This window comes from Serratia sp. N21D137, from assembly GCF_047530005.1.
Lineage (GTDB): Bacteria > Pseudomonadota > Gammaproteobacteria > Enterobacterales > Enterobacteriaceae > Chania > Chania fonticola_B.
On sequence record NZ_JBLJAJ010000010.1, the window covers coordinates 1 to 57,671 of the forward strand.

General features: G+C 54.8%; 56 protein-coding genes (1 of these 56 running past the window's edge). 30 read left to right on the forward strand and 26 right to left on the reverse strand.

Features of this window, described 5'->3' with window-relative positions; genetic code table 11:
* Window positions 1-145: 145 nt before the first annotated feature.
* From ACMV5H_RS10165 to ACMV5H_RS10210, 10 genes are all read right to left on the reverse strand, one after another.
* Window positions 146-2,062 (reverse strand): BglG family transcription antiterminator, encoded by a 1,917-nt coding sequence (locus tag ACMV5H_RS10165; protein WP_218520242.1) that lies wholly within the window; start codon window positions 2,060-2,062, stop codon window positions 146-148.
* Window positions 2,063-2,112: 50 nt separating this feature from the next.
* Window positions 2,113-3,342, reverse strand: a complete 1,230-nt coding sequence (locus ACMV5H_RS10170) for a lactonase family protein (protein ID WP_261455275.1) — start codon at window positions 3,340-3,342, stop codon at window positions 2,113-2,115.
* 504 nt (window positions 3,343-3,846) lie between these two features.
* Window positions 3,847-4,587 (reverse strand): 2-dehydro-3-deoxy-phosphogluconate aldolase, encoded by a 741-nt coding sequence (gene dagF, locus ACMV5H_RS10175; protein WP_094981504.1) that lies wholly within the window; start codon window positions 4,585-4,587, stop codon window positions 3,847-3,849.
* Window positions 4,584-5,702, reverse strand: a complete 1,119-nt coding sequence (locus ACMV5H_RS10180) for a DgaE family pyridoxal phosphate-dependent ammonia lyase (RefSeq protein ID WP_414821782.1) — start codon at window positions 5,700-5,702, stop codon at window positions 4,584-4,586. Before ACMV5H_RS10180 ends, dagF begins: the two co-directional genes overlap by 4 nt.
* Entirely contained in the window at window positions 5,686-6,825 is a 1,140-nt protein-coding gene (locus tag ACMV5H_RS10185) for an amidohydrolase/deacetylase family metallohydrolase (RefSeq protein WP_414821783.1), read from the reverse strand. The genes ACMV5H_RS10180 and ACMV5H_RS10185 overlap by 17 nt, the downstream gene beginning before the upstream one ends.
* 54 nt (window positions 6,826-6,879) lie before the next feature.
* A complete protein-coding gene (locus ACMV5H_RS10190) occupies window positions 6,880-7,530 on the reverse strand; it encodes a DUF4310 family protein (RefSeq protein WP_037376237.1) in 651 nt (216 codons plus the stop codon).
* A gap of 11 nt (window positions 7,531-7,541) precedes the next feature.
* Window positions 7,542-8,318: a DUF4311 domain-containing protein gene (locus ACMV5H_RS10195; protein ID WP_021180718.1), complete on the reverse strand. Its 777-nt coding sequence runs from the start codon at window positions 8,316-8,318 to the stop codon at window positions 7,542-7,544.
* Window positions 8,319-8,404: 86 nt separating this feature from the next.
* Window positions 8,405-8,701, reverse strand: a complete 297-nt coding sequence (locus ACMV5H_RS10200) for a DUF4312 family protein (protein ID WP_021180719.1) — start codon at window positions 8,699-8,701, stop codon at window positions 8,405-8,407.
* Window positions 8,701-9,066, reverse strand: coding sequence for a glycine-rich SFCGS family protein (locus tag ACMV5H_RS10205; protein ID WP_021180720.1), 366 nt, complete (start codon window positions 9,064-9,066; stop codon window positions 8,701-8,703). Before ACMV5H_RS10205 ends, ACMV5H_RS10200 begins: the two co-directional genes overlap by 1 nt.
* A 37-nt stretch (window positions 9,067-9,103) precedes the next feature.
* Window positions 9,104-9,406, reverse strand: coding sequence for a glycine dehydrogenase (locus ACMV5H_RS10210; protein WP_370572534.1), 303 nt, complete (start codon window positions 9,404-9,406; stop codon window positions 9,104-9,106).
* Between the two features lie 466 nt (window positions 9,407-9,872).
* Here ACMV5H_RS10210 and rnk point away from each other — a divergent pair, with 466 nt between their 5' ends.
* Window positions 9,873-10,283 carry a nucleoside diphosphate kinase regulator gene (gene rnk / locus ACMV5H_RS10215; protein ID WP_021180723.1) on the forward strand — a complete coding sequence of 137 codons (411 nt, stop codon included), beginning with the start codon at window positions 9,873-9,875 and terminating at the stop codon, window positions 10,281-10,283.
* Between the two features lie 66 nt (window positions 10,284-10,349).
* Here rnk and cybC read toward each other — a convergent pair whose 3' ends face one another.
* Window positions 10,350-10,736, reverse strand: coding sequence for a cytochrome b562 (cybC, locus tag ACMV5H_RS10220; RefSeq protein WP_094981506.1), 387 nt, complete (start codon window positions 10,734-10,736; stop codon window positions 10,350-10,352).
* A gap of 280 nt (window positions 10,737-11,016) precedes the next feature.
* A complete protein-coding gene (pmbA, locus tag ACMV5H_RS10225; RefSeq protein WP_021806975.1) occupies window positions 11,017-12,357 on the reverse strand; it encodes a metalloprotease PmbA in 1,341 nt (446 codons plus the stop codon).
* A 201-nt stretch (window positions 12,358-12,558) separates the two neighbouring features.
* Here pmbA and yjgA point away from each other — a divergent pair, with 201 nt between their 5' ends.
* The gene (gene yjgA / locus ACMV5H_RS10230) at window positions 12,559-13,107 is read left to right on the forward strand and encodes a ribosome biogenesis factor YjgA (protein WP_021180727.1); all 549 of its coding nucleotides are present in this window, start codon (window positions 12,559-12,561) and stop codon (window positions 13,105-13,107) included.
* A 33-nt stretch (window positions 13,108-13,140) separates the two neighbouring features.
* On the opposite strand, the gene ACMV5H_RS10235 is transcribed toward yjgA, so the two are convergent.
* From ACMV5H_RS10235 to aaeX, 5 genes are all read right to left on the reverse strand, one after another.
* Window positions 13,141-13,440 carry a barstar family protein gene (locus tag ACMV5H_RS10235; RefSeq protein ID WP_021806976.1) on the reverse strand — a complete coding sequence of 100 codons (300 nt, stop codon included), beginning with the start codon at window positions 13,438-13,440 and terminating at the stop codon, window positions 13,141-13,143.
* Between the two features lie 4 nt (window positions 13,441-13,444).
* Window positions 13,445-13,894: a ribonuclease gene (locus ACMV5H_RS10240; protein WP_021806977.1), complete on the reverse strand. Its 450-nt coding sequence runs from the start codon at window positions 13,892-13,894 to the stop codon at window positions 13,445-13,447.
* Window positions 13,895-14,100: 206 nt separating this feature from the next.
* A complete protein-coding gene (gene aaeB / locus ACMV5H_RS10245) occupies window positions 14,101-16,077 on the reverse strand; it encodes a p-hydroxybenzoic acid efflux pump subunit AaeB (protein ID WP_021806978.1) in 1,977 nt (658 codons plus the stop codon).
* A complete protein-coding gene (gene aaeA / locus ACMV5H_RS10250) occupies window positions 16,077-17,012 on the reverse strand; it encodes a p-hydroxybenzoic acid efflux pump subunit AaeA (RefSeq protein ID WP_021806979.1) in 936 nt (311 codons plus the stop codon). Before aaeA ends, aaeB begins: the two co-directional genes overlap by 1 nt.
* Window positions 17,013-17,019: 7 nt before the next feature.
* On the reverse strand, window positions 17,020-17,223 hold the full coding sequence (gene aaeX, locus ACMV5H_RS10255; protein WP_021180732.1) for a p-hydroxybenzoic acid efflux pump operon protein AaeX: 204 nt from the start codon (window positions 17,221-17,223) through the stop codon (window positions 17,020-17,022).
* Between the two features lie 327 nt (window positions 17,224-17,550).
* On the opposite strand from aaeX, the gene aaeR reads away from it, so the two are divergent.
* The 22 genes from aaeR to ACMV5H_RS10365 all read left to right on the forward strand — a co-directional run bounded on the left by aaeR (window position 17,551) and on the right by ACMV5H_RS10365 (window position 39,689).
* The gene (gene aaeR / locus ACMV5H_RS10260; RefSeq protein ID WP_414821784.1) at window positions 17,551-18,462 is read left to right on the forward strand and encodes an HTH-type transcriptional activator AaeR; all 912 of its coding nucleotides are present in this window, start codon (window positions 17,551-17,553) and stop codon (window positions 18,460-18,462) included.
* A 409-nt stretch (window positions 18,463-18,871) separates the two neighbouring features.
* Window positions 18,872-19,774, forward strand: coding sequence for an acetamidase/formamidase family protein (locus ACMV5H_RS10265; RefSeq protein WP_037376248.1), 903 nt, complete (start codon window positions 18,872-18,874; stop codon window positions 19,772-19,774).
* A 10-nt stretch (window positions 19,775-19,784) separates the two neighbouring features.
* Window positions 19,785-21,128 (forward strand): APC family permease, encoded by a 1,344-nt coding sequence (locus tag ACMV5H_RS10270; protein WP_115159767.1) that lies wholly within the window; start codon window positions 19,785-19,787, stop codon window positions 21,126-21,128.
* Between the two features lie 129 nt (window positions 21,129-21,257).
* Window positions 21,258-22,202: a nucleoside hydrolase gene (locus tag ACMV5H_RS10275; RefSeq protein WP_414821785.1), complete on the forward strand. Its 945-nt coding sequence runs from the start codon at window positions 21,258-21,260 to the stop codon at window positions 22,200-22,202.
* A gap of 102 nt (window positions 22,203-22,304) precedes the next feature.
* Window positions 22,305-23,033, forward strand: coding sequence for a MerR family transcriptional regulator (locus ACMV5H_RS10280; protein ID WP_115159768.1), 729 nt, complete (start codon window positions 22,305-22,307; stop codon window positions 23,031-23,033).
* Window positions 23,034-23,130: 97 nt separating this feature from the next.
* Complete coding sequence (gene uraH / locus ACMV5H_RS10285; RefSeq protein WP_037376255.1) at window positions 23,131-23,541, forward strand: hydroxyisourate hydrolase; 411 nt, start codon at window positions 23,131-23,133, stop codon at window positions 23,539-23,541.
* A gap of 168 nt (window positions 23,542-23,709) precedes the next feature.
* The gene (locus ACMV5H_RS10290) at window positions 23,710-24,144 is read left to right on the forward strand and encodes a nuclear transport factor 2 family protein (RefSeq protein WP_094981511.1); all 435 of its coding nucleotides are present in this window, start codon (window positions 23,710-23,712) and stop codon (window positions 24,142-24,144) included.
* Window positions 24,141-24,860 (forward strand): SDR family NAD(P)-dependent oxidoreductase, encoded by a 720-nt coding sequence (locus ACMV5H_RS10295; RefSeq protein ID WP_115159769.1) that lies wholly within the window; start codon window positions 24,141-24,143, stop codon window positions 24,858-24,860. The genes ACMV5H_RS10290 and ACMV5H_RS10295 overlap by 4 nt, the downstream gene beginning before the upstream one ends.
* Window positions 24,857-26,116, forward strand: coding sequence for an NAD(P)/FAD-dependent oxidoreductase (locus ACMV5H_RS10300; RefSeq protein WP_414821786.1), 1,260 nt, complete (start codon window positions 24,857-24,859; stop codon window positions 26,114-26,116). Before ACMV5H_RS10295 ends, ACMV5H_RS10300 begins: the two co-directional genes overlap by 4 nt.
* Before the next feature lies 1 nt (window position 26,117).
* Window positions 26,118-26,831 (forward strand): DUF1365 domain-containing protein, encoded by a 714-nt coding sequence (locus tag ACMV5H_RS10305; RefSeq protein WP_059198992.1) that lies wholly within the window; start codon window positions 26,118-26,120, stop codon window positions 26,829-26,831.
* A gap of 5 nt (window positions 26,832-26,836) precedes the next feature.
* Window positions 26,837-28,057, forward strand: a complete 1,221-nt coding sequence (locus tag ACMV5H_RS10310; protein ID WP_414821787.1) for a class I SAM-dependent methyltransferase — start codon at window positions 26,837-26,839, stop codon at window positions 28,055-28,057.
* Entirely contained in the window at window positions 28,054-28,539 is a 486-nt protein-coding gene (locus tag ACMV5H_RS10315; protein ID WP_115159771.1) for a DUF2878 domain-containing protein, read from the forward strand. Before ACMV5H_RS10310 ends, ACMV5H_RS10315 begins: the two co-directional genes overlap by 4 nt.
* On the forward strand, window positions 28,536-29,063 hold the full coding sequence (locus ACMV5H_RS10320; RefSeq protein WP_414821788.1) for a hypothetical protein: 528 nt from the start codon (window positions 28,536-28,538) through the stop codon (window positions 29,061-29,063). The genes ACMV5H_RS10315 and ACMV5H_RS10320 overlap by 4 nt, the downstream gene beginning before the upstream one ends.
* Window positions 29,060-29,590 (forward strand): DUF3833 domain-containing protein, encoded by a 531-nt coding sequence (locus ACMV5H_RS10325; protein ID WP_414821789.1) that lies wholly within the window; start codon window positions 29,060-29,062, stop codon window positions 29,588-29,590. Before ACMV5H_RS10320 ends, ACMV5H_RS10325 begins: the two co-directional genes overlap by 4 nt.
* 12 nt (window positions 29,591-29,602) lie before the next feature.
* Window positions 29,603-30,562, forward strand: coding sequence for a YbgA family protein (locus ACMV5H_RS10330; RefSeq protein ID WP_021806994.1), 960 nt, complete (start codon window positions 29,603-29,605; stop codon window positions 30,560-30,562).
* A 416-nt stretch (window positions 30,563-30,978) separates the two neighbouring features.
* Entirely contained in the window at window positions 30,979-32,520 is a 1,542-nt protein-coding gene (locus tag ACMV5H_RS10335; RefSeq protein ID WP_223536463.1) for a class I adenylate-forming enzyme family protein, read from the forward strand.
* Window positions 32,521-32,660: 140 nt separating this feature from the next.
* Window positions 32,661-34,016, forward strand: a complete 1,356-nt coding sequence (locus ACMV5H_RS10340; protein WP_414821790.1) for an MFS transporter — start codon at window positions 32,661-32,663, stop codon at window positions 34,014-34,016.
* A gap of 51 nt (window positions 34,017-34,067) precedes the next feature.
* A complete protein-coding gene (locus ACMV5H_RS10345) occupies window positions 34,068-35,645 on the forward strand; it encodes an acyl CoA:acetate/3-ketoacid CoA transferase (RefSeq protein WP_414821791.1) in 1,578 nt (525 codons plus the stop codon).
* Window positions 35,646-35,710: 65 nt separating this feature from the next.
* On the forward strand, window positions 35,711-36,448 hold the full coding sequence (gene fabG, locus ACMV5H_RS10350) for a 3-oxoacyl-ACP reductase FabG (protein WP_115159778.1): 738 nt from the start codon (window positions 35,711-35,713) through the stop codon (window positions 36,446-36,448).
* A 10-nt stretch (window positions 36,449-36,458) separates the two neighbouring features.
* A complete protein-coding gene (locus ACMV5H_RS10355; RefSeq protein ID WP_414821792.1) occupies window positions 36,459-37,643 on the forward strand; it encodes a thiolase family protein in 1,185 nt (394 codons plus the stop codon).
* Between the two features lie 219 nt (window positions 37,644-37,862).
* The gene (locus ACMV5H_RS10360) at window positions 37,863-39,023 is read left to right on the forward strand and encodes a CdaR family transcriptional regulator (protein ID WP_172413920.1); all 1,161 of its coding nucleotides are present in this window, start codon (window positions 37,863-37,865) and stop codon (window positions 39,021-39,023) included.
* A gap of 207 nt (window positions 39,024-39,230) precedes the next feature.
* Window positions 39,231-39,689: a GNAT family N-acetyltransferase gene (locus ACMV5H_RS10365; protein WP_094981522.1), complete on the forward strand. Its 459-nt coding sequence runs from the start codon at window positions 39,231-39,233 to the stop codon at window positions 39,687-39,689.
* 86 nt (window positions 39,690-39,775) lie between these two features.
* Here ACMV5H_RS10365 and tldD read toward each other — a convergent pair whose 3' ends face one another.
* The 9 genes from tldD to csrD form a co-directional block, all read right to left on the reverse strand.
* On the reverse strand, window positions 39,776-41,221 hold the full coding sequence (gene tldD / locus ACMV5H_RS10370) for a metalloprotease TldD (protein ID WP_414821793.1): 1,446 nt from the start codon (window positions 41,219-41,221) through the stop codon (window positions 39,776-39,778).
* Window positions 41,222-41,228: 7 nt separating this feature from the next.
* A complete protein-coding gene (nit1, locus tag ACMV5H_RS10375) occupies window positions 41,229-42,086 on the reverse strand; it encodes a deaminated glutathione amidase (protein ID WP_094981526.1) in 858 nt (285 codons plus the stop codon).
* On the reverse strand, window positions 42,083-45,889 hold the full coding sequence (yhdP, locus tag ACMV5H_RS10380) for an AsmA2 domain-containing protein YhdP (RefSeq protein WP_094981527.1): 3,807 nt from the start codon (window positions 45,887-45,889) through the stop codon (window positions 42,083-42,085). Before yhdP ends, nit1 begins: the two co-directional genes overlap by 4 nt.
* A 360-nt stretch (window positions 45,890-46,249) precedes the next feature.
* A complete protein-coding gene (rng, locus tag ACMV5H_RS10385) occupies window positions 46,250-47,719 on the reverse strand; it encodes a ribonuclease G (RefSeq protein ID WP_021807013.1) in 1,470 nt (489 codons plus the stop codon).
* An 85-nt stretch (window positions 47,720-47,804) separates the two neighbouring features.
* The gene (locus ACMV5H_RS10390) at window positions 47,805-48,389 is read right to left on the reverse strand and encodes a Maf family protein (RefSeq protein WP_021180762.1); all 585 of its coding nucleotides are present in this window, start codon (window positions 48,387-48,389) and stop codon (window positions 47,805-47,807) included.
* Window positions 48,390-48,399: 10 nt separating this feature from the next.
* A complete protein-coding gene (gene mreD, locus ACMV5H_RS10395; protein ID WP_021180763.1) occupies window positions 48,400-48,888 on the reverse strand; it encodes a rod shape-determining protein MreD in 489 nt (162 codons plus the stop codon).
* Window positions 48,885-49,877, reverse strand: a complete 993-nt coding sequence (mreC, locus tag ACMV5H_RS10400) for a rod shape-determining protein MreC (RefSeq protein ID WP_021180764.1) — start codon at window positions 49,875-49,877, stop codon at window positions 48,885-48,887. Before mreC ends, mreD begins: the two co-directional genes overlap by 4 nt.
* 96 nt (window positions 49,878-49,973) lie before the next feature.
* Window positions 49,974-51,017, reverse strand: coding sequence for a rod shape-determining protein MreB (gene mreB / locus ACMV5H_RS10405; RefSeq protein ID WP_021180765.1), 1,044 nt, complete (start codon window positions 51,015-51,017; stop codon window positions 49,974-49,976).
* Window positions 51,018-51,339: 322 nt separating this feature from the next.
* Window positions 51,340-53,271: an RNase E specificity factor CsrD gene (csrD, locus tag ACMV5H_RS10410; protein WP_021807014.1), complete on the reverse strand. Its 1,932-nt coding sequence runs from the start codon at window positions 53,269-53,271 to the stop codon at window positions 51,340-51,342.
* A gap of 295 nt (window positions 53,272-53,566) precedes the next feature.
* On the opposite strand from csrD, the gene ACMV5H_RS10415 reads away from it, so the two are divergent.
* The 6 genes from ACMV5H_RS10415 to accC all read left to right on the forward strand — a co-directional run.
* Complete coding sequence (locus ACMV5H_RS10415) at window positions 53,567-54,547, forward strand: MDR family oxidoreductase (protein WP_059199000.1); 981 nt, start codon at window positions 53,567-53,569, stop codon at window positions 54,545-54,547.
* A gap of 135 nt (window positions 54,548-54,682) precedes the next feature.
* Window positions 54,683-55,684: a protein-methionine-sulfoxide reductase catalytic subunit MsrP gene (gene msrP, locus ACMV5H_RS10420; RefSeq protein WP_021180768.1), complete on the forward strand. Its 1,002-nt coding sequence runs from the start codon at window positions 54,683-54,685 to the stop codon at window positions 55,682-55,684.
* A complete protein-coding gene (msrQ, locus tag ACMV5H_RS10425; protein ID WP_059199001.1) occupies window positions 55,685-56,293 on the forward strand; it encodes a protein-methionine-sulfoxide reductase heme-binding subunit MsrQ in 609 nt (202 codons plus the stop codon).
* Between the two features lie 276 nt (window positions 56,294-56,569).
* Window positions 56,570-57,022 carry a type II 3-dehydroquinate dehydratase gene (aroQ, locus tag ACMV5H_RS10430; protein WP_179249238.1) on the forward strand — a complete coding sequence of 151 codons (453 nt, stop codon included), beginning with the start codon at window positions 56,570-56,572 and terminating at the stop codon, window positions 57,020-57,022.
* Window positions 57,023-57,054: 32 nt separating this feature from the next.
* A complete protein-coding gene (gene accB / locus ACMV5H_RS10435) occupies window positions 57,055-57,519 on the forward strand; it encodes an acetyl-CoA carboxylase biotin carboxyl carrier protein (RefSeq protein WP_059199002.1) in 465 nt (154 codons plus the stop codon).
* An 11-nt stretch (window positions 57,520-57,530) separates the two neighbouring features.
* Window positions 57,531-57,671, forward strand: partial view of an acetyl-CoA carboxylase biotin carboxylase subunit gene (accC, locus tag ACMV5H_RS10440; RefSeq protein ID WP_021180772.1) — the beginning only. The gene runs 1,209 nt beyond the window's last position; the window shows 141 of its 1,350 coding nt (coding positions 1-141); its start codon is at window positions 57,531-57,533; the stop codon falls past the right edge of the window.

A 57,671-nucleotide genomic window follows, 5' to 3' on the forward strand; every position in this document is an offset into this window, starting at 1 on the left:
TACGTAATGACATGGCAGATCTCTCATCCCACGGCATAAGCAACTCCACTCAGAAGTACTCATACCTATGTTGTAAGTGTCTACCATGTCCCCGAACAAGTGTTCATGATGTCCCCGGTCTGTACACATTCAGAGGGGGAAGCCGTTAAATGCGGCTCAGGCAGTCCAACGCCACCGCTTTGAAGCTGTCGAAATTGTCACTGCCCAGCAGGCGGGTCATCGAACGTTCGCGCACAAAGGTGACGAACAGATCGTAGATCGCCATCGCTTCCTCGTAATCGTTTTTGCTGATCGCCAGCAAGAAAATGACGTGCGCCACCTCACCTTCTCCCCACGGGATACCCTGCGGTGCCAGCAGCGTGACCACCACTGTCTTTTTCGCCAACAGCCCCAAAGAGTGCGGCAGAGCAATCCCCTCCCCTAGCAAGGTAGAAACGATGGCCTCCCGCTCAACGACCGAAGGGTAAAAATCACTGCCCACATAGCCTTCCTGCTCCAACTGAGCGCAAACTTTGCTAAACAGCTGCTCCTGCGTTAGCGGCTCGTTGACGATCATAAAGTGGTTGGCATCAAAGAATTTTTCCAACATATACGGCTTGGTGCGATCGACCAGCACCAGCTTGCCCAACTGTTCTAGCTGATACTCCGTTGGGAACGGCGACATCACGACGACCGGCTTGTTCTTCTCGCTGATGCGCGCATTGGAAATGATAAAATCTTCGTCGATACTGGCGATAATTTCGTAATCACGCAGCGAAACGATGCGTGTTACCACCAATTGCGGATACTTGCGCGCAATCTGCGCCTGGATCATCCGCACCGTAGAGTTACCGGTATCGCACACCAGCATCACCTGCGGATGGCGCTCATAACCAATGTTGTAGTGCCGCTCCAGGCCGACGCCAATATGCAGCACCAGGTAGCCGATTTCGTTCTCGCTCAGGGTATAAGGCGTGTGTTTACCCCAGCTCGAGACGGCCGCCAGCGTCACATCATAGGCCATCGGATAATGCTGCTTGATATTGGCCAACAGCGGGTTCGGGATATTGATCTGGTATTTCACCCGGGTGATCATGGTTTTGATATGGGTGAGCAGATCGGCCCGCAGCTGCTTGTCGTTCTGCAGGTTGTAGTTATAGTGCGAGTTAATGTAGGACAGGATGTAATCCACCAGCGCCTCTTCGTCATCGGCGTTGATTTTGGTCGGCTGCACTTCCTGTACTCTTCTGGCAGCGATGTTGACTCGCAAATAGGCCTCTTCCGCCGCCGCAATCTCTTTACCCGTGGCCTTGCTCAGTTCACCCGCCAGCCAGGTTGACGCTTTGCGCACCGCATCATCACCATCTTCCACGTCAAAATCCTGCAACGGATAGCCGTCCGTGATGCGCCGCAGCGCCACGGCACAGTAGAAGATCAGATATTGCTCGCCCTCATCGGTCAGACGAATGGCATATTGCGACAGCAGTGGGTGCAGCAACCCGGCAAAGGTCAATACCTGCGGCTGATGAAGGATGTCATTGTTCAGCAATGGATTTTCCGCATCCGCCAGATGCAGTTGAAACAGCAGATCGGTCAGGCAGGAGCGGATCGCCATTTCCGCACCAAACAGCTTCATACCATAGCGCGGCTTGGTTTCGATGGTTAACTGGTAATGCGCCAGGCGCTCTCTCACCTCAGCCATGTCGTTTTGCAGCGTACCTCGGCTGACAAACCATTCATCGGCCAGATCTTCCAGCTTCATCGAGAAGGCTGAGGTCAAAAAGCGAATCAACAGATAATGCACCCGCTCCTGCGCGCTGCGCGGCGTGGCGTGCTGTTTACGTTCCCGATGCTGTAGTGCGCTAAACCGGGCCTCATCATCAACCTGCAGGCGATATCCGGCCCCGCGGCTGTGGACAAACTGCGCACCATAACTCTCCAGGATATCGTTCAGCGCGGTGATATCAGCGCGTACCGTGCGGGTAGACACGGCAAAACGCTTTGCCAGCTCGTCCTGCGGCAAGGTTTCAGACTGCAAAGCATCGAACAGCGATGCCAAACGTGGGTAGGGAAATCTCACCATTCTCTTTCCGTTATGAACGTGCCCGCCTGAGGGGTCTGGCGGGCAACTGGTTACTTCGCCGCTGGCAAGAACACCATTTGTGAAGGGCTGCCCACCGGGGTGTAGCCTTCAACAAAACTGAGCTTGCCGCTGAGCTGGTCTACGCTAAAGCGGGTTACGTTATCGCTACGCTGATTCATGGCATACAGATAACGGCCACTCGGATCCAAAGTGATAGTGCGCGGATAGTCGCCTCGCGTCCAGGTCTCTGCCACCGGTTTCAGTTCGCCCTCGCCGCTTACGCTGAACTGCGCAATGCTGTTGTGCAGACGATTGGCGACATACAGATTTTTACCATCCGCAGCCAAGGCCATGCCAGCGGCAAAGCTGGTCCCCTTATAATCGGCAGGCAGGGTTGAAACTGCACGTAACTGTTTCAGCGTCCCATTTTGGCTATCAAAGCGGTAGCTGGTTAGTGTAGATGCTTCCTCGTTGATTAGTAGGACAATTTTACCATTTGGATGAAATATGAAGTGGCGCGGGCCAGCTCCGGCGGAAGAGGCGGCGATCCACGGCGGATCGTTTGGCGTCAGCTTGCCGCTGGCGGCATCGAAACGCCACTGGTAGATACGATCCAGCCCCAGATCGGTAGAGAACACGAACTTGCCGCTCGGATCGCTGGCGATCATATGCGCATGCGGGCCATTGTGATCGCTGATGGCAAAGCTGCCTTCCACCGCGGCGGCGGGTTTGGCCGCACCCGCAGGGCCAACATCTTGTTGCACAGAACTGGCGGCTCCCAACTTGCCTTCGCTGTCGATCGGGAACGCCGCAACGCTGCCACTGACATAGTTAGCCACCAGCAGATGACGGCCATCCGGCGTCAGAGAAAGGTAAACCGGCCCCGCGCCTTGTGAATCCACCTGATTAAGCGGCGTCAGGCTGCCGTCCTGAGGGTTGATGCGATAGGCGACAATGCCCCCGTGCTGGGTGCCATTAAAATCTGCCACCTCGCTGGCAACGTACAGCGTCTGTCCTTTGGCATCGGTGACCAGTTGGGCCGGATTAGGCAGGCTGCTGACCAATGTCTTGGCACTCAGCGCCCCGGTTTTCGCATCCACCTGCATGCGATAAACTCCCTCACCGTTCGGGTTATAGGTACCAATATAGGCAAAATGAGACGACGTGGGTTTCATTGCATCCTCAGCATGTAACGCCGGGCTGGCGATAGCCAACAACGCCAGGGACAGCGCGCTCCACAGCGGAGCGATTCGTAATTTCGAAGCCTGCCAGTTTCGCATAGTTATCCTTTTGACCGATAGATAGGGACAAAAAGATGCCCCTCACCCTAACCCTCTCCCGAAGGGAGAGGGGACCGTACGTGCCACAACTTAACTCCAGTATCCAACCGCCACATCAAATCGAACATGCCACTGCTTTACACCACACCTAACCACAACTCCGTACCAGCTCCCTCTCCCGAAAGATGAGGGGACAGAACGTGCCACAACTTAACTCCAGTATCCAACCGCAACACCTAACTACAACACCGTCCCCCCCCTCAAGGTAGTTAAACAAGCTACAGACTCACTCCTGCACCTGATAACAGCTCCAGACAGCTCCCCCTCCCAAAGGGGACTGAACGTGCCACAACTTAACCTCAGTATCCAACCGCCACACCTAACTACAACACCGTCCCCCCCTCAAGAGAGTTAAACAAGCTACAGACTCACTCCTGCACCTGATAACAGCTCCGGACAGCTCCCTCTCCCTGTGGGAGAGGGTTGGGGTGAGGGGCCGCGGATTTACCCCACCAGCCGCTTGGTGATCTCCAGCAGCGTTTTGACATCTTGCGGGCGAGTATCACCACTGGTGGAATCAATAATGGAACTGTAGATATGCGGGATCACCTGCTTCACACCGGCTTTCAACGCAATCTCCAGGATCGGCTCGAAGTTTTCCAGATCGATGCCCCCGGTCGGCTCCAGCATAAAGTCATGCTCGGCACAGGCTTTCGCCACGTACTCATATTCGTCCTGATGCTTCAGGCCGCCCATAGGGAAATACTTAATCGAGCTGCCGCCCATGTCTTTCAACAACGCAATCGCGGTCTCTACCGGCACTATGCCATCCGCTGCCTGAGCACTCAGTGGCCCGGTGGAAATCTTCACCCAGCCCACGCGACCGGTTGGGGAGACCAGGCCGTTCACCACGGTTTGGTTTTGCTTCAGCAATGCACGGCTGGCACCGACGCCGGTGAATACCTGGTTCACATGCTGGGGTTGGACATGCTCGGCGATCAGGCTGACCATATTCGACTGCTTGGGATCGCCAGCTCCCAGGCCCACGGAAAGCGCGTTCTCGATCAGGCGTGCATAACGCGACATATCCGCCACGGCACTCTCAACGTCTGGATAGTTTTTGGAAAGAACGCCCACCAGCACGTGCCCCTGCGCCGCATTATAGATGTCCTGCGCGTTGGCTTTTGAGCCAGCCAGCACGTTAAGGCAAACGCGGTCTTTATAGTAATTAGGCTTCAGCTTCATGCTTGGTTCTCCGTAAACAGATTTTTAATACAGGTAAAGACGGTCATCAGCTGCTGCTCGTTCACGCTGCGGACATCCACCTCAATCTTGCCTTCGTTGGCCTTGTAGCCACGGAAATAGATGGCGATATCACCGGTTTTCAGCCGCTGGACGATTTCCACAGTCGACATCCCCAACACCGCTTCATCAAAGGTGATTTCAACGCGGGCAATATCGCGCCCTGCGCTGTCCCAGACGGTTTTGGCACTGATGCCATTCAGGGTATTCAGTTGGCTGATAAACGGTGTCATGCGCTCTACCATTTGCGCACCGGTGGTTTTCTCCGACGTCAGGTAGCTTTCAATCGCCTGCGTCAGGCCGAGGATGCCCTCTTTACCCACCTTCATCGCCCGGCCAATACCGCCAGACTGCTGCTTCACCCACTCTACGTATTGCTTCTTGCCGATCACCAGTCCGCTGGTCGGCCCTTCGATGGCCTTGGCACCGCTGTAGATCACCAGATCGGCCCCCATCTGGTAGTAACACATCAGATCTTCTTCGGCAGCAGCATCGACGATCAGCGGCAGGTTATGCTTACGTGCCACCACGGCTGCCTGTTCGACGGAGAGAATGCTTTTCTGCACGCAGTGGTGAGACTTGACGTACAGGATGGCCGCGGTCTGCGGGGTGATGCAGGCTTCAATCTGTTCAGGGGAACATTCGTTGGCATAACCTGCTTCCACCACCTTACCGCCGCCAAGGGCGACCATGGTATCCACCGGCGCACCAAAGTTGACGTTATGGCCACGCGGCAACACGATCTCACGCGGCTCGTTCACCGTAGCGGAATGCAGGTTGACCAACAGGTTGGCGTTGTCCTTGACGATCACCGCCGCCACCGACTGGGCAATACCGGCAGAAGCGCAGGAAACAATCACCGCGTCTTCCACATTCAGCAGGCCAGCAATATAGGCGCCGGTCTTGTTGACCAGATCCTTGATTTCAAAGTAATGATTCAGGCCATAATCCACGGCGTCAATCACCTCCTGGCGTGGCGTAGAAACGCCGAGAATAGTCATGTGGCCGGAAGTATTGATCACCTGCTTTAAGTTATATTTTTCATAGACTGAAGACATGAGCGGCTTTTCCTTGTTCGGTTAATAGGACTTCCCCGGCCACTACGGCAGCCAGCGGCACCAACAGTTGTTCGCCATTCACGGACTCCCCTTCGGCGTCGGCAAACAGCTGCGGCCCCTGGCGGAGATCAAAAATGGTCAGGTCGGCATCAAAGCCGGGTTTCAGCTGCCCCTTGCTAGTCAGGCGCAACGCCGCAGCGGCATTTTCCGTTACGCAGCCAATGACCTGCGCCAGAGAAAGCCCAACGGTAAAGAATTTGGACATCACCGTCGCCAGGCTGTGCACTGGGCCAGCCAGACGGTTGCGACAGTAGATATCGGAACTGATGGTGTGTGGGAAGATCCCCAGCGCGATGGCCTGACGGGCAACCTCAAAGCTGAAGCTGGCCGAACCGTGGCCCACATCAAGCAGCACGCCACGTTTTAACGCACGTTGGATCGACTCGCGCAGCGTACCTGCCGGGGTCAGAATGCGGTTCGGTTTACCGTTGTAGCAGTGAGTGATGATGTCGCCCTGGGTCAGCAGATCGGCGATCTCGTCCAGATCCGGCGGGTTATTGCCGATGTGTACCATCAGCGGCAGTTGCTGGTTTTCCTGCTGGATCTCTTTGGCCAACACCAACGGTTTGGTGCCGTTCTGGCCCACGACGCTGCTGCTCATGCGCGCCTTGATACCAATGACAAACCCCGGCTTGCCGTCGATGGCCTGTTTGACCTGCTGCTTATTGATATCCGCCATATCAGCCAGTTCATTCTGCCTTAGCAGACCGATACGCGAGATATTGAGGAAGGCAAAGACGTTGGTTTTGGCGCTGCGCGTCAGGGCATAGAATTCATCGATATCGTCAGTGCCGGTGCTGCCAGCATCCACCACCGAGGTGACGCCGCTGCTCACGCCCACCAGGTCCGGGTCGTCATGATAAATCGGTGAAGAGGGATAACAGTGTACGTGAGAGTCGATCCAGCCAGCGCTCAGGCGGTAGTTCCCCGCCAGATCCAGTTGTTTGTGGGCACGGGCATCAGCCGCCAACTGCCCGACGACGGCAATCTTACCCGCCGCAATAGCCACATCGGCCAGGGTGTCGTCCACCAGCCTGGCGCGCCGGATGATTAGGTCATACATACTTCGCTACTCCTTGCCAAGCCCTGGGCGGTTGACCCAGGGCTTGGGACTTGATTAAGAAATGGCTACCGGGAAGAATGCCCCCAAGATCATGGCACCCAGGATCGCGCCGCCGGTGATCGGCTTGCCCCAGATGTAGAACAGCAGTGCACCCAGCAGGGAACCCAGGCCGATCGGGATCGAAGCGGCCATGGCAGACAGGATGATCAACGGCCCAAGGAAACGCCCGGAAGAGTTACCTGCCCCCATCATCACGTCCGCCCCGTAGGTGGAGTCGCTCTGGCTGATGGTAAATTTACGCGCCAGGATAATCAGGTAACCAATCGCCAGGCCAATGACCAGGCCAGTAACCAGCGAGGCGGCAAAGTTGGCTACCGGGAAGACAATCCCCGCGCCCAGTAACAGTGCAGGAACACCCAGGCCAACCCCGGTCTGGATCGCCCCGCCGATATCCAGGATCCCTACCAGAGAACCTTCGATAATGCGGGCAAACAGGAAGCTGGCACCGAACGCCGCCACCGCACCGTAAACTCCGGTGTCCATCCCGGCACGCAGCATGGAAACGAAGGCCACTTCGTTAAACGCGCCTATGCCATACAGGTAATACATGTGTGTCCCGGCAAACACGCCGGACGAGAGCAGGCCAACAAAAATCGGGAACGACCAGTCGGCATACCAGAAGCCTTTGTCTGCTTGTGCTTCCATCATTCAGCTCCTTATTTTCCGCTCAGGGTGTTATGAATGGCATCCAGCCAGCCAGGCACGCCCAGGCTGAAGGATTCGAGAACTTTCATATCAAAGCCGCGGAAGAAGCCGCTCAGCACGAACAGCAGCACAATCGCCACCATCATGATCTTGGTGACTTTATTCCAGCCGCTTTCTTCAACGCCCTTGCCAATCAGGATACCCAGCACCAGACCCGGTACGGCGTTACCCATGATCAGCTGTGCCAGACCACCGAAGATGGTGCCCCAGAAGCCAGAACGTTTGCCCGCTTCGATCGCCGCCAGCCAGAAAATCACCGGCATGACGGTGTTCACCAGCAGGTTGGCCGCTGGAACCAACACTTTGATGGCCGTGACCTGCAAGGCTGCTGGCACTGCCGAAGCGGTGGTGTTAAGGAAGGCCACGACCAAAATGCCGATAATGCCGCAAGCGATGGCCATCTTTTTTGGATCGTGCATGGTTTCCGCGACGTTGCGGTTTTTGATCATCAGGGCTGCAGCGCCCCAGTTAGGAATAATGCGATGGTCAACGTCCTGCGTGAAGGCACCCGCCGCCACTGAAGACGCCCAGGCATTGAAGAAGAAGCCCAGACCAAATGAGAAATGAGAAGCCGGATCGCCTTCGCAGGAGTTCAGCTCACCCAAGGTACGGAACGCTCCCATACCCTGCGTCGTCGGTGCGTGGAACATACGTGCAGCACCGGCCCCTACACCGACGCCAACCAGCCCGCCGATAATAATCGACTTAAATAAGATGATTAAAAACATCAGAATATCCTTCTTATGTCATGCCCAGTGGATCCCAAGACGCAGCCATAGCGGCTACAGCTTGAAACACGACGGATATAACGTTTTTATTTCTGGGTGAAGACCACCTTTTCGGTATTGATGATCGTCACGTTCACGGTTATTTCTAATGAAACGGCATAGCTTTTTCTTTCACGCGCCAGGAAGAAGAAAAGAAATTTTTCTTTGGTGGTTCTCTCTTCCGCCTTTACTATTTTGACATCCTGCGGTTCGATACGCAGCAGAACATTATTGGTGGATTTTAAAATCACGCCCTGTACATTCGCTAATGCACCGGCAAAGGCTTTAGCTTTACTATCGCCTTTGCCCTCCACGTTAACCGAGGTAGTATAAGTTTCTTTCATTACGGATTGCCGTATTTTTTGACATAAGCTTCCACCAGCCGCTGGCCTAATTCTTCTTTATCCATAAAGCCAAAGCCTAATACATTGCAGCCTTCGTTAATTGCCGTCACGCCTTCTTCGATAGAACGCATACCATATCTGGATTTATAACCATATTTGGTTTGTGCGGTGATCGCTCCAGCGCCACCGCTGCCGCAGAAGGAAATGCCCAGTTGCGCATTCTCTGCTTTCATCACGTCACCCAGCTTCATATCCGCCGCCATGCCAGGGATCACAATCACCTTGGCACCTGCATTTTCAACGCCTTGGCCCACTTTCTGGCCTTTACCCAGCCGATCGCCGATCACTACGGTAATTTGTCCCATGGGGTTTTTCTCCTGAATAATTTTAATCAATTAAACGTTATTGGTCGTTATCTTTAGCCACTTCAAAATGAACCGAAAGCAGATACGCCTCTTCAATCGGTAACGTGGCAAACTTATTTACCACTCGCTCTGCCAGTTGCATCGATCCGGCAGAAATTTCATCAAACAGTGATTTATCAACTTCCGGCAAGGGCTCACCTGTTATTGAGCGCAACACCATCGCGCGGATATGGGATTCCAACATTTGTTGTTGCACCGCATTGGTGTAAATATTCTCTTCACCCAACATGGCGGTAATATCGGCCAACAATTGAGTGGTAATCGCTGCGGCCTCACTGATGTCAGTCTGTTCCCTGTTACTTACCGAAGCAGTTCCGTCATTCACTTTGCAGTCACCTCTGGATCCAGCTATTTATCCGTTAACGGTAAAGCGCTTTACCTTTACCCGCTTTCTTTGATGTCTTTACCCTAACCCTTGGTGCATTGCTTGTGTAGCGCGTTTTTTTCCAGTTCGAACTGGAAATTAAGTGACGCCAAGGGATCCATTTCGCAAAATCGGGGGTTTTTACGCTAAGTAAATGAGATTGCAAAAAGAGTTTGCAACGCAGAGTTGCCAGTTGGCAGCGCGGCGCAAAAAACTTCGTGATCGAGATCTCTTTCTTTTCCGGCCCTAACAGCCTACTATCAGTAGGACAAACCGACATTTTTCACACCCCCGCGCCCAAAGGTGCGGGGGTGTTGCTTTTGTGTTGTTTTCCGAATTTATGGCGCAGAAAGGGCGCCCTTTGATTGGACTGGAGAGTGGAATGACCAAACCAACCATTACCATTAATGAGCTGGATGCGGAACGCCTGGATGCGCTACTGGCACAGCCAGCCTTTGCCAATACTGACGTCGCCGCCGCGCTGAACGCTGAACTGGATCGCGCTGACATTGTGCCGGCATCGCAGATCCCTGCACACGTCGTCACCATGAACAGCCGCGTACGTTTTCGCGATCTGCATACTTCAGAAGAACATGTGCGCACGCTGGTTTACCCAGCCTCTCTCAAAGACAGCGCTGAACAGCTGTCGGTGATGGCACCTCTGGGTGCAGCACTGCTGGGAATGCACGTGGGTAAACAGATCAATTGGCAATTGCCAAACGGCGAAGAAGCCCGCATTGAAGTGTTGGAATTGCTGTATCAACCTGAGGCTGCGGGCGAGTATCACCGCTAAGTCAGGTTTCCGGGCGGCCATTCAGCCGCCCTTTTTGTCAACGCTACGTTGATTGCCGCAGTACGCTTAACGGAATTTCTTGTGATTGGCATCGCGGGTTTGCTTGAAGCCCTGCGCCACTTTACGCGCGTCCTCCAGTTTGCCCTGATTCGCCAGCGCCATTGACTGATCGATCTGCCCGATCAGCGTCGCCAGCCCTTGACGAAACTCCTTCATCTCCGGGCTGTCTGGCGCTTTGTTTTCCAACTTCGGCGGTGTGCCTTTCTGGGCATCCGTAGCCGCAGCACGCATATTCTGCAGGCTCTGCTTGAAGGTATCGGTGGAGTCGGTTTTCAATACAATTTTGTAATTGGCGGCCAGGGTATCCATGTCATCAGCCAGTTCGGCTGCCATCACCCATGAACTGGCTCCCAGCAGCGTCAGTGCTGCCAACACTTTCAATGTCTTCTTCATGCTCACCTTCCAGTTATTGTTTTAGTTAACCCGTTATAAACATAGGCATGGAACGGTAAAACCGATACCTGATATTTGTAAGGAAGGTTGAAGCGGAGGAGTGGGGAGGAGCGTCTCAGCCCTCTCCCACAAGGAAAGAGGACCGATCGAGTTCATTGATTGCTCTGCGTAATACCTTGCTTTCTTTGTTCTTACTCCCGACTTTCCGAAGCAGTAAGGACCAACCACATACTCTGGACAGCTCCCTCTCCCTATGGGAGAGGGTTGGGGTGAGGGGGGATTACTGCCCTGCGATCTTCATTTCCGGCAGCAGCACGGAACCGCACTGGATATTGCTGCGCAGTTCGATATCGCTGCCGATGCTGACGATATTGCGCAGCATATCTTTCAGGTTGCCGGCAATGGTGATCTCGCTGACCGGATACTGGATCTCACCATTTTCTACCCAGAAGCCAGAAGCTCCGCGTGAGTAATCGCCGGTAATCCCGCTGACGCCCTGCCCCATCAGTTCAGTGACCACCAGACCGGTGCCCAACTGTTTGAGCATGCCCGCAAAATCATCGCCCTGACCGGCAATGCGCCAGTTATGGATCCCGCCCGCATGACCAGTGCTATGTAGCCCCAGTTTACGCGCGGCGTAGCTGGTCAGCAGCCAGGTTTCCAGCACGCCGTCTTTGACGATGTCGCGGCGCTGGGTGCGTACGCCTTCACTGTCGAACGGCGTAGAGGCCAGCCCTTTCAACAAGTGCGGATGTTCTTCAATGGTCATCCACTCCGGCAGGATCTGTTTACCCAACGAATCCAGCAGGAAGGTGGATTTGCGATAAACGCTGCTGCCGCTGATAGCCCCAACCAGGTGGCCAAACAGACCGGTAGCCACTTCTGAGGCGAACAGCACCGGCGCTTTCATGGTTGACAGCTTGCGTGGGGAAAGACGCGCCAGCGTGCGGCGGGCGCATTCCTGGCCAACCCACTCAGGGCTGGCCATATCGCCCATAGCCCGACCAATGGTGTAGGCATAATCCCGCTCCATATCGCCATCATGTTCGGCGATCACACAGCTGGAGAGCGAGTGACGACTGGAGCAATAGCTTTGCAGCATGCCGTGGCTGTTGCCGAAGACCTTGATACCGTAATGGCTGTTGAAGCTGCCGCCTTCGGTATTGGTAATCCGCTTGTCGGCCGCCAGCGAAGCCTGTTCGGCACGGGCTGCCAGCTCGATACCACGTTCAGCATCCAGCTCGGTGGGGTGGAACAGGTCCAGATCCGGCGCGTCAAACGCCAGCAGATCTTTTTCCGCCGGGCCAGCATGGGGATCTGGTGAAGTGTAACGAGCAATATCCAGCGCCGCCTGAACGGTACGGGCAATGGCATCTGGATTAAGATCGGTGGAAGAGGCACTGCCTTTGCGGTTTTGATAATAGACGGTAATACCTAACGCGCCGTCGCTGTTGAATTCGACGTTCTCCACCTCACCGAAGCGGGTGCTGACGCTGATACCGGTGGTTTTGCTCACGGCAACTTCTGCCGCATCGGAACCGGCGCGTGCCAGCTCCAGCGCCTGTGAAACGGCGTTTTCCAGCGCTTTGCGCTGCTCTGCAACTTGGGTGACTACTTTCATCAATCGGCCATAGTTAATCAGAAAATCGTTGAGAAAAGTGCCGTGTCGGCATGGTTTTGCGCGCAATAACGCGCCAAAATAATTTCAGGCTGCGCCCGCTGGCCACAGCCCGATGTACTTTTGAGTCTAACAGGAACCGCGTGGAATTTCGCATAAAGCCGGCAACCTGTTAGGATTAGCCTCTTTTTAACGGAGCCTACCATGAACAAACAGCCTGAAGACTGGCTCGACGAAGTCCCGGAGAACGAAAACGAGGACGATGACGAGATTATCTGGGTCAGTAAAAGTGAAATTAAACGTGATGCCGAAGCGCTGAAAGACCTGGGAACCGAACTGGTTGAACTGGGTAAAAACGCCTTGGAACGCATCCCGCTGGATGAAGATCTGCGTGCCGCCATCGAACTGGCGCAAAAGATCAAGAAAGAAGGCCGCCGCCGCCAGATCCAACTGATCGGTAAAATGCTGCGTGCTCGCGATGTCGAACCGATCCAGACCGCGCTCGACAAGTTGAAGAACCGCCATAACCAACAGGTTTCGCTGTTCCACAAGCTGGAAGCGCTGCGCGATCGTCTGGTAGCTGAAGGTGATGACGCGATCCCGTCCGTGCTGGATCTGTATCCACAAGCCGATCGCCAACAGTTGCGTGCCCTGATACGTAATGCGCAGAAAGAGCAGGCCGCTAACAAGCCGCCAAAATCATTCCGCCAAATCTTCCAGTACTTGCGAGAGCTGGCAGAGGCACAACAGTGATCGTCAGCGGCATCGCTGCGGGATGGACCCCGTTCATCCCCGCTGATGCGTCGCTGCGCTGCTCGTTTCACGGATATTGAACCGCAGGTTGCCCTCCAGCTCCTCCTCCGCTTCTTCAAACAACAGAATAATGGCACCAAAGCGGCGTTTGCTGCGGGCGTTGAGATTGAGAAATTCAATCTCGACCGGCAGGCTGATGTCGCCGGTCACCACGTCCCACAGCGCGTCCAGGTTGGCGCCAAATCCTTCACCCAGTGCAAACCGCTCGGCAAAGTGGCGATAGAACGCTGGCAAGTCCGCTATCTGGTTAAAATCGAACTCTATTTTCCCCATCGGCTCACTCCATCCGCATGAAGTTCTTATAATGGTCGCGTGTGACATAAATCAGACCGTCACTGGAATACAACAGCCGATCGGCACCGCGTCGGCCGCATTGGTAGTTGATATCCGCTTCGCGCCATACCCGGTTGTTGGCGGTCGGTAATTGCCCTTCACGGTTGGAAAAACGGTCGCCGCCAATGGCCTTGCCCGGCAATACCTTGCACAGATTACCGTCACGCGCATCCCAACCCTGCTCACGAGCCTGCTTTTTGGTGATGTAGTAATCAGGCAGACGCTGGTGCTGTTGCACATAGCTGACCACTCGCTGCTGCTGCGTCAGTTGTTCAATGCTCTCTGCCGCCGGGGTCGAATCATTGGTCAGAGCCCGATCGCCATCCCCCTGCAGCGCACTAAACCCCGCCACCAGCAAAGCAATCAGCATCGCAATAAGCGTACGTTTATTCATACTGTCCCTGCATATATAGCAAAAATTAATGAATCAAAGATGACCAAGATGTAACCATTTCGCATCCAAAAGGCCTGACGCTCGAGCAAAAACCGCAATTGATACGGAATTATTATGGTTTGTGAGGCCTTCCTGCATGCATTTTAGCCCCCGTAGTCGGGAGACGTAAACCATGCAGTATAGCCTTTGACGGGAAAGTGAAAATATCAATCAATCAGCGCGTGACGGTAGCGATGCAGCATATCGGCCAGGCGTTTTACCGGCCCGGTGACGCTAAGCGGAGCGAGGTTATCCACCAGCTTTTGTTGATATTCATTCATCTCTTTGAGTAACCGATCGTAGTAGTAAGCCCGCTTCACATCGTTCTTGGCGGTGACCACGTGGTCGGCGGTGCTGCGGATCTGCTTGTGGAACACCGAAAGCTCTTCCCGCTCCGGGATCTCGGTCATCTGCATCCGCTGGTGGGCAATAATCAGGTTGAGCGCCAGCCGGTATTTGGCAATATCGTTCGGAAACATCATCAGCAGCTGGTTCAGGCGCTGATAGAGCGCAGGCAGATGGTTTTCCTTACGGCGCGCCGCCTTGGTGGTCAACGCCGAAACGGCGCTGCTGACCAACTGATTCATCAACGTGCGGCCGGTGCGCTCACGTGAGGTATCACGGATCAGGAACAGCACGATCATCGCCACAAAGCAGCCGATAATCTGGCCGATGGCGCTGTCGATAAACGAGGAGACATGGAAACTCATCGGATTGCTTAACACGATGATGTTAATAGTACTCGCCAGGGTGCCTAGCGATCCCAAACGGCGTTTCTGCACTTCGATCCCTATGACAAAGGACATGATGCCCAGGCTCAGACACAACAAGAACATGCTTTGCTGGGTTTCCGGCAGAATAAACATATAAAACAGCGCACCGAGCGGCAACGCCACCAGCACGCCCAGCAGGAAGTCGAGCGCCATCATTTTTGGATTTGGCGTACGCATCGCCAATGCGGTCACGACGGCGATCATCACCATACAGCCGCTGCCGGACGTCCAGCCGGTCCACAGCCAGAACAGGCAGCCTATTGAGGTCGCCGCCCAGGCTCGCAGCCCGTTGATCATGGCATGGTGGCCTTCCGCCGACGGCCTCTTCACCACCACTTCCCCGGCCAGTATCTCGTTTTCTACCGCGTTGATGCCGCTGTTGGTATGCACGCCTTTTGCCACCAGCAAATAGCGCGTCGCTGCGCCCACCCAGCCGGTGACCGTTTGCAGATGTTCATCGCTACGGTTGGTTGCCAGCACCTGGCGCACCAGCTTCAGGCGTTTATGCACTTCCTGCGCGGTTTCCGCTGGAACCATCAGCAGCTCGCGGATATTTTCCTTCACCGCATCCGGGTGATTGAGCAAAATCAGGTAGGTTTCACAGGCCTGGGTAATCAACGTCAGCGAAAGCGTATGTAACGCATGCAAGCGGCTGTTAACCCGCTGCCAACGCGATGATTCCAACATCAGGTTGCTGCGCATCCCGTTGATGGCGGTGGTGCTTTTAACCAGATCGCTCCAGGCGCGGTCGATATCTTCCTTGCCGGCATCGCTGATACACATTTGCATCAGCTTGTACTGCCCCACCAGCAGTTGATCCACCGCACGATCGATATCCTGTTTGATCGAACGCGGGGAAAACAGCAGGTCGGCCAGTACCGCACTGAGAATACCGAGCACGATCTCGCTACAGCGCTCTACGGCGAACTGTGGCGCGTCCAACAGTGAGGTTGTGGTGTTTGTAGTGGCTGCGGAGGTGACGATGATAATCAGCGCCGTGTAGCCCGCCAGCCCCCAGGCATAAGAGTTTTCGACCTTCACCAGCGAGGAGATCCAAGTACAGACTCCCAGCCAGACGCAGCAAAGCATCAGCATCACCACCGGCGCACGGGCACAGGTAACGATAATCAGCAAGCCGACAAAGCAGCCGATAAAGGTGCCGATAATACGCAGCCAGCCACGATAGCGGATCGCGCCAGAGAAAGGTTCCCCCCCGGCGGCAAAGGCCGGGCCGGCAGCCACAATGGCCGCTGTCAGCACCGACCAGCGCGGGGTTTCCAGATTGAGGTGAAAACCGACAAACAGGGCGAAGACGATCGCAAAGCTGAGCTTGCAGGCAAACCGCAGCCGCAGAAAGGTTGGGCTGTTCATTAGCCGAACTCACGCAACCGATGCATCAGCCGGATAAACGGCGAGCCGCTGTCGATGCTACGATCGTTCTTGCCGGTTATGACCACGGTCGCGGTGGTACCCGCCGGGTAAGAGTGTTGCTGATCTTTCTCATCAAGGATGATTTTCACCGGCACGCGCTGTGCCAGACGCACCCACTCCAGATTGCTGTCGATCGACGCCAGCCCCTTGCTGTTTGGGGTACTGCTGCTGTTATTCACCGCCGCGGCCAGGCTATCGACGGTGCCGTGCATAATGCGGTTGCTGCCCAGCGGGGTGATCTCGGCACGATCGCCTTTGCTCAACCCTTCAAGCTTGGTTTCTTCCAGATAGGCGATGACATAGAAACTGTTTTTCTTCACCAGCGCCACCGCCGTAGAACCACGGGTGATAAATTCCCCTGCGTGGACGTTCAGGTTGGTGACCCAACCGTCTGCTGGCGCACGCACCGTGGTCCGTTCCAGATCCAACTGCGCCAGATCGCGCACGGCGATCGCCTTGGCCAACTGATGCTGCACGGTTTGCAGCACGTTATTGGATTGGTCGATCTCTTCTTGTGACATCGCCTGGATCCCCAAGCGCACACGGCGGCCCGCTTCACGCTTCTTCTCGGCCGCCAGCGTCTGATAATAGGCCACATCGGCGTTGGCTTCGGCCAGTGCCTGTTGGTAACGTGGCTGGTCGATCACCATCAGGATCTGGCCCTGTTTCACCAACTGGTTGTCGGTGATCGGCACGTCGGTCAGCAAACCGCTGACGTCCGGGGCAATCGCCACCACGTCGGCGGTGAATTTGGCATCACGCGTCCAAGGCGATTCGGTGTAAAACGCCCACGCCTTGAACACGGCAATGGCCGCCAACAGAACCAGCAGCAAGGTGATGGCGATGCGGAGTATTTTTAATGACAAAGTTTTCACAGCAGCCTCAAACGAAAAGACACGAAATCAGATAAAACAAACAGCAATACAGCGCGGTATTGAACAACGCCGGATGCCAGACAAAATCGTAAATCCCGGTCGGCTGCAACAGGCGGCGTATGACGAAGAACAGGGCCAACGACGCTAACAGCTCAAAAAATACCGGTGGGAACGACAGTCCAAAAATGACCATAACCGGAAGCAAACTCATCACTTTATCCTTAATTGTTTACTACACCGGGGGTTTTCCCTGCTGATTTCACATTCCATTTACATTCTAGCGCACGGACGCCAAACGTTATGATCTGGTAGTTGACCAGGCCATAAACCTGAAAAAGGGTTAAGCTAACAGCAGGCTTCCGCAAGAGGGAATGTATGGATAACCGGAGGGATCGTGCGGCCACGGCAGTAAACCGCGGCATAGCTGACCACGCTCAAGCGTTCAGAAGATCTTTACACCCGACGCGTTATATTAGCCTGCTTACTATCAACTCATCTATAATCTGTGATCTAAATCACTTTTAAGCCAGAGTGAACAATGGAAAGACTAAAACGGATGTCCGTGTTTGCCAAAGTCGTTGAATGTGGGTCATTTACCGCGGCAGCACGCCAGCTCGACATGAGCGTTTCATCCATCAGCCAGACAGTGTCCAAACTGGAAAATGATCTACAGGTGAAGCTGCTTAACCGCAGCACGCGTAGTATCGGCCTGACCGAAGCGGGTAAAATCTACTATCAGGGCTGCCGCCGCATGTTGCAGGAAGCCGCCGAGGTCCATGAGCAGCTTTATGCGCTGAACAATACGCCCATAGGCACGCTGCGCATCGGCAGTTCGTCCACTATGGCGCAAAACGTCCTGGCGACCATGACCGCCGATATGTTGCAAGAGTATCCTGGTTTGACGGTTAATCTGGTCACCGGCATTCCGGCCCCGGATCTGATTGCCGACGGCCTGGACGTAGTGATCCGCACTGGCGAACTGCAGGATTCCAGCCTGTTTTCCAAACGTCTGGGCTCGATGCCGATGGTGGTCTGCGCCGCCAAAAGCTACCTGACTCAACACGGGACACCGCAAAAACCGGCGGATATGGTGAATTTTTCCTGGTTGGAATACAGCGTACGGCCCGACAGTGAGTTTGAATTGATGGCTCCCGAAGGCATCAGTACGCGTATTTCCCCGCAGGGGCGCTTCGTGACCAACGATTCACAAACCATGATCCGTTGGCTCAAGGCCGGGGCCGGGATTGCCTATGCGCCACTGATGTGGGTCATCGAAGAGATCAAACGCGGCGAGATTGAGATCCTGTTCAAGCGCTACCATTCAGAACCCCGTCCGGTTTACGCACTGTACACCGAGAAGGACAAGCTGCCGCTCAAGGTGCAGGTGTGTATCAATTACCTGACGGAATACTTTAAACGCGTGGCGGAAGTGTATCAGGTCTATCGCTGATGGCTTCCCTTTATCCCTGGAGTTTACTCCAGGGTAATAAGTTTGCTCTAACTGATATATAGCGTTTACTGCTATAAAAGCGGTCACTCATTTTATTAATGCTAATTATCGAAAGTATTTACCTTCATTTGATTCTCATTCTCTACTGAGAACTCTGCTGTATTCATTAGGCTTAACCGATCGGTTATGCGGAAATTTCCGCCATAGTTGCGGGTAATAAACCACCGCGATAATTGTTTAAAGCATATCCTACCAATCCAACCAAAATGCCCATTCTGCTACCGCTTTCGCGTGCTTGCTTACGCCCCTGCGGGTGTGATTTATTGATGAATTGGCGCTGGTGCGCCCAATTATCATTATCGCCATAAATAATAAAAACCAGGCTTCATTATTCATTATAGGAATCACCATGGAAAAGATCTCACGTACGCACGTGGTATATGCCATGTCGCGCGATAACGCCCCTGTGGCCACCGTTGCCAGCGGCAGCGACGTTTGTTTTGAAACCTGTGACTGCTTCGAAGATCAAATCGCCTCTGAACAGGCCGCCTTCACCGAACTGGACTGGAGCCGCATCAACCCGGCTACCGGGCCGGTTTACGTGCAGGATGCGAACCCCGGCGATGTGTTACGGGTAGAGATTAAACGTATTACCCCAACCAGCCATCAGGCAGTCATGGTCACCGCTCCAGGCCTGGGCGTCATTGGCGATGAGCTGCAACAGCCACAGATCCGCACCGTGCCGCTGGAAGACGGCTTCGCCCTGCTGCCTGGCGGCGTGCGTTGGCCGTTAAAACCAATGATCGGCGTAATTGGCGTCGCCCCAGCCGAAGATCCGATCCCCTGCGGCACTCCAGATGCCCACGGCGGCAACATGGACTGCAAAATCATCACCGAAGGCTGCACGCTGTGGCTGCCGGTTAACGTTCCCGGCGCGCTGTTTGCGCTCGGCGATCTGCATGCCGCAATGGGCGATGGTGAAGTCTCGGTATGCGGGCTGGAAATTCCCGGCGAAGTGGTGGTGAACCTGAGCGTAGTCAAAAACCGCGCGCTGCCCACCCCGATGATGAGCACCATTGATACGCTCTATACCCTGGCATCCGCCAAAACGCTGGACGAAGCGGCCGAATTGGCAACCCGCAATATGGCACACTTCGTGGCGGACTATAGCCAGGTCTCGCTGGCCGACGCCATCAATCTGCTGAGCATCACTGGCGATCTGCAAATCTGTCAGGTGGTCGATCCGCTGAAAACCTGCCGTTTCGCGCTGCCACGCAGCGTTGCCGAGCAGTTAAACCTCCAGTTGGATTAGGGATAGCGCCATGTCTGTAGAACAATTTGGTTATAAGCAGGAACTGCACCGTACCCTCACCCTGAAAGATCTGGTGATTTACGGCATGATCTTTATGGTGCCGATCGCGCCGTTTGGCGTGTTTGGCTACGTGTGGGAAGGCGCACAGGGCATGGTGGCGCTGGCCTATCTGATCGGCATGGTGGCGATGTTCTTCACCGCCATGAGCTACTGGTCAATGTCCCGTGCTTTCCCGGTTTCCGGCTCGGTCTATGCCTATGCCCAGCGCGGCATCCATGAAACCGTCGGCTTCTTTGCCGGTTGGCTGATCCTGCTCGATTACATCCTGGTGCCGTCGTTGCTGTATATCGTCAGCGCGGCGGCGCTCGGCCCGATCCTGCCAGAAGTACCCGCCTGGGTGTGGATCGTGACCTTTATCGTGATCAACAGTGCGATCAACCTGGTGGGGATCCAGTTCACCGCCAAGGCCAACCGCTACATCCTGGTGGCGGAGATCGTGATCCTGACCATCTTTGTGGTAATGGGCCTGACGGCACTGTATTCCGGCGAAGGTTCCGGTGGCCTGACGCTGAACCCGCTCTACAACGCCGAGAAATTTAGCCTGCCGCTGGTGATGGGTGCGGTATCTATCGCGGTGCTGTCATTCCTGGGCTTTGACGGTATTTCGACGCTGTCCGAAGAGAGTAAAGGCGGGGCCGATGCCGTGGGGAAAGCCTCGTTGTATGCACTGCTGTTGGTAGGGTCGCTGTTTATTCTGCAAACCTGGATTGCCGCCGATCTGGCTGCGGGCCAAAACTTCACTAACCTGGATACCGCGTTCTACGATACCGCCAATCTGGCGGGCGGTTCCTGGTTAAAGCAGGCGACCATCTGGGCGACGGCGCTCTCCTGGGGGATTGCCAATGCGTTAGTCGCGCAGGCCGCCATCTCCCGCATTCTGTTCGCCATGGGGCGAGACCGCCAATTGCCGAAGATCCTGGCCAAGGTACATCCACGCTTTAAAACCCCTTACATCAGCACCCTGCTGGTCGCGGTGATCTCCCTCGGTTCCGGGCTGTACTTCAACGGCAGCATCGACAACCTGAGCCGGTTGGTCAACTTCGGGGCGCTGATGGGCTTTTTGATCTTGCACCTGTCGGTGATTAACCACTACATCATCCGCCAGAAGTCCAAGGCCTGGGTAAAACACCTGCTGTTCCCACTGATCGGCCTGTCGATCATCGCCTTTGTACTGTACGAGATGGATATCGAAGCCAAAATCCTCGGCCTTAGCTGGCTGGCGATCGGCATCGTGTATTACTTTGTGCTGCGCGTAGTGCTGAAGAGAGAGCCGGTGCTGAAGCTGGAAGACTAAGCCAGCAATCTGCCCCTTCTGGGGCAGATTTATCCAATCCTTTGATGACGTTAACAAAACGGCCCGCTGGTCATACCCCTCTACCCGCCGCTAGGTTATGCTCGCAAAAAACCTGCATCAGGAACAATCATGAAGAAAATCATACTGGACTGCGATCCTGGGCATGACGATGCGATCGCGATGCTACTGGCATGGGGCAACCCAGATATTGAACTGCTGGCCGTCACCACCGTCGTCGGTAACCAGACGCTGGAGAAGGTCACGCGCAATGCGCTGGCCGTGGCGCGCATTGCCAACATCACCGGCGTGCCCTTTGCCGCTGGCTGCTCGCGGCCGCTGGTACGGCAAATTGAAGTCGCCCCCGACATCCACGGCGAATCGGGACTCGATGGTCCCGTTTTACCGGAACCCACTCTGCAATTGGCCGATATCCATGCCGTCGACCTGATCATTGATACCATCATGGCACACCCACCAGGCACCGTAACGCTGGTGCCCACCGCAGGCCTGACCAACATCGCCATGGCGGTGCGCAAGGAACCCCGTATTGCCACACGCGTGAAGGAAGTGGTGCTGATGGGGGGCGGTTACCACGTGGGTAACTGGAGCGCAGTGGCTGAATTCAATATCAAAATCGATCCGGAAGCCGCGCATATCGTGTTCAACGAACCCTGGCCGTTAACCATGGTTGGGTTGGATCTGACGCATCAGGCGCTGGCCACGCCAGAAGTTAGCGCGCGCATCGCCGCCATTGGCACCGGCCTTGCGAAATTTGTCGTCGAACTGCTCGAGTTCTTCGGCCATATGTATAAGCAGGCGCAGGGTTTCACTTCGCCACCGGTACACGATCCCTGCGCGGTCGCCTATGTGATCAACCCCAACGTGATGACGGTGCGTAAGGTGCCCATCGATATTGAGCTGACCGGTACCCTGACGCTGGGGATGACGGTCGCGGACTTCCGCTTCCCGGCCCCGGCGGATTGCCATACTCAGGTGGCAGTGAAGCTTGATGAAACCGCCTTTTGGGATCTGATTGTGGATGCGTTGGAAAGAATTGGTGAAGTTGAGGTTTGAGGCACGGTTGGGAGTAAAGTGTCGTGCAAACGCCCGACACTTCATTCAAGTCGGCATTATGCGTAGTATATTGAAAGTGTTCTTTGTTATCGGATGTCTCTCATGGCTTACTCTATCGGCGAATTTGCCCGGCTTTGCGGAATAAACGCAACCACATTGCGCGCCTGGCAGCGTCGTTACGGCCTGCTTAAACCGATGCGCACCGATGGTGGACATCGCCAGTACAGCGATGATGATGTCCAGCAGGCGCTCAAAATTCTCGACTGGGTAAAAAAAGGGGTAACCATCAGCCAGGTAAAACCCCTGCTCGCGCGCCCGGCAGAAGGTCCGACAAACAACTGGCTTACTCTGCAAGAAAAAATGCTGCAGTTGCTCAAAGAGGGAAAAATTGAATCGCTGCGCCAGCAGATTTACGTTTCTGGCCGCGAATATCCTCGCCCGGAGTTGGTCACGGAATTACTGCGCCCGCTGCGCGGTAAATTCTCTGCCAATATTCCGGCGATGATGACCCTGCGCGAGATCCTGGATGGCATTATCATTTCCTATACCTCATTTTGCCTCGAAAGGGACAAAAAAGCGGCAGGGGATAACTATCTGATCACCGGCTGGTACCTGTCAGACCCGTGTGAAATCTGGCTGGAAGCCCTCAAGCGTACTGGTCAAGGGCAGCACATTGATGTCCTTCCCGTTCCGCCTGCCAGTCTGGCTCCAGAGCTATTTCCTGAACGAAAATGGCTGCTGGTCATGACAGGTAAACTCACCCCCACCCGCAAAAAACAGATTGAACTGTGGCAACAACAGGTGATGTCTCTTGAGGTCATTACTCTTTGACGTTGTGCTTGCGTTAATTATCACAAAAGGTTGAATATTTATTTTTCACCGGGATGCTACCTTTTTCCTGTTTGTTTAACCCCTACAGGAAATCATGATGAAAAAAGCTACCGGTCTTATTCTGCTAACCTCTCTGGCAATGGCTCCTGCCGCATTCAGTGCCCCTGCTGGCACGCTGAGCGTCCATATTCTGAACCAGCAGACAGGGATCCCCTCGCCGAATGTCACCGTCACGCTTGAAAAAGAACAGCAAAACAGCTGGGTCACGCTGGCTAGCGGTAAAACGGACGAAGACGGGCGTATCAAATCTCTCTATCCACAGGACCAGGATATGCTGCCGGGAATTTACAAAGTGACCTTCAAAACCGGTGACTATTTCCACCAACAGCAGCAAACGTCGTTCTTCCCGGAGATCCCGGTGATGTTCACCGTCACCAAAACCAATGAAAAACTGCACATCCCCCTGCTGTTAAGCCAGTATGGATACTCTACCTACAGAGGAAGTTGAAGATAAAGCCAGCTCATGTTGCACAGTTAACAGCATGAGCTGGCAAACTTAATACGTTGAAGCGAATGAGAAAATAATTATCACCTCGCCAAAGTTGGACAAACTACAATAATTGTGTAAGTTTTAACTATGCAATAACGCTAGGTTGTTCACTGTCAGGTGAGACTCATGAGCTCTATGCCATCCATCATCAACCGGTTTGTTGATTACTACAGCAAGCTGGATAACCAGCCGCCATCTGCGTTGGCGGAGATCTATCATGCTGATGCCAGTCTGAGCGACCCGTTTGGTGAGCATCAGGGTCTTTTGGCGATCCAGCGTTACTTCACTCATCTATTGGCCAACGTAAAGCATTGCCGCTTTACCATCGACTCCCCCCTCTGCGAAGGCCATCGTTTTGCCGTAACTTGGGCAATGCATTGGTCTCACCCACGGATTGCAGGGGGAGAAACACTAGTCCTCGCAGGATGCTCAATTGTCGATGTGCAGGACAACCTGATTATTCGCCAGCGCGATTACTACGATGCCGGGGAGATGATCTACGAACATCTTCCCCTTCTTGGCTGGGCGGTACGAAGTGTAAAAAGGAGAATACGCTCATGATGACCGTCCTCATCACCGGCGCAAGCTCCGGCATTGGTGCCGGGCTCGCGAAGTCCTGGGCCGATGACGGCTGCCAAGTCATTGCCTGTGGGCGAGACAGGGCCAGGCTGGAAGCACTGCAACAGTACAGCCCGAATATCACGTTACGCGTGTTCGATATGACGGACAGGGAGGCCTGCCGTCTGGCGCTTGCAGATTGCACTGCCGACCTGACCGTTCTTTGTGCGGGAACCTGCGAATACCTGGATCAGGGTGTGGTGGATGCCGCTCTGGTGGAACGTGTGATGAGTACCAACTTCCAGGGGCCAGTGAACTGTCTGGCCGCACTTCAGACCCAGCTCCTTCCAGGAAGTCGCGTAGCGCTGGTCAGCTCGATGGCGCACTGGCTGCCGTTCCCACGAGCAGAGGCGTATGGCGCGTCAAAAGCCGCCCTCACCTGGTTTGCCAATAGTCTGCGCCTTGACTGGGAGCCCAAAGGCATTGCCGTCACGGTTGTCTCACCGGGCTTTGTAGACACGCCGCTTACCCGTAAAAATGATTTTGCCATGCCCGGCCAGGTGAGCGTCGACGATGCCGTGAACGCGATCCGTCGCGGGCTGGCGAAAGGGAAAACACACATCGCCTTTCCCACCGGATTCAGCCTGGTCATGAAGCTGCTTTCACGGCTCCCCCATTTTCTTCAGCGCAGGCTGTTGCGCAGGATGGTTCGCTCATGAAAATCGCCATTATCGGCAGCGGTATTGCAGGGCTCACCTGTGCCTGGCGGCTAGCCGGGCATCATCAGGTCACGCTTTTCGAAGCGGAACCCACGGTGGGTGGTCATACCGCCACGGTGGATGTCAGCACGCCGCAGGGGACGTATGCCATCGATACCGGGTTTATCGTCTACAATGACCGTACCTATCCGCGCTTTATGGGCCTGCTCAGCGAGCTGGGCATCAGCGGGCAAAAAACGCAGATGAGCTTCTCCGTGCATAATCCGCAAAGCGGGCTTGAGTATAACGGCCATACCCTCACCTCGCTGTTTGCACAGCGTCGTAACCTGGTTAATCCGGCGTTCTGGGGGCTGCTGCGAGATATTGTTCGCTTCAACCGCCTGGCAAAAGAGGCGTTGGCAGGCGACGTTAACGAAAACTCCACGCTGGAGACTTTTCTCGAACAGCACGGTTTCAGCGCGTTTTTCGCGCGTCATTATATCCTGCCGATGGGGGCCGCCATCTGGTCCTCGTCGCTGCAGGAGATGCGCCGCTTCCCGCTTCCGCTGTTTTTGCGCTTCTTTGAGCATCACGGCCTGCTGGACGTTACCCACCGTCCGCAGTGGTATGTGGTGCCCGGCGGTTCTCGCGAGTACGTCCGCGCCATTTTGGCCCAGTTGGGGGACCGCCTGACCCTGCACCTCAACGCTCCGGTGCAGCAGGTCATCCGCCACAACGGCGGCGTTGAAATCCAGCTTGCGCAGTCGAATCACTCGTTCGACCAGGTGATCTTCGCCTGCCATTCCTCACAGGCGCTGGCGATGCTTGCTCATCCTACTCCTGCAGAAAGCGAGGTTCTGGGCGATATTGGCTGGCAGCATAACGAGGTGGTTTTGCACAGCGATCCACGCTGGCTGCCGGTGCGCGAGCGTGCCTGGGCAAGCTGGAACTATCGCCTGAGCGAACGGGACCAGGCCAGCGCCTGCGTCACCTACAACATGAATATCTTACAAGGATTACCTGAGGGTAGCCCCTTGTTCTGCGTCACCCTGAACCCGGAAACGCCGGTAGACGATCGCTACGTCTGGAAACGCTTTGTCTACGAGCACCCGATGTTTAACCCGCAAAGCTGGCGCGCCCAGTCACGCCGCGGCGAGATTAACGGCCACCAACGGAGCTGGTTCTGCGGAGCTTACTGGTACAACGGTTTTCACGAGGATGGGGTACGCAGCGCGTTGGACGTGGTGAAAGGGATCGCTGCAGGGGAGGACCTGTAAGATGAACAGTTGCCTTTACCAGGGTGTGTTACGCCATCGTCGCTTCCAGCCGAAATCACACCATTTTCGCTATAACGTGTTTATGGCCTGGATCGATCTGGACGAGCTGGATGCGCTGCCGTCGGCGGGGATCCGCCGTAATCGATTTGCCGCGGCCGCCTTCCATGATGCGGATTACCCACTCGGCACACCTCTAAAAGAGAACGCCCTCGACCGGCTGCAAACCCTGACCGGGGAACGTCCCGATGGCCGCGTCATGCTCCTGACCCAGCTTCGTTATTTCGGCTTCCATTTTAATCCGATCAATCTCTACTACTGCTATGACAGTACGGGCATCCTGCGTTGGGTTCTGGCCGAAGTGCGCAACACCCCGTGGAACGAGCGCCATTACTATGCGGTGGATGGCCAGGCGGCTCGCCCGCAGCCGAAAGCCTTCCATGTCTCCCCGTTTAATCCGATGGATATGGTCTATCACTGGCGCTTCAACGCCCCCGGTAAAACGCTGCATATGCATATCGAAAATCATCAGGAGTCGAAGGTGTTCGACGCCACGCTCGCGCTTCGCCGTGAGCACCTAACGCGCGCAACCTTGAGATCGATATTGCTGCGCATACCGATGATGACCCTGAAAACCGTCCTGGCAATTTACTGGCAAGCGTTACGGCTGTGGCTTAAACGCGTGCCGTTGTACAACCATCCCGTCAGAAGGAGTTAGCGCTCATGACCGATCCTGCCTTTGCGCTTGAATCCGATATCCCTCGTAACGCCCGTATCGCGCGCTGGCTACTCTTTCGTTTGCTGAGCGGTATCCGCGAGGGCTCGCTCACCGTGAGTGAAGGACAGCAGACCCTCCATTTTGGCGATGAGTCCTCTGCGCTGCGTGCTGAAGTGCAGATCCTCGCGCCGGGTGTTTACTGGCGTCTGCTCACCGGCGGCAGCCTCGCCGCGGCCGAATCCTGGATGGAGGGTGAGTGGGAGACGCATCAGTTAACCCCGCTTTTGCAGATCCTGGCCCTCAACGGCAAGATACTGGGAAGGCTGGAAAGTGGCTTTCGCCTGCTGGGCAATCCTATGGAGCGGCTTCGCCACTGGACGCGGCGTAACTACCGCAAACAGGCGCGGGAAAACATCTCCGCCCATTACGACCTGGGTAACGAATTCTATGCGCACTTTCTCGATGAAGATCTGCTCTACTCCAGCGCGCTGTTCACCGCCGACGACCAGGCTCTCTCTCAAGCCCAGCAGGCAAAAATGGCGCGCCTGTGCGAACAACTGGCGTTGACCGCAAGCGATCACCTGCTGGAAATCGGCACCGGCTGGGGGGCAATGGCGGAATACGCCGCCCGTCACTACGGCTGCCGCGTCACTACCACGACGCTGTCGCGGGAGCAGTACATCTGGGCTACAGAGCGTATTGCCCGCGCGGGATTACAGGACAGAGTTCAGGTTCTGCTGTGCGACTACCGCGACCTGACCGGGCAATTCGACAAACTGGTATCGGTTGAGATGATTGAAGCCGTGGGTAAACGCTACCTGCCGGATTTCTTCCGCACCTGTCAGGCGCGCCTGCGCCCGGGCGGCAAAATGGCGATTCAGGCCATCACCATTCAGGATCAGCGCTACCGCGACTACAGCAAAAGCGTCGATTTTATTCAGCGTTACATCTTCCCCGGCGGGTTCCTACCGAGCATCACGGCAATGAGTGAACTGATGACGCGTCACACCGATTTTGTCGTCCGTAATCTGTTCGATATGGGGCCAGACTACGCCCGCACGCTGGCTCACTGGCGGCAGCGTTTTCTGCACGCCTGGCAGGACATTGAAAAGCTCGGTTTCGATGAAAGGTTCCGCCGTATGTGGCTCTACTACTTTGGCTACTGCGAAGCCGGTTTTAACGCACGCACCATCAGCGTGGTGCAACTGACCGCAGAGCGCGTATGAACCGCTCTGTGCAGGTCGTGCTGATGGCTCTCGCGTTCGATCTCTACTGGACGCTGGTAGTGTTGTTTCGCGAACGCGGCCTGTTCCTGTGGCTCGCCCTGGCGATCCTGGCCTGTCTGATGCTGTCGCCTGCACACCGTGTTTATGCCCTGCTGCTGGCCGCGGCGGGCTGCGGGCTGGATGCCCTCTGGGTGCTGACGGGGCAGATCGGCTTTAACAGTGACGCACTGCTGCCCCTGTGGATGATGGCGCTGTGGCTGATGTTTGCTACCGTCTGGACCCACTTGACCCTCACGACCACGCTGCCGCGATGGATGCTGGCTTTGCTGGCAACCGCTGGCGGTCCCGTAGCGTATGTGATTGGCGAACGTCTGGGCGCCATGACTTTCCGGGAGCCGACCTTTATCGTCGTCAGTTGGATGGCACTGGGTTGGCTGGTTCTGATGCTGTTGTTCCATATTCTGACGGGAAGGCGACAATGAAAACCTCTTTACTGATGCTGCTGTGGTTGGCGGCCATCGCGCCCGTCGCCCATGCCGCCGACTGGTTAAGCTGGCGCAAAGTGGGTGATGCCAGCCTGACATGGGGGCCGTTTACCGTTTATACCTCCCAACTGAGCACGCCGGACGGTCGGTATCACGGGCCGGAACAGGATCAGGCGCTGATTATTACCTACAAACGCGACATCGATCGTGACCAGTTGGTCGAAGCCACCCGTGACCAGTGGCAGGCTCAGGGGATCCTGGAGCGAGAACCACAGAGCGAAGCCTGGCTGCGCATGCTGCAGTCACTCTGGCCGGACGTCACGCCCGGCTCACAGCTTACCTTTGTTGTTAAGGGTAAGCAGGGGCAGTTCTGGTATCGCGCCTCAGGGGCAGAAAAAAGCTTTACCCCGCTCGGCCCCAGCCAGTCTGCCGCCTTCAGTACAAACTTTCTGGCCATCTGGCTCGATCCACGCACGCAATATCCCGAACTGCGTCAGCAGTTGCTCGGAGGTGAAAAATGAAACGCATTCTGACACTTGGCCTGGCGCTGATGATGCTTCTGGTGGGTTGTAGCACAGACATCAGCGACTACCGGCATCAACAACCGCCGCTCGATATCTTCCACTACTTCCAGGGGAAAACCGAGGCATGGGGTATGGTACAGGACCGCAGCGGAAAACAGCTGCGCCGCTTTCACGTGGAAATCAGTGGCAACGTCATCGGCGACACACTGACGCTAAATGAACACTTTGTCTATGACAATGGCGAGAAACAGCAACGGGTGTGGCATATCCGGCGCGTCGGCACCAATCGCTACGAAGGCACCGCAGGTGATATTGAAGGTGTGGCCAGCGGCGTGGCAGAAGGCAACGCCTTTAACTGGCGTTACAGCATGAACGTGAAAGCCAATGGCAGTACCTGGCTACTTCACTTTGATGACTGGATGTATCTGCAAGATGACATACATCTTTTTAATAAAACAGAGATGAAGAAGTTCGGCATCACCGTCGGCCAGGTAACGCTTTTCTTCACCCGAAAAGAACAGTAAGAGGATCGCGATATGAATAAGCAACCCGTCATTGGGATCAGCGGATGTTTAACCGGCGCGACCGTTCGGTTTGACGGCGGACATAAACGCATGGGCTTTGTCATGGACGGGCTGGCGCAGTGGGTGACCTTCAAACCCGTCTGCCCGGAGATGGCCATCGGACTGCCCTCTCCTCGTCCGGCACTACGCCTGGTTCAGACCGCCGAAGGGGATTTCCGGATGCACTTCAGCCAAGCGCCGCACGACGATGTGACGGAGAAAATGACCGCATTCACGGATTCCTATCTCTCACGTCTTGACGAACTGTCGGGCTTTATCGTCTGCGCCAAATCGCCGAGCTGCGGTATGGAACGCGTACGGTTGTACGATGAAAAGGGCAATCGCGGGCGTAAAGAGGGCGTAGGCATCTTTACCAGAGCGCTGTTGGAGAAATACCCGTGGTTACCGGTGGAAGAAGATGGCCGCCTGCACGACCCGGTGCTGCGGGAAAACTTTGTCGAGCGCATCTTCGCCCTGCACGAGTTGAACACCCTGAAGGCCAACGGCCTCACCCGCCATGCGCTGCTGGACTTCCACAGCCGGTATAAATTGCAGTTGCTGGCGCACCACCAAGCGGGCTACCGCGAAATTGGCCCCTTTGTCGCTTCGTTGCATGAGTGGGAAGACCTGGATGCATTCTTCGTGGCTTATCGCGAAAAACTGATGACGATCTTGAAAAAACCCGCCTCGCGCAAGAACCACACCAACGTGCTGATGCACATTCAGGGGTACTTTCGTAACCAGCTGAACTCACGTCAGCGCGGCGAGCTGAATGACGTGATCCTCCATTATCGCGAGGGGCTGCTGCCAATACTCGCGCCTTTGACGCTGCTGAAGCATTACCTGGGCGAATACCCAGACAGCTACCTGCTGACGCAAAAATACTTTGACCCCTATCCGCATAATTTGGCTTTGCGGCTAATGGTTAATTAAGTGCGTATGATTTGTGGCCGAACTGCTCGATTTTTTCGGCCATAGGTTTTTCGTTGGCTCAGGGGAGGCTCTTTTCCGCCAGTGTAGGATCCTTGTGCGGTTACCTATGTGATCCATCCCAACGTGATGGCGGTGCGTAAGGTGCCGATGGGGATTGGCCCGAACGTCATCTTTTTATGCATCTGCATAAAAGCAAAACCCCTTACTCACCTTTTTCACCATAATTTTTATCATTTTCGATAACATTTGCTAACCAGCTCGTCATAACATCGATTTTTTTGTCCTCCCAGGGTTGGCATTTTATACAAAGCGTCAGCCCTGTTGGCCGAAGAAAGATGTGAAATTTTGCGCATTCTTGCACCGTTGCCTTTCCCTATACTCACCACCATCAGTAAATGTCGGTGAAGGGGCAACCTATGCAGCAGGCAAAAATCACACACCTCTATCAGAGTTTACAGCAGAGCGTTAACCGCCGGGCTGAGCATACCGCCCTGTTCTTTGAAGGCCATAAATACAGTTATAATCAGTTAAATCATAACGTTAATTTATCTTCCGCCTGCCTGAAAGAAAGTTTTAACCTCGTCAAAGGCGATGTGATCGTCTTGGCCTTGGGTAACCGGCCTGAATTCTGCTCGCTGTTTTATGCAGCAATGGCGCTGGGGATTATCGTGGTGCCGTTAAGCACCAAGTTAAAATCGCAAGACAGCCATATCATCCTGTCCAGTGTTAATGCCAAGGCGGTTTTTTACGATCCCAACAGCCAGCCGTGGATGGCGACGCTGGAACCCGTGAAGCAAAGCCATGTGGTGTCGCTTGCCGATTGGCAACTGATGCTCAGTAATGCAGATGACCAAAAGGTGATCCAACCCGTAGAGCCTGCCGCCATCGTAGCGGATGACATTGCCGCAATTATTTATACTTCCGGCACCACTGGCTCACCGAAAGGAGCAGCGCTCACTCACGGTAACTTTATTGCGGCTATCACGGCTTACCAACAGGCTCTCAAGTTAACCGAGCAAGACAGCGCCATCTTGCCGATCCCTATCTGCCATATTACCGGCCTGTCAGCTTTACTCTGCCTGTTTATTCACCTTGGCGGTACGTTGCATTTGCAGCAAAGATTCAATGCAGAAGAGATTTTGAAAACCGTCAGCAGCCATAACATTACCTTCCTGCATGGTTCGCCAACGGTGTTTATCCTACTGTTGCAAGAAGCGGAAAAGTATCCACAGGTGGGCAACTACGCCAGCTTGCGGATGATCGCTTGCGGTGCCGGGCATTTGAACGTGGGCATTATCGAAAGGCTCGCGCAGTTGTTCCCAGCCACGGAAATCAGGCCGATCTATGGGCTGACAGAAACCTCTTCACCGGCCAGCATTTTCCCGGTCGATGTGCGCAGCAGCGATAAGATAGGCAGTTCCGGCTTACCCATTCCCGGCCTAAGCTGCCAAATTCGCGACGATAATCACCAGGTGCTTGCTGCCGGTGAGATTGGTCATCTATGGCTGAAAGGGCCAGTGGTGATGAGCCAGTACTGGAAGAACCCGGCGGCCAATCAGCAGTTCTTCCACGACGGCTGGTTCTACACCGGCGATATCGCCTGCCTCGATCAGGATAACTACCTGTATATCAAAGATCGCAGCAAGGACATGATCAACCGCGGTGGTGAAAAAATATACTGTATTGAAGTGGAAAACCTGATCTCGAATTACCCTGGCGTCAAGGAAATTGCCATAGTTCCCAGCAGCAGCGAAATCTACGGAGAAGAAGCCGTCGCTTTTATTGTGGCACACCGGAATAAACCCTTGGTGAGCGATAATATTACTCATTGGCTCTCCAATAAAATTGCCAAATTTAAAATACCCTCAAAGATCGTCTTTACAGCAGAATTACCGAAAAATGCCAATGGCAAAATAGACAAATTAGCTTTACGACAAAAATTGACACCACCAATATAAAAACAAGCGTTATCCAATAAACGCGCCAACGTCAGGAAACCTAAAGCGCAATCATTAAAATAATAGAGCACCTGTACCTCTAACAATACAGAACAGCTCTGCCCTGTTTAATCGCCTCATCATGAGGAGGAGTCCTTATTATGTCAAATCGACCGTTAGATATTGCATCGAAAAGCCAGGCGGCAATAACGAATGCAAAAATATATAAACACCTGATGCCGTTACTGATCATTGTTTATATCATCAGCTTTATTGACAGAACCAATATCGGCATTGCCCGAGCCTCGATGTCCATCGATCTTGGGCTTTCCGCTACCGCCTATGGGTTGGGAGCAGGTCTGTTCTTTCTGACTTATTCCACCATGGAGATCCCCAGCAATCTGATCATGGCCCGGGTCGGGGCCCGCTTCTGGATCACCCGCATCATGTTCACCTGGGGGGTGATTTCCGCCGGTATGGCCTTCGTCACCGGTCCCACCTCTTTCTATGTCATGCGCCTGTTACTAGGGGCGGCAGAAGCGGGGTTGTACCCCGGTATCATCCTGTATCTTACCTACTGGTTTGGCCGTGAAGATCGCGCCAGAGCCGTCGGCATGTTCCTGCTCGGTGTCTGTATCGCCAATATTGTCGGGGCACCATTGGGCGGCGCATTGCTGATGCTGGATGGCCTGGGTGGACTGCACGGCTGGCAATGGATGTTTATCATAGAAGGGCTCCCGGCGGTGCTGCTGGCGTTTTATGTCTATGCCGTACTCCCCAATAAGCCCCGCGATGCCAAATGGCTGACCCAAACCGACATTGAGTATATTGAAAACAAGCTGGCCGCGGAGCAACCGGTTGGGGTGGATAAGAACCAGAAGTTTTCCTTTAAAACGGCGTTTATCAATAAAACTTTCATGCTGATCGTGGCGATTTATTTCACCCATCAGATTTCGGTCTACAGCCTGACCTATTTCCTGCCAAGCATTATTAACAGCTACGGCAAAATGAGCACCTTGATGCTCGGCCTGTTAACCGCCATTCCGTGGATCGCGGCAGCCTTGGGTGGCTTCTTCCTGCCCAAATATGCCAATACCGCCTCTCGTTCACGCATCATGCTGGTGTCCGGCTTTATGTCGATGGCCGTCGGTTTCCTGATTGGCGTGCTGGGTGGCCCAGTATTAGGGCTGATCGGCTTCTGTATCGGTGCCTCGATGTTCTTCGTCGTGCAGTCAATCATCTTTACCTACCCGGCCACGCTGATGAGCGGCCCTATGCTCGCTGGCGGGCTGGGATTACTGGCTTGTCTTGGCATCACCGGCGGGTTCTTCGGGCCATATGTGTTCGGTCTCCTGGAGGATAGAACGGGGTCACCTAGTGCAGGCCTGTGGTTTGCCATCGTGCTGCAGACCCTTGCCATCATCGGGGCTGCACGGGTTAAACAACCCGCAGGCAGCAAAGATAAACCGGCCAATCAATGCTCCCCGGCAGCAATGAATAGCGTGATTGAGAAATAGAGCCTAAACGCGGTGCCATGGTGCACCGCCGCACAGACGTAAGGTAGCAATATGAGAAATAAAGTCATTTCGGCTCAGCAGGCCGCAGAGTTAGTGAATAACGGCTCGACCCTGTGCACCATCGGCATGACATTGATCGGGGCCGCGGAGTCGATTTTGAAAGCTCTGGAACAACGCTTTCTTGCCACGGGCTCACCGCACGGGCTGACCTATATTCACTCTGCGGGGCAGTCAAATCGTGAGCGCGGCAATCAGCATTTTACTCCCCCAGGGATGGTAAAACGCATTATTGGTTCGCACTGGGGGCTGGCACCCAAGTGGATGGAAAAGATTGCCGCCAACGAGGTTGAAGCCTTCTGTTTACCGCAGGGGCAGATTGTCCATCTGTATACAGCCATGGCGGCAGGTCAGGCCGGGTATCTGTCCAAAGTGGGGCTGGGTACCTTTATCGATCCCCGCCTGGAAGGCGGCAAAATGAATGCGTTGACCCGCTCCCTGCCAGATTTGGTGGAAGTGGTCAGCCTGCGCGAGGAGGAATATCTGTTCTATCCGGCACTCCCGCTGGATACGGTGATCATTCGTGGCACTACGGCGGATATCGCTGGCAACCTCACCTGTGAGGAAGAGGCCATGAAGCTGGAGATCCTGCAGGCGGTACTGGCGGCGAAACGCTTTGGTGGCAAGGTGATAGCCCAGGTGAAAAATCTGGCGGAAAAAGGGAGTCTGCACCCGAAACAGATCGTGGTTCCGGGGAATTTTATTGATGCCATTGTGGTATGTGAAGACCCCGAGCAAGACCATCGTCAGACCTCCTCCTGGTTCTATGACCCGGCCTATTGCGGCAACCTGGTGACTCCTGCCAGCGAAGTGGAAACGCTGCCGCTGAACATCCGCAAGGTGATTGGCCGCCGCGCTTGCCAATTCCTATCCCCGGACTGTGTGATCAATCTGGGCACCGGTATTCCCAACGATGTTATTGGCACCATCATCCATGAAGAGGGGGTGAGCGAAGCGGTCACCATCACCGTTGAATCAGGTATCTACGGCGGCGTACAGGCCGGTGGCGTTGATTTTGGCATCGGTAAAAACCTGACCGCCATGATTAACCATCAGGAACAGATGCTGTATTACAACGGGGCCGGTGTGGATATTACTTATATGGGTGCAGGCGAGATGGACGCCAACGGGCATATCAACGCCACCCGCATGGGGGACCGCTGTACCGGGGCGGGAGGGTTTATCGATATAACCCAAAATGCACACCACGTGGTGTTTTGCTCCACCTTTACCGCCAAGGGGTTGGAGGTGGCATTCCAGCAAGGGCAATTAACCATCCTGCAGGAAGGCTCGGTTAAAAAACTGGTACGGTCGATTAACCAGATTTCCTATAACGGCGAAATAGCCCGCCAGAAAAAACAAAAAATGCATTTGGTGACTGAACGAGCAGTATTTGAACTGACGGCGCAGGGCCCGATGCTGATAGAAATCGCCCCCGGCGTCGATCTTGAGCGGGACATCCTGCAACAAATGGAATTTATGCCACTTATTTCCCCCTCATTAAAAAAAATGGACGCGGCACTATTTTGTGACGCCCCTTTTGGCCTGAAGGAAATGCTGGCCAGGCAGTAAAAACATATTTGTTATCTCTGCGCTAATTCAGCGTGGTCAGGAATTAAAATAATAAGGAGTACCCTATGTGTTTAACGAATAAAGTAGCTATCGTCACCGGGGCCAGCCGTGGTCTTGGGCGAGGCATTGCCCAGGTATTGGCTGAGAAAGGGGCCGCGATAGTCATTTGTGATGTCGACCAGGAAGGTGGCAATAAAACTGCCGCCGAATTGGTGAGCGCGGGCCATAAAGCCATTTTCATCGCCTGTAATATTGCCAACCGCGAAGAGGTTAACCAGTTATTTATTGCGGCTGAGCAGCAGCTGGGGCCGATAGATATTCTGGTCAATAACGCCGGGATTAACCGTGATGCCATGTTACACAAGCTAACGGAAGAGAATTGGGATCTGGTGATGGATATCAACCTGAAAGGAACCTTCCACTGCATGCAAGAAGCCGCCGTGCGGATGCGCGAGCGTGCCAGCGGGCGGATCATCAATATCTCGTCGGCCAGCTGGTTAGGCAATGTTGGGCAAGCCAACTATGCCGCTTCAAAAGCCGGGGTGATCGGCCTGACCAAAACGGCCTGCCGGGAGCTGGCAAAAAAAGGGGTTACCGTTAACGCCATCTGCCCAGGATTTATCGAAACCGATATGACTCGTGGGGTGCCGGAAAAAGTCTGGGACATCATGATCGGCAAAATTCCCGCAGGTTTCGCTGGCGATCCGGTTGATGTCGGCCATTGCGTCGCCTTCCTGGCTTCCGACGAGGCACGCTATATCAATGGCGAAGTGATCAACGTCGGCGGCGGCATGGTGCTGTAAGGAGAATAGAATGAAAAATGCAAATGACATTGTCGTCGTCAGCGGCGTACGCACGGCGATCGGTACCATGGGCGGTAGCTTTAAAGATACGCACCAGCATGATTTGGGCGCAGCGGTGATCCGTGAGGCCGTGGCCCGTGCCGGGCTGCAACCCGCACAAATTGATGAAGTGGTGGTAGGTAACGTAGGGCAAATCGCGGAGAGTGGTTTTATCGCCCGTATTTGTCAGCTGCGCGCGGGGTTACCGAACGAAACAACGTCCTATTCGGTGAACCGCCAGTGCGGTTCGGGTCTGCAAGCGATTGTCGATTGCATGCTGGAACTGCAAACCGGTAACGCCGAGATCACCGTCGCCTGTGGGACAGAGAATATGACCCAACTGCCCCACTATATTCGCAAGGCTCGTTATGGTTATCGCCTTGGGCACGGAGAATTGGAAGATGGCATTGTCTCTATCTTGACCTGGCCGGAAGGACCTTATCACAACGGTATGACCGCCGAGTTCGTCGCGGAACGTTTTAACATCAGCCGTGAGGCGATGGACGAGTTTGCCTGGTGCAGTCAGCAAAAAGCCTTGGCAGCCATCAAAGAGGGGCATTTTACCTCGCAAATCCTGCCGCTGGAGGTTCGTGAAGGCAAGAACAGCCGTCTGTTTGCCATCGATGAACACCCAAGGGATACGCCGAAAGAAAAGTATGCGCAGTTGAAGCCGGCGTTTAAAAAAGACGGCGCGGTCACAGCAGCAACGTCATCAGGTATCAATGATGGAGCAGCCGCACTGGTTGTCACTACCCGTGCCAACGCGGAAAAACTGGGGCTACCCATCCGGATGGTGATCCGAGGCTGGGCAGTGGCAGGTTGTGAGGCAGAAATCATGGGCTTTGGCCCGGCACCGGCAACTCGTAAACTGATGCAAAAGTTGAATATGTCGGTGCACGATATCGACCTTATCGAGCTTAATGAGGCCTTTGCCGCCCAATCATTGGCGGTGATTAACGATCTTGAGTTGGATCCGGCGAAAGTGAACGTCAACGGGGGAGCCATTGCGCTGGGGCATCCTGTTGGGGCCAGCGGTGCCATCATCGCTGTAAAACTGATGTATGAGATGGAGCGCCGTGGCGTCAATAGCGGTTTAGCCACCATGTGTATCGGTGGAGGGCAAGGGATCTCTATGCTGTTTGAGCGGGAAAGGTAGTCTCTTAAGTTAGCGCAATAGATATTTCCGACCCTCTGACAAAGAGAGGGTCGGATGGCAAACATCGGCTTACGCATTGAGTTACCTGAATTGTATTATGTTTACTACGTAGTTCGGTTGACGGGTCAATAAGCTTACCGTGAAATTGGCAAGAAACATTCGATATTATATTTATCCCCCCTCACTACAATAGAGGTTTTATATCATAAAGGTATAAGTATGCTGATCACCTTAGAGCTGGCTAATACCATTGTGAAACGAGCGATGAGTATTATCCATTATAATGTTAATGTTATTGACCATCAGGGCGTAATTATCGCTTCGGGCGAACCACATAGGATCGGTGAACGGCATGAAGTGGCATTTGAGGTGATAAAGAGCCGCCAGCGGATGACGATAGAAAATGCTCAGCAGGCGGCCAGGTACCGAAATGTGCAACCCGGTATCAATCATCCGATTATCGTGGATGATCAGGTAGTTATGGTGATAGGTATCAGTGGCAATCCTGCCGCGATTGCGCGTTATGCCGAGCTGGCGATTCTGGCGGCGGAGCTGTTGATCAAACAGTCTTTAGCTATCCGGGAAATGAACTGGCAATACCGCATAAGAGATCTGTTGCTAAAACAGTATCTTGAAGTGGGCGATACTGACAAAGGTAAGGAAATACTTCACCAGTTGGTACAGCAAGAGATCGACCTGTCACAACCCCTGTTGCCGGTATTGATCAATATTGAAACCGGCGGGCATTTATTGGGGCAAACCATCGATCACATCCTCAATAAACTCTCACATATTTTAAAATCCCAACGGGTAATATTGCTCAGCAATGATGAGATCCTGTTAATTATCACCGCGATCGAACAGACCGAAGCCACGGTTAAAGCTATGAACGCCTTTATGGAAACTCAGCTGAGCCATTACACTATTGGCATTGGGGTAGAGTCTGGCTCTGCCGGGATTTTCCGCCAATCAGTATTTATGATCAAAGAGATGATAGAACATGCTCGGGAGTCGTTACCACAACCGCGGGTCATTAACGGCCAGCAATTTGCCTTCAGCGGGTTGTTGAATGAAGCCAGCAGCAGCTCATTTACCCTTTATTTCAAACAGAGAATCGATAAATTACTGATGCTGAGCACGGGTCAAATGCTGCTCAACACGTTAAGTACCTATATCGCACACAATGCCGAACTGGCAAACGCTGCGCGGGAACTTGGGGTACATCGCAACACGCTCACCTACCGGCTTAACCAGATAAAAGAAGCGACGTCGTTGGATCCCTTTAATTTCAAGGAACTTAGCCAACTGATGATTGCACTTTATTATCATCAGGGGACCCCGCTGTCTAATGCGACGGCTGTCACCAACGATCCCCAATGATGTGTCTGGAGAGGTTGCTACGATCCAGACTCACCCTCTTTGTCAGAAAACGTCATGATTCATCCAGCTAATCGCATAGTAAAATTCAGTATATTCATTAAGTTATGGAGTGATATTATGACTGAATGACTAGCTGTTATCACCATTCTGGCCGTCATCAGCCCAGGGCCGTCATTTCATGGTTAACAAACAAAGTAAGGGTTAAAGATGGAAATAAGCTGGCAGGCATTGAAAGGCAACGTCCTCAGCGCGCAGCAGTTGCATGATATTCTGGCGCTGCGCATGGCAGTGTTTGTCGTCGAGCAGACGTGCCCGTTTCAGGATATTGATGGACAGGATTTGCTTAATAGCACCCTTCACGTTGCCGGATACAGCGACGGTAAGCTTATCGCCTACGCGAGAGTGCTGCACGTGGATGATTCTCCGGATGCGGCCAAAATCACGCGAGTGATTGTTGATGATTCCGTCAGGGGTCAGAAGCTGGGGGTCAGGCTGATGGAAAAAACGATGTCCTTAATCCTCGGCGATGCACCAGGCAAGGCGATAAAGCTCTCGGCACAATCTCACCTCGTCAAATTCTATGAAGGATTCGGTTTCAAAACGGTATCCGGCGAATACCTTGATGATGGCATACCCCATAAGGATATGGAGTATACGGAGGCGTAAGCCAAGCCGGGTCTTATCCGGTTTCACAAATTAGCTTTGGCCCCAACCCACCAAGGGTCAGGGCTTGATACATTAAACCGCGCTTATTACGCCGTGCCGCCCACGGTAAGTGAATCCAGCTTCAGCGTAGGCTGACCAACGCCTACCGGCAGGCTCTGCCCTTCTTTACCGCACACGCCTACGCCCTTATCCAGCGCCAGATCGTTACCCACCATCGAAATCTGCTGCATCGCCTCAATACCTGAACCAATCAACGTGGCACCCTTCACCGGTTTGGTGACGCGGCCATTTTCGATCAGATAGGCTTCAGAGGTAGAGAAGACAAATTTCCCGGAGGTGATATCAACCTGACCACCGCCGAAGTTTGGCGCATACAGGCCATACTCCACGCTGGCGATAATATCTTCTGGCGTCGATTTGCCCGCCAGCATGTAGGTGTTGGTCATACGCGGCATTGGCAGGTGAGCATAAGACTCGCGGCGGCCGTTGCCGGTAGGCGCAACGCCCATCAGCCGTGCGTTGAGTTTATCCTGCATGTAGCCTTTCAGGATGCCGTTCTCAATCAGCACGTTGTATTGGCCCGGTACGCCTTCGTCATCGATCGCCAGTGAACCACGGCGGCCTTGCAAGGTGCCATCATCCACCACGGTGCACAGCTCAGAAGCCACTAGCTGGCCCATCTGGCCGCTGAATACCGAGGTGCCACGGCGGTTGAAGTCGCCTTCCAGCCCGTGACCGACAGCTTCATGCAGCAACACGCCCGGCCAACCCGCGCCCAGTACCACAGGCATGGTGCCCGCAGGGGCAGCCACGGCAGAGAGGTTGACCAGCGCCATACGCACCGCTTCTCTGGCAAAAGCATCGGCACGCACTTCACCGTCCACCACTTCCAGGAAGTAGTCATAGCCAAAACGGCCACCGCCACCGCTGGCTCCGCGCTCACGCTTGCCGTCTTCTTCCACCAGCACGCTGACGGAGAAACGCACCAGCGGGCGAACGTCTGCCGCCAGCGTGCCGTCCGTTGCCGCAACCAGTATCTGCTCATACACGCCGGTGATACTGGCCGTCACTTCCTGCACGCGCTTGTCTTCAGCACGCGCGACCTTGTCTACCCGATGCAACAGCGCGATCTTCTCTTCCCGCGGCAGGCTTTGCAGCGGATCGAGCAAAGGATACAGCGCCTGATAGCCGATCTCACCCAGCGTATGGACTTTGCCATTGCCGCTGTCACGCACAATGCTGCGAGCAGCCTGTGCACTTTGGTTCAGGGCGTTCAGGGTGATTTGGTCCGCATAGGCAAAGCCGGTCTTTTCACCGCTGACCGCGCGCACGCCAACGCCCTGGTCGATATTGTACGAGCCATCTTTGATGATGCCATCCTCAATCACCCAGGCTTCGTGGTAGCTGGACTGAAAATAGAGGTCGGCGTAATCGAGGCGGCGTTCGGCCAGTTGACCCAATACGGAGAACAGGTCTTGATGACTCAGCTTATTCACAGCGAGTAACTGCTCACTGACAAACGACAGGCTCATAATTTTTTCACTCTTTATTGGCGGAGTTTTCAACCGGCGCAATCAGCGTCGGCTGGAATCGGTTATGTTGCATTACCGGCATCTGCTTGCGTACCGTATGCAACTTGCCGGTATTTACGCGCACTTTCAGCGCGGACACGGCGTCGGGGTTTTCTGCCAGCACATTGCCCCAGCTGTCTACCACCATGGAATGTCCCCAGGTACGGCGGGTTGCCCCGTGGCGGCCTACCTGCGCGGGAGCCAAGATCACACACTGGTTCTCGATAGCGCGGGCACGCAGCAAAATTTCCCAGTGTGCCTCACCGGTCACGCGGGTAAATGCGGCGGGAACCGAGATCAGCTCCGCACCTTTCGCACGCAGCGCCTGATACAGGCCAGGGAAGCGCAGGTCGTAGCATATCGTCATCCCCAAGCGGCCAACCGGCGTATCAACCACCGTTAATTGCTGGCCATGCTGATAGGTATCTGACTCGCGGTAATGGGCGTGGATATCATTGATATCTACGTCGAACATGTGCAGTTTGTCGTAACGACCACGGATTTCACCCTGATCGTCAAACAGCAGGCTGCTGGTGGTGATGCGCGTCGGATCTTCGCGGCTGATCAATGGCATAGAGCCAACCAGCAACCATACCCCATAACGGCGAGCCATATCGCGCACCGCCTGCTGCAGCGGCCCGTGACCTTCCGTTTCCGCATGTTCACGGTAGGCGGCCGAGTTGGCAAACAGTAAGGCGTTCTCCGGAGTCATCACCAGCTTTATCCCGGGATTGAGCTGCTTGATCTGCTGCTCAATCTGGGCCAGGTTGTCCCGTATCTGCTCACCGCTACACAGCTGTAATAACGCAACGTTAGCATTTTTCATGGCGATTTATCCTCTTTTGGCTTACGCAACACCTCATGAATACTTGGGTGGTCCAGGCTGCCGGTAATGTCATAGCGGATAAACGAGATCTTGCTCCACAACGGCCCCAGCACTTTCGAGGCCGCAAACACCGCCGCCCCCACAATCGGGTTGATCACAAACGCGGTCGCCACTCCGACCGTCGCCGAGATCTCTGGCGCTATCACGGCCTGCATATCAATCTGGCGTTTCACCAGGTCGATCTGGCCGCTCATGGCGATATCCGCCGCCAGCCCATCCACCAAAAAGTTATCTGTATGCATTATGCCATCTTTCGCCCAGATAGTGCCGCGTATGGAGTCAAAGTAAAATCCATTACCGAAGGTATCACGGAAGTCGAACTGTAATTTGCGCAGCAGGGCATCAAAGCTGACCAGGCGTAACAACTGCCCAGCCCGGCCACCGCCGACGTTGTCAATCTCGCCTTTGCCCAGATCGACCTTCATGGTGCCATTGAGCGTGTTGATCTGCGGTTTCCATGGCTGCCCATGCCAGTGCAGATCAAAATCGATATCGTAAGGCGCGTCTTTTAATGGAATGATCACGCCGAAGAAACTGGCGGTGCGATCGATTTTGCTGCCCAGCAGTTTGCCCTTTAACGCACTGCGCTCTTCCTGAGCGTTTTGTTTCCACAGGCCGGTGGCGCTCATACGGCCATAGCCGGTATCTACCAGGCCATGGCTTAGCACCAGAGAATCCCCCTCACGTTTGAGATCGGCCTCCACCGTGCCAAGATTCTGCCCCATCACCCAGCAGGATTTACAACGCAACATCAGCGAAGGCCAATCCTGGAACGAGATCCGCTCCTTCGAGTCCAACGGGTTGGTTCCACCAGCACTGCCGTCGCCGCTGGCAAACTGCGGGTTGTAGTAAAGATAGCCGAGATCCGCACGCCACACGCCCTTATCCGGCATCGACAGGCTACCATCAATCTCTTTACCCTTGGCGGTGACGGTCGTTCCCGCCAACTGCTGCACGACCGCCAGCTGAAGGTTATGCCACGCCTGTCCGCCCAGCGTCAGCTGTGGGGTTTCGAGCGTTACGCTGGTTGGGAACACAAAGCTGCCCACCTTGCCTGCACCGCTGCTTTGCTTCATCGCCGGTGCCAATAGCCCCAGCCATTGCTCGCCATCCAGCGCGGGCAGATTGAGCACCAGGGATTTATCTTTGGGTAACGTTGGGGTAGCGGAACCGCCGGTTTGCCAAGCGGCACGTGCCAGCGTCACCTGCTGTTTGGCCAACAGCCATTCGCTGTTGAAGTGGTTTTGCTTGCCCGCACTGCCATTGAGCATAAATCCTTGCAGGCCGCCGTTCACTTTTACGTTAACGGGTAACGCTTCCCCTGCGGCTTTATTCAGGGGAGAAGGTAAGTGACTGCTTACTTTTTTCAGATCGGCATTCACACCAATCTCATAGTTCGGCTCGCCTTTATGCGGCAGGTTGATGGCCACTTTACCCTGCCAGGCGGCGCTGCCTGCCAGCTTTTTGGCAAACTCTGGCGGCAGGCCTTCAACCTTGGCCGGTTGCCAATCGCCTTTCAGCCCAACGTTAACCTTATAATCCTGTTTGCCTTCCAGCGTATCGAAGTTGACCGTCAGCGGCTGCCCAAACCAGTTGGCCGTCAGGGTATCGCTCTGCAGGTTGCCGTTGTCGAAACGGAACTTGCCGCTTACTCTCTCTAGCTGGCTCTCCAGCGGCTTGACCAACAACGAGTTGTTATTCAGCGTCACTTCACCGCTGGCGTTAACCAGCTCACCGTCCAACGGAATATTCAGATGTAAGCGCCCACTTACATTGCCACCCACCTGCAGCTCATCTAACGCCGCCCCGACAGAGTCATCCAATGGGGTCTGCATGAAATAGTCGTGGATAGCTTGCCCGGTGCCCGCAACGTCGGCATCAATCAACAGGCGTTGTTTGCTATAGTCCGGAATGACGGCGCTAATATTTCTGCCCGTCGCAGTGCCCAGTTTGGTTTGCGGCGCATTCATCCACAGGCCATTGTTGGCAAAGTCGAGGTCGATCGCCAGATCGTCCAGCGCTGGCCATTCCGGCTGGAACTGGAAGGTAGCGTGGCGTAGTGGGACAAACACCTGAAACTGCCCTTCGTTCTTCTCATACGGGAAGTGCTGCGGATCGCCCGCATAAATCAGGGAAGCATTATCAACCTGCCCACCCTGGATCGCCTCGCTGAGGTAATCCACCAAATGTTTACCCATCAGCGGTTCAGGGAAATAACGCCAGGCATCGGCGGCATCATACAAACGGATGCCAGCCAGAATATCCAGCCAAGGCTCGCCGTTGGCCGGTTGCTGATAGCGGAAATCACCGTTAATCCACAGGGATTTGGCCTGTACATCCAGACTTTGGCTTGCCAATTGCCAGCCTTGAGCGTTGTTTTGCCAGGTCAACGCCCCGCTTGCACGGCCGATCTCCAACGGTGCCCGGAACATATCGCCATAAGGCAGCGTGCTGTTATTCAGCCCCAGCGTCAGACGGCCGTTTTCCACGCCCCCGGTTAACGCGCCGGAAAAGTGATCGACGCCCGGCAACAGTTTCCAGTGTTGCCAGCTCAGATCCTGCCACCACGCCTGAAAACGGGTTTTTTCCGGCTGTTGCAGCGGGATATCCAACGCCAGCGCCCTAAGCATGCCGCGAGGTTGTAAGTCTTTCCAGTGCTCCAGCACTTCCGGGCTGAGGAACGAGAAGGTAGGCAGCAACGCTTCCAAACGTTCCAACTGGATGCCGGTGGCACGGATACGGAGTTCTTCACTCTGGTTTGGCCCGATAAATTGGGTATTTTCCGGCAACCACAGCGCAGTAAGGGTTCCGGGTGCCCAGGCTTGGCCATCGGTTTTCAGGTTCAGGGCAGGTGCATGCACCTGCCAGCCGTTGCCCTCACGGCTCAGTGCCAGCGCCAGATTATCGACGTCCAACCGGTGTTGATCGCCACCCGCCAACCAACTGGCGGTGCCTTTATTAAGCAGGGCATTACCGCTGTAGATTGCGCCATTTTTGATATTGAGCCAGGCGGCCAGGCTGAAATCGGCACTTTCGAGACCGGTATTGGTTTTCAGCCAGCGGCTGAACCAGGGCTTCATGTCGATTTCATCGGCCTGCATATAGATGGTGCCGGTATTGAGCAACCCCTGCTCATCCCGCAGATCCAGGCGTAACTGTACCGCACCGTGCTGGCCATTCAGGCTGGTCAGGCTGATTTGACCTTCCGCGCGATGGCGGTTATAGCTGTTGAGCCAGGTCATTTGCGGGATATGAAATTCAGCACGCGAGCCTGATGGGGTAAGGAACGAGAGGCGGCTGTTGCGCAGATCAAAGTGATCCAACTGATACAGGAACAGATCGCTGACTCCGTTCGGGGTAAGGCCATTGCTACCTTCCCCCCCGAGCGTCGCGTCAAGATCAAGCTGCAACTGATAGAAGGTGAGATCGCGGAACTGCCAGCGCCAATGCAGCAGGGATTGCCACACGTCCAGCGCCAGCGTGACGCGCTCGATCTGGATTTTGCTTGTTGGCAGGGCCAAACGGATGTTGCGGGCCTCCAGCGTGGGGCCAAAGGTTTCCCAACTGCCCTGGATAAAGTCGGCCTCGACGGGCACCCCGGCGATCGCCTGCACCTTCTCCAGCAATTGCGGGCGATAGTGGTTAAGCTCAGGCAGCACCAGACGCAACCCGCTGATCAGCAACGCCACAACAACTATCAAAATGGCGCCTGTGGCTAACAGGATCCCGGGCAGTCGCCTCACGCATTTCTCCTTAATGACCAAATATATAACCTAACGCTTGTGCCCCTCACCCTAACCCTCTCCCACAGGGAGAGGGGACCGATCGAGTTAGGCTGAAAGTATTGTGATCCTTCATGAGCACCGGATGATCCACCTTGGATGCGGAGCCGATCACGGTTGCCTAGATGACTTCTTTACCTCCAAAAGAGCAGGAACTAACAGCTCCCTCTCCCCGCGAAAGAGGGTTGTGATCCTTCATAAGCACCGGCTATTCCACCTGCATGAGGGGGCGATCACGGTGCCCAAATCACTTCTTTACCTCCAAAAGAGCAGGAACTAACAGCTCCCTCTCCCCATGGGAGAGGGTTGGGGTGAGGGGTACTACATCATCACAACGTCAAACTGTTCCTGGCTGTATAAAGGTTCGATCTGCACCTTGACCTGTTTGCCAACGAAGATTTCCACTTCCGCCAGGGCGTGTGACTCTTCACTTTTCAGCGCTTCACCCACGGCCGCAGAGGCATAGACCAGGAAACGATCGGAATCGTAAGCATGATGCACGCGCACGATCTCACGCATAATCTCATAGCAGACGGTTTCCACCGTTTTCACCGTTCCGCGCCCTTGGCAGGTCGGGCAGTCGTTACACAGCACATGCTCAATACTTTCACGCGTGCGTTTACGCGTCATCTCCACTAAGCCTAGCTGAGAGAAACCATTGATTGTGGTTTTTACCCGATCTTTACTCAACGCCAGTTCCAACGAGTGCAATACCCGGCGGCGGTGTTCATCATTGTTCATATCGATGAAATCAATGATGATGATACCGCCCAGGTTGCGCAGCCGCAGCTGGCGGGCAATGGCCTGCGTCGCTTCGATGTTGGTATTGAAGATGGTCTCATCAAGATTGCGGTGGCCGACAAAGGCCCCGGTGTTGATATCCACGGTGGTCATGGCTTCGGTTTGATCGATGATCAGGTAACCGCCGGACTTCAATTCAACCTTGCGCTCCAGCGCCCGCTGGATCTCGTTCTCGACGTCGTACAGATCGAAGATCGGCTGGCTGCCGGTATACAGCTCCAGCTTATTGGTGATATCCGGGATGTACTCGCCGGTAAATTCCACCAATTGGTCATGCGTCAGGCGCGAGTCGACGCGGATACGATCCAGCGCCGCGCCGGCAAAGTCGCGCAGGATACGGTGCGCCAAAGCCAGTTCGCCATACAGTTTGTACTTGGTCTGGTTGCGCTTTTTGCGCTCCATGACCTTGGTCCACAAACGCTTGAGGAAGGCGGCATCCTGCGCCAGCTCTTCTTCACCTACTCCTTCAGCCGCAGTGCGGATGATAAAGCCGCCCAGGTCGTCACAATATCCCGCCACGGCACGCTTGAGACGCTCGCGTTCGGCTTCACTTTCAATGCGTTGGGAAACCCCCACGTGTGCTGCGCCCGGCATAAAGACCAGGTAGCGCGAAGGTAGAGTGATATCGGTAGTCAGGCGTGCACCTTTGGTGCCAAGCGGATCTTTCACCACCTGAACCATCAGATCCTGCCCCTGGCGCACCAGTTCGGCGATATCGCGCACGGAGAAATTCTTTTGTTCATCACCGGCAACACACTCGGTGTGCGGCATGATATCGGAGGCGTGCAGGAAGGCCGCTTTATCCAGGCCAATATCGACAAAGGCCGCCTGCATGCCGGGTAACACGCGGCTGACACGCCCTTTGTAGATATTGCCAACGATGCCACGCTTGGCTTCGCGCTCAATATGGATCTCTTGCAGAATGCCGCCGTCAATATAGGCAACCCGCGTTTCCGACGGCGTAATATTTACCAGTAGCTCAGCTGTCATGCTTTCTCCTCAGAGCCGGTGTAGCGCCTGCCCTTATCTTTCCTGTGCTCACGCTATGGCGGCGACGGGAAATCTAGTGGTGGCATCAGCCGGCTCTTACCTCTCGTAATGCGACAAAATGACTGAGCAGCTCATGTGTTTCGACCAGCGGCAACCCCATCACCGCGTGATAACTTCCGGTTATCGTTCTGACGAAACAACCACCCTTACCTTGAATTCCGTAAGCGCCCGCTTTATCCATCGGTTCGCCTGTGGCGATATAGTCGCAGATATCCTGTGGTGACAGATTGCGGAACGTCACGTCGGTGACCACCAGTTGGCATAAAACGCCCTGTTTATCGGCAATCGCCACGGCGGTCATCACCTGATGCTGTTTCCCGGACAAGGCTGCCAGCATCTGCGCCGCATGCTCTTCATCCCGCGGTTTTTCCAACACCTGGCCGTTCAACACCACGATAGTATCTGCACCCAGCACGGGCCAATCCTGTTGCGCCAGAGTTACACCTGCCCTGGCCTTATCCTGCGCCAGACGGCGAACGTAATTTTCCGCCGCTTCCCCTTCCTGCCGCTGCTCTTCAGTATGCGTCAGAATCACTTCAAACGGTACGCCGAGCAGAGTCAGCAGTTCATGGCGACGGGGAGAACCGGAAGCAAGATAGAGCGAAAACATCGTTATAACCTCATTGTACGGCAAACTGACGGCGGATCTTGCGCATCAGCAGGAATAACCACGGCCAAAGCACGCCGTTGACCACACTACTCCAGAACACCTCGGGGCGGAAAGAGACGTTGATCACTAAAAACTCCGCCCAGAACACCACCACGTCCATGGCCAATGATAGCAGCACGACGATCAGCGCTTGCTGCCACAGGGCCATATTGCGGAATAATTGGAATTTGAACGCGACGAGATAGGCGATGATGCCCATGGCCAGCGCACGCACGCCGAGCGTGGAACCCAGGATCAGATCCATGATCAACCCCAGGATAAAGCCGGTGCCGACGTTAACCCGATGGGGTAACGCCATCACCCAGTAAGTGAGGATCAGCAGCAGCCAGGATGGCCGGAACATGTAGATTTGGTCCGGCCACGGCATGATTTGCAGCACTAATGCTACCAGGAATGACAGCCAGATAATCCAGCGCCCGTTGCTGCGATAGCGATTCATCGGGTTGCCCCCACCGGTGGCGGCTGAACGGTACCGGTAGCGGGAGCCGGCAGCGGAGCCGGTGGGCCCATGGCATCAGCCGGTGGCAATACCTGCGGCATCATCTGCATCAGGCGTTCATTGGCAACGCGGTGAACTTCCTCCGGCGGCAGCGGCATGGTGCCGTTGCGATCGGCACCCCATAGTAACAACAGATAGCGCAAGCGTTGCAGACCAGCGGTTGGTCGCGCCTGGATCACGGTATAGGCGCGTTGGTTATCCACTTTTACCGAGGACACCACAGCGACCGGATACCCTTCCGGGAAGCGCCCGCCCAAACCGGAGGTGACCAGCACATCCCCGACGCGGATATCGGTATTGCCCGGCAGATGTTCCAGCTGCAGGTCATCCGTACAGCCACTGCCTGCGGCAATCACCCGGATATCATTGCGCAATACCTGGATCGGCAACGCATGGGAAGCATCACAGATCAACAGGACGCGGCTGGTCATTTTAGCCACCGCCACCACCTGCCCGACCACGCCTTTATCACTGATAACCGGCTGGCCTTCATAAACCCCGTTGTCCGACCCTTTATCAATCACGACCTGATCGCTATAGGGGTCTGAACCGGTAGAGATCACCTGAGTGACCATTTTGTGTTCGTCCTGGCGCAACGGCGAGCCTAACAGCTCACGCAAACGGGCATTTTCCTGTTTGAATTGGCCAAGAAGAAGATTATCGCTGTTTTTGAGTAACAGTTCCTGCCGCAGAGCACGGTTTTCCAGCTCTAGCTGTTGGCGGGTAGCCAGCGTTTCCGATACGCTGTCCAAAACTTTACGCGGCCCGTTAGCCAAGAAGTAAAAAGGGCTGACGGCGGTGTCCATGTAGTTTCGTATTTTAACGAACGTACCGAGCCGGCTGTCGGCAACGATCAACGCAATCGCCACGATCACTGCCAGGAAAAGTCGTAGTTGCAGGGAAGGCCCCCTGCTAAAAATCGGCTTCATAAATTATGCACGTTCCTCGACAACAGAAAGGGGAACGCACCAGATGCCAGGTTAATGCCGTCATCCGCTACGATCCCTCCATTCTGGGGCTGCTCACTATTCTTCGCTGAACAAATCGCCGCCATGCATGTCGATCATTTCCAACGCCTTGCCACCACCGCGTGCCACACAGGTGAGAGGATCTTCAGCCACCACTACCGGGATACCGGTCTCTTCCATCAGCAGGCGATCCAGGTTACGCAGCAATGCGCCACCACCGGTCAGCACCATACCGCGTTCGGAGATATCGGAAGCCAGTTCCGGCGGGCACTGTTCCAGCGCAACCATGACCGCGCTGACGATACCGGTCAGAGGTTCCTGCAAAGCTTCGAGAATTTCATTGGAGTTCATGGTAAAGCCACGCGGCACACCTTCTGCCAGGTTACGGCCACGCACTTCAATTTCACGCACTTCGTCATCCGGATAGGCCGAGCCGATACCGTGCTTGATACGTTCTGCGGTAGCTTCACCGATCAGTGAACCGTAGTTACGGCGCACATAATTAATGATGGCTTCGTCAAAGCGGTCACCGCCGATACGCACGGAAGAGGAGTACACCACGCCGTTAAGCGAGATCACCGCCACTTCAGTAGTACCACCACCGATATCAACCACCATGGAGCCAGTGGCTTCCGATACTGGCAGACCCGCACCGATCGCCGCAGCCATAGGCTCTTCAATCAGGAAGACTTCACGCGCGCCTGCACCCTGAGCGGACTCACGGATTGCACGGCGTTCAACCTGGGTGGCACCTACAGGTACGCAAACCAGTACGCGCGGGCTAGGGCGCATAAAGCTGTTGCTGTGAACCTGCTTGATGAAATGCTGCAGCATTTTTTCGGTGACAAAGAAGTCGGCGATCACGCCGTCTTTCATTGGGCGAATAGCCGCGATATTGCCAGGCGTACGCCCCAGCATTTGCTTGGCATCATGACCTACGGCCGCAACGCTCTTGGGTGAGCCGGCACGATCCTGACGAATGGCAACCACCGACGGTTCATTCAGTACAATGCCTTGTCCTTTAACATAAATCAGGGTATTGGCGGTACCCAAGTCGATGGACAAGTCATTAGAAAACATGCCACGAAATTTCTTAAACATAACGAAAGGATAATCCTGCAAGCTGGGGGCGGAAAATAAAATCCGCCTACTTTACCAACCACACGAAGCAGCGACAAGGCGCAAAAACGTCCTACTTCGGTGAAAATTAGTCTGCGTTATTTGTGACCGAATGCACGGAAAGCGAATGGGGCCTGATATCCCTCAACAAAGGCTCAGCTAGCCACCAAATCAACGTACCAAACGGCAGTAACACAGCTCATAAAATCTAACATTTTTCCTGATTGTCACCGGTGGTAAGCACCTACTGACGCCCACAGGAAAAGACGGGCCATTCTACGTTAATTTTTGCCCGGTCATCAGGTTAAACACGATATCGACGCGAATATTTTTTGCGAGCTATATCGATCGGCTCTGGCGAAGCGAAAAAGTCCCCCTGCCCACCAAGGATCCCGCGCTCTTTCAGCGTCTGCCATTCGTTGCGTGTACGCACGCTGGCGGCAAAAACCTTCGCTTGAGTACCTTCGCAGGCACCGGTCAAGCTCTGAACGAACAGCTGATTCTCATCCCGCCGGTCAATACTCCTTACCAACCCAGGGTGAAGCTTGACGATCTCCACCGGTAACGACTTGATATAAGAGGTACTCACCACCGTCAACCCGGCCTGAGAAACTGCCAGACGACAGCCCAATCCGGTCAGCAATCGCAGCACCGGACGCAAACGGTCGATATGTTGACACACATCTGCCTCTGCAAGTTCAATCAGAATTCGCCTGCGGTGACTTTTTTCACACTGTAACAGGGTATCGCGCAGCCAACGTTGGAAACTGCGCTGCAATAATGAATCAACGCATAGTGGAAACGCCAGCGTCTCTTCCGGCCACAGCGCCAATAAAGGAATAATCCGATTCATCTGCTGGCGGTCATAGCTTTCCGCCAAGCCAAGCTGATTGACCAGCGGCATGTACTCGGCAGGCAACAGTTCCTGTGCGCCATCATAAATCCGGCTCATGATTTCGCGGTGATGCACATCGCCTTCCACCGTCACCGCCGGTTTTTGATATAAACGAGGGCCACCGCGCGCCAGCACCTGTTCCAGCAGAGTGCGCCATTTAACGCTGCCGCGCCCTTTCTCCGGCACATTGCTGTCATAGACGTACCAGCCGTTTTCGCCTTGCAGTACGGCATGACGGGTTGCCTGTTCGGCGTAATCGATGATCTCTTCCGGGGTCTGCCCGCTGCGATAGGCCACAATACCAATATGCAAGAACGCCTCACGGTCAATCAACGCCGTTGAGGGCAAGGAGTCGATCGCGTTGACCAGTTGCGCCGCGATGCCGTCCGCTTCCTTCAGCGTGCGGTGTGGCAGCAGAACGGTAAAATCACTGTGGAAATAACGGGCCAGCAAGGCGGCAGGGTAACGCATGACAAAGGTGGACAGCAGGTTGACCAACGAATACATCAGCTCCTGCACCGCGGCATTGCCGTGAATTTCACGCAGGGTATCGAAATCTGGCAGGCGCACCATCATGACGATGCCGTGTGACCCGACATCTTCCAACTGAGTGGTGAGCTGGTTATCAAAGAACAACCGGTTATTGAGGCCGGTTTTCGCATCCTGAGCGGCAAAAGCACGGATCAGGGTATCTACCCGGCTGCGCTCCTCACGCGCTTCGGCCAGATCGGCCAGCAGCCGATCCAACGCACCGCTGACGCTGGCGGGCCATTCGCGAACGTCTCCCTTCAGCACCTGTTCACGTTCGCCGTTGAGAATGCGCCGCGCCCGGCGTTCCAGGCGATCTTCACCTACCGCCTGTTCACGCAGCCAGCGTAAACTGAACAGCAGTATCACCACCATGATGACGATCGACAGCGTGACCGCCGCCGTGGACTGCAATGAACGCACGTCGCTGGCGAACGGATCGAGGTAGGTGACACTTACCCGGGTGCCGGGGTGATGCATCATGGTCAACGAGGTTTGGCGGTAGCCAGCCAGCGATGCCCAGGGGGCTTTGATGGTCGGTAGGCTGTAGGAGAAAAGGTTGCTGGTTTCGGTATCGACATTAATCGCCACGATGCCTAGCGGCCGCATCACCAGGGGCAGCCAGTTATCCTGAGCCTGCAGCGGTTGCAGCAGCATTGCCTGATCGATGGAGGTGGCCAGGGCTTCAAAACGGCGCTCTAGGCGCTCCTGAGTCACGTAAAAGAAACTGTATGAACACCCCATCAGCATCAAAAACATAGCCAATGCGACGAGCAGGGTGATTAGTGCAGAGAGTTTGGTTGTAAATCTCATCCCTGTGCCTTCTGCGCGATGATAAAATGAAGAGCCACCTTTTGAAGTTCCAAGGCCCCGTTCCTGCTCGATTGAAAACAACGCAATACCCTGATATTAAAAATCATGAAGCGACTTCAATTTCTTTGCCAAGCATCAGGTTAGCTCATACAAAGCTATCAAGCCTGACCGACGAAGAAAACCATTAAACACTCTTTTTTTGTCCTTTATCAGGACAGGCTTTTTTATTATGCATATAGTCAGACAATACTGAACCATACATTCATATAATATATGAAAAAGCGGGGAGCGATGCATGCGCGTATTATTATTGGAACAAGATGGCGAAAAAACCCTGGCACAAGTCAAGAATATTGATAGTGAGCAGTTGCCAGAAGGGGATGTGACTGTCGACGTCAACTGGTCCAGCCTCAACTATAAGGATGCCCTGGCGATCACCGGCACGGGGAAAATCATTCGTCACTTCCCAATGGTGCCTGGTATCGATTTTGCAGGCCTGGTACACAGCAGCAAAGATCCGCGTTTTAAACCAGGCCAGAGCGTAGTACTCACCGGCTGGGGCGTTGGCGAAAATCACTGGGGCGGGTTGGGCGAACAGGCCCGCGTTAGCGGCGAATGGCTGGTACCACTGCCAAAAGGGCTGTGTGAACGCAAAGCGATGATCCTCGGCACCGCCGGCTTTACCGCCATGCTGTGCGTGATGGCACTGGAAGAAGGCGGAGTGAAACCGGAGGACGGCGACGTGCTGGTCACCGGAGCCAGCGGCGGCGTGGGGAGCACGGCGGTCGCCCTACTGTCCGCACTGGGCTATAGCGTCACCGCCATCAGCGGGCGCGACAGCAATACCGACTATCTGAAATCCCTCGGTGCCAAAACCGTGCTGCCCCGTAGCGAATATATTGAAACACCGCGCCCGCTGGAGAAACAGCTGTGGGCCGGCGCCATCGACACCGTCGGCGACAAATTGCTGGCTCGCGTGCTGGCGCAGATGAATTATAACGGCACCGTTGCCGCCTGCGGCCTGGCGGGAGGCTACCAGTTGCCGACTACCGTGATGCCGTTTATCTTGCGTAACGTGCGTCTGCAAGGCGTTGATTCGGTGCTGACGCCGCTGCATCGTCGCCAAACCGCCTGGGAACGTCTGGCCGGTATTCTGCCAGAAAGTTTCTATGATCAAGCCACCCAGGAAATTCAGCTGGAAGACGTGCCTGCCGCGGCTACCGCGCTGATGAACAATCAAATCACTGGCCGCACCCTGGTAAAAATCCGTTCATAATCTGTGGGGCGCCGCATCCGGCGCCCGCTTTTTCCCCACAAGAAATTACCTCTCGTTTACCTCTCTTTACATCCCCCCTCTCGCAGAAAGTTGGCTTTCACGCCATGCTTACACCATCACTTGCGGAGATAAAAAATGAAACAACAGCGAAAACTGACCGAAGCCGATGTCACGCCGGAAAGCGTGTTCTATCAGCGGCGCAAGGTGCTCCAGGCGCTAGGGATCACGGCAGCCTCACTGGCTTTGCCCATCCAGGCACAGGCCGACTTGCTTTCCTGGTTCAAAGGTAACGATCGGCCCCCGGCTCCAGCAGGCAAACCGCTAGACTTCAGCAAGCCCGAAGCCTGGCAAGCCAAGCTGGAGCTGACACCGGAAGAAAAAGTCATGGGGTACAATAATTTCTACGAATTTGGCCTGGATAAGGCCGATCCCGCGGCCAACGCAGGCTCCCTGAAAACGACGGACTGGAAGGTGAAAATCGACGGCGAAGTCGGCAAGCCTATAACGCTGGACATCGACGATTTACTCAAGCGTTTCCCGCTGGAGCAACGCATTTATCGCATGCGCTGCGTCGAAGCCTGGTCGATGGTGGTGCCGTGGATCGGCTTTGAGCTGGGCAAACTGCTTAAGCTGGCGGAACCCAACAGCAATGCGCGTTACGTGGCTTTTCAAACGCTGTACGATCCAGAGCAGATGCCAGGCCAGAAAGATCGCTTTATTGGTGGTGGCCTCAAGTATCCCTATGTCGAAGGTTTGCGCCTTGATGAAGCCATGCATCCACTGGCTCTGTTGACCGTGGGCGTGTATGGCAAGATGCTGCCACCGCAAAACGGTGCTCCGGTGCGCCTGATCACCCCATGGAAGTACGGCTTCAAAGGCATCAAGTCTATCGTACAGATCACCCTGACCCGCGAACAACCGCCAACCACCTGGAATCTGTCTGCGCCCAACGAATATGGTTTTTACGCCAACGTGAATCCCCATGTCGATCATCCTCGCTGGTCGCAGGCCACCGAACGCTTTATCGGTTCCGGCGGCATTCTGGATGTGAAACGCCAGCCGACGCTGCTGTTTAACGGTTATGCCGATCAGGTGGCTTCGCTCTATCGCGGCCTCGATTTACGGGAGAACTTCTGAGTGCGCTTAACCCCCAAGCAGATCACCTGGCTAAAAGTTGCCATCTACCTGGCGGCATTCCTGCCCTTTCTGTGGCTGGTGTTGTCCGTCGATCAGGGCTGGTTGAGCGCCGATCCGGCCAAGGATATCCAGCATTTTACCGGCAGGATGACGTTGAAATTGCTGCTGGCCACCCTGCTCGTCACTCCATTGGCACGCTACGCACGCCAGCCGTTGCTGATCCGTTGCCGACGCCTGCTGGGTTTGTGGTGTTTTGCCTGGGGAACCTTGCATCTGGTAAGCTACTCGACGCTGGAACTGGGGCTGAGCAACATTGGCTTGCTGGGGCGCGAACTGGTAACCCGCCCCTATCTGACGCTAGGTATCCTCTGCTGGTTGATTTTGCTGGCTCTGGCGGCCACCTCAACGCTATGGGCGCAGCGTAAATTGGGGGCCAACTGGCAGAAGTTGCACAACTTCGTCTATCTGGTGGCGATCCTGGCACCGATCCACTACCTTTGGTCGGTAAAAACGTTGTCACCGCAGCCTTTTATTTATGCGTCGCTGGCGCTGCTGCTGTTAGCTCTGCGTTACAAGAAATTCCGCTCGTGGTGGCGTAAACCGCGCTAAAACCGGCAAGATTGACGGTAAAAATCCCAGGTCGGGGAGCGGAACTTTTCTGTGTTCTACCCCTCATAATCCAATAGCGGCACTTGGTGTTTGCTGATTTAGGGTTGAATATCTTCGCTGATAAGACCAGTATTTAGCTGCGAATTGCCACGATATCGTTATAATGCCCGACCTTGTCCCTGTCGCAGCTGTAAAATCTGCGCGTAACAGGTGACAAATCGGTGACATCGGGTTATTTTCTACGATGATGGTTTTATTGCCGGAGATACCAGCACAATGGCGGATAAGTTTCACATTTTGCTTCTGAACGGCCCCAATCTCAATCTGCTGGGGGCGCGTGAGCCGGAAAAGTACGGCAGCGCTACGCTGGCAGAGATTGTTAACGGATTGGAAAACCAGGCGCTCGTGCTAGATATCACCCTGAGTCATCTGCAGTCCAACGCCGAGCATGCGCTCATCGAACGCATTCATCAGGCACGCGGCAATACGGATTTTATCCTGATTAACGCTGCCGCATTCACGCACACCAGCGTGGCGTTGCGCGATGCACTGTTGGCAGTACAGATCCCGTTTATCGAGATCCACCTGTCCAACGTGTACGCTCGTGAGCCTTTCCGTCATCACTCCTACCTGTCTGATATCGCGGTAGGCGTGATCTGTGGCCTCGGCGCGGATGGCTACACATTTGCTTTACAGGCAGCGGTTCGCCGTTTGTCAAAAACCCACTAATTGCTACACAAAAAGAGTACGGAATCACACTCATGGATATTCGTAAAATCAAGAAACTGATCGAACTGGTTGAAGAATCAGGCATTTCTGAACTGGAAATCTCTGAAGGCGAAGAGTCGGTTCGCATCAGCCGTGCCGCACCGGTGCAGGCTTACCCAATGATGCAACAGTACGCAATGCCAGCCCAGCAGCAGCAACCTGCTCTGGCCAACGCCGTTGCCCCTGCTGCAGCAGAAACCCCAGCAGCACCAGCGGCCATGAGTGGCCATACCGTTCGTTCACCAATGGTAGGGACCTTCTACCGCACCCCAAGCCCGGACGCGAAAGCCTTCGTGGAAGTGGGCCAGAAAGTGAATGCTGGTGATACTCTGTGCATCGTTGAAGCCATGAAAATGATGAACCAGATTGAAGCTGACAAATCCGGTGTGGTTAAAGCGATCCTGGTAGAAAACGGCCAACCGGTTGAATTTGACGAGCCACTGGTCGTCATCGAATAACGAGGCGCACCATGCTAGATAAAATTGTTATCGCCAACCGTGGCGAGATCGCGCTACGTATCCTGCGCGCTTGTAAAGAACTGGGCATCAAAACCGTTGCCGTTCACTCAAGTGCCGACCGCGATCTGAAACACGTTCTGCTGGCGGATGAG

Bases quoted from the DNA above. Each gene is read 5' to 3' on its own strand.
- ACMV5H_RS10165 (WP_218520242.1), bottom strand. From the start codon at position 2,062: ATGGTGAGATTTCCCTACCCACGTTTGGCATCGCTGTTCGATGCTTTG.
- ACMV5H_RS10170 (WP_261455275.1), bottom strand. From the start codon at position 3,342: ATGCGAAACTGGCAGGCTTCGAAATTACGAATCGCTCCGCTGTGGAGC.
- dagF (WP_094981504.1), bottom strand. From the start codon at position 4,587: ATGAAGCTGAAGCCTAATTACTATAAAGACCGCGTTTGCCTTAACGTG.
- ACMV5H_RS10180 (WP_414821782.1), bottom strand. From the start codon at position 5,702: ATGTCTTCAGTCTATGAAAAATATAACTTAAAGCAGGTGATCAATACT.
- ACMV5H_RS10185 (WP_414821783.1), bottom strand. From the start codon at position 6,825: ATGTATGACCTAATCATCCGGCGCGCCAGGCTGGTGGACGACACCCTG.
- ACMV5H_RS10190 (WP_037376237.1), bottom strand. From the start codon at position 7,530: ATGGAAGCACAAGCAGACAAAGGCTTCTGGTATGCCGACTGGTCGTTC.
- ACMV5H_RS10195 (WP_021180718.1), bottom strand. From the start codon at position 8,318: ATGTTTTTAATCATCTTATTTAAGTCGATTATTATCGGCGGGCTGGTT.
- ACMV5H_RS10200 (WP_021180719.1), bottom strand. From the start codon at position 8,701: ATGAAAGAAACTTATACTACCTCGGTTAACGTGGAGGGCAAAGGCGAT.
- ACMV5H_RS10205 (WP_021180720.1), bottom strand. From the start codon at position 9,066: ATGGGACAAATTACCGTAGTGATCGGCGATCGGCTGGGTAAAGGCCAG.
- rnk (WP_021180723.1), top strand. From the start codon at position 9,873: ATGACCAAACCAACCATTACCATTAATGAGCTGGATGCGGAACGCCTG.
- cybC (WP_094981506.1), bottom strand. From the start codon at position 10,736: ATGAAGAAGACATTGAAAGTGTTGGCAGCACTGACGCTGCTGGGAGCC.
- pmbA (WP_021806975.1), bottom strand. From the start codon at position 12,357: ATGAAAGTAGTCACCCAAGTTGCAGAGCAGCGCAAAGCGCTGGAAAAC.
- yjgA (WP_021180727.1), top strand. From the start codon at position 12,559: ATGAACAAACAGCCTGAAGACTGGCTCGACGAAGTCCCGGAGAACGAA.
- ACMV5H_RS10235 (WP_021806976.1), bottom strand. From the start codon at position 13,440: ATGGGGAAAATAGAGTTCGATTTTAACCAGATAGCGGACTTGCCAGCG.
- ACMV5H_RS10240 (WP_021806977.1), bottom strand. From the start codon at position 13,894: ATGAATAAACGTACGCTTATTGCGATGCTGATTGCTTTGCTGGTGGCG.
- aaeB (WP_021806978.1), bottom strand. From the start codon at position 16,077: ATGAACAGCCCAACCTTTCTGCGGCTGCGGTTTGCCTGCAAGCTCAGC.
- aaeX (WP_021180732.1), bottom strand. From the start codon at position 17,223: ATGAGTTTGCTTCCGGTTATGGTCATTTTTGGACTGTCGTTCCCACCG.
- aaeR (WP_414821784.1), top strand. From the start codon at position 17,551: ATGGAAAGACTAAAACGGATGTCCGTGTTTGCCAAAGTCGTTGAATGT.
- ACMV5H_RS10265 (WP_037376248.1), top strand. From the start codon at position 18,872: ATGGAAAAGATCTCACGTACGCACGTGGTATATGCCATGTCGCGCGAT.
- ACMV5H_RS10270 (WP_115159767.1), top strand. From the start codon at position 19,785: ATGTCTGTAGAACAATTTGGTTATAAGCAGGAACTGCACCGTACCCTC.
- ACMV5H_RS10275 (WP_414821785.1), top strand. From the start codon at position 21,258: ATGAAGAAAATCATACTGGACTGCGATCCTGGGCATGACGATGCGATC.
- ACMV5H_RS10280 (WP_115159768.1), top strand. From the start codon at position 22,305: ATGGCTTACTCTATCGGCGAATTTGCCCGGCTTTGCGGAATAAACGCA.
- uraH (WP_037376255.1), top strand. From the start codon at position 23,131: ATGAAAAAAGCTACCGGTCTTATTCTGCTAACCTCTCTGGCAATGGCT.
- ACMV5H_RS10290 (WP_094981511.1), top strand. From the start codon at position 23,710: ATGAGCTCTATGCCATCCATCATCAACCGGTTTGTTGATTACTACAGC.
- ACMV5H_RS10295 (WP_115159769.1), top strand. From the start codon at position 24,141: ATGATGACCGTCCTCATCACCGGCGCAAGCTCCGGCATTGGTGCCGGG.
- ACMV5H_RS10300 (WP_414821786.1), top strand. From the start codon at position 24,857: ATGAAAATCGCCATTATCGGCAGCGGTATTGCAGGGCTCACCTGTGCC.
- ACMV5H_RS10305 (WP_059198992.1), top strand. From the start codon at position 26,118: ATGAACAGTTGCCTTTACCAGGGTGTGTTACGCCATCGTCGCTTCCAG.
- ACMV5H_RS10310 (WP_414821787.1), top strand. From the start codon at position 26,837: ATGACCGATCCTGCCTTTGCGCTTGAATCCGATATCCCTCGTAACGCC.
- ACMV5H_RS10315 (WP_115159771.1), top strand. From the start codon at position 28,054: ATGAACCGCTCTGTGCAGGTCGTGCTGATGGCTCTCGCGTTCGATCTC.
- ACMV5H_RS10320 (WP_414821788.1), top strand. From the start codon at position 28,536: ATGAAAACCTCTTTACTGATGCTGCTGTGGTTGGCGGCCATCGCGCCC.
- ACMV5H_RS10325 (WP_414821789.1), top strand. From the start codon at position 29,060: ATGAAACGCATTCTGACACTTGGCCTGGCGCTGATGATGCTTCTGGTG.
- ACMV5H_RS10330 (WP_021806994.1), top strand. From the start codon at position 29,603: ATGAATAAGCAACCCGTCATTGGGATCAGCGGATGTTTAACCGGCGCG.
- ACMV5H_RS10335 (WP_223536463.1), top strand. From the start codon at position 30,979: ATGCAGCAGGCAAAAATCACACACCTCTATCAGAGTTTACAGCAGAGC.
- ACMV5H_RS10340 (WP_414821790.1), top strand. From the start codon at position 32,661: ATGTCAAATCGACCGTTAGATATTGCATCGAAAAGCCAGGCGGCAATA.
- ACMV5H_RS10345 (WP_414821791.1), top strand. From the start codon at position 34,068: ATGAGAAATAAAGTCATTTCGGCTCAGCAGGCCGCAGAGTTAGTGAAT.
- fabG (WP_115159778.1), top strand. From the start codon at position 35,711: ATGTGTTTAACGAATAAAGTAGCTATCGTCACCGGGGCCAGCCGTGGT.
- ACMV5H_RS10355 (WP_414821792.1), top strand. From the start codon at position 36,459: ATGAAAAATGCAAATGACATTGTCGTCGTCAGCGGCGTACGCACGGCG.
- ACMV5H_RS10360 (WP_172413920.1), top strand. From the start codon at position 37,863: ATGCTGATCACCTTAGAGCTGGCTAATACCATTGTGAAACGAGCGATG.
- ACMV5H_RS10365 (WP_094981522.1), top strand. From the start codon at position 39,231: ATGGAAATAAGCTGGCAGGCATTGAAAGGCAACGTCCTCAGCGCGCAG.
- tldD (WP_414821793.1), bottom strand. From the start codon at position 41,221: ATGAGCCTGTCGTTTGTCAGTGAGCAGTTACTCGCTGTGAATAAGCTG.
- nit1 (WP_094981526.1), bottom strand. From the start codon at position 42,086: ATGAAAAATGCTAACGTTGCGTTATTACAGCTGTGTAGCGGTGAGCAG.
- rng (WP_021807013.1), bottom strand. From the start codon at position 47,719: ATGACAGCTGAGCTACTGGTAAATATTACGCCGTCGGAAACGCGGGTT.
- ACMV5H_RS10390 (WP_021180762.1), bottom strand. From the start codon at position 48,389: ATGTTTTCGCTCTATCTTGCTTCCGGTTCTCCCCGTCGCCATGAACTG.
- mreD (WP_021180763.1), bottom strand. From the start codon at position 48,888: ATGAATCGCTATCGCAGCAACGGGCGCTGGATTATCTGGCTGTCATTC.
- mreC (WP_021180764.1), bottom strand. From the start codon at position 49,877: ATGAAGCCGATTTTTAGCAGGGGGCCTTCCCTGCAACTACGACTTTTC.
- mreB (WP_021180765.1), bottom strand. From the start codon at position 51,017: ATGTTTAAGAAATTTCGTGGCATGTTTTCTAATGACTTGTCCATCGAC.
- csrD (WP_021807014.1), bottom strand. From the start codon at position 53,271: ATGAGATTTACAACCAAACTCTCTGCACTAATCACCCTGCTCGTCGCA.
- ACMV5H_RS10415 (WP_059199000.1), top strand. From the start codon at position 53,567: ATGCGCGTATTATTATTGGAACAAGATGGCGAAAAAACCCTGGCACAA.
- msrP (WP_021180768.1), top strand. From the start codon at position 54,683: ATGAAACAACAGCGAAAACTGACCGAAGCCGATGTCACGCCGGAAAGC.
- aroQ (WP_179249238.1), top strand. From the start codon at position 56,570: ATGGCGGATAAGTTTCACATTTTGCTTCTGAACGGCCCCAATCTCAAT.
- accB (WP_059199002.1), top strand. From the start codon at position 57,055: ATGGATATTCGTAAAATCAAGAAACTGATCGAACTGGTTGAAGAATCA.